Raw genomic sequence first — 55,984 nt, 5'->3', positions numbered from 1 at the left:
CCGCCGTGCGTGGGCAGGCGCAGATTGAGGCAATTATGCTGGGTCAGATCCTGCGGTGTCTTCGGGCGCTTGCGGCCAGCAAAGTAGGACGGAGAGCCGACGACGGCCATCCGGAGATCGGGGCTGACGCGCACGGCGATCATGTCCTTGGCGACAAGCTCGCCGGGACGGATGCCCGCATCGACCTGCTGCGCGACGATGTTGGTGAGCCCGTAGTCGATGATGATCTCGACATGGATGTCGGGGTATTTCGGCAGGAGCTTTCCCAGCGCCGGCAGCAGGATTTCGCTGGCGGCATATTCCGTCGCGGTCAGCCGCACGGTTCCGGCAGGCTTTTCGCGAAACTCGCCGAGGGCAGCGAGATCGTTGTCCATCTCGGTAAACTTGGGGCCGATGCTCTGGAACAGCCGCTCGCCGGCCTGCGTCGGCGTGACGCTCCGCGTCGTTCGATTGAGCAGCCTGACACCCAGCCGCTCCTCCAGATTCCGGATGATCTGGCTCAGCGCGGACTGTGTCATGCCAAGCTTCGCCGCCGCGCGCGTGAAGTTGCGTTCCCGCGCCACGGCCAGGAAGGCAAGAAGGTCGCTCGCGTCGTCCCGATGCATTGATTAGCAGCTCTAATAACTTCATTCGAAATCTATCACCTAATCAAGGCACGGCGAAGGTCCTAGGTTCGGAGCATCCACCAGGAGCCCTGAATGAGCATGCCCATGACAGCCATGCAGCCCGTCGCCTCGCTTCGCGTCACGGCGAATTTGCTGCCGATCATGGCGGTTGTCTTTGCAGCCTTCCTCGTCATCGGCATGGCGATGCCCGTGCTTCCGCTTCATGTGCACGAAGGATTGGGGTTCGGCACGTTCGTGGTCGGCCTGGTCGCCGGCAGCCAGTTCGCGGCATCCTTGGTCTCGCGGCCATGGGCCGGCCACGTCTCGGACAGGAGCGGGGCGAAGCGCGGTGTCATCGCCGGCCTCATCGCGGCCGCGGCGTCCGGGCTGTTCTACCTGCTCTCGCTCGGCTTCATCGAGGCTCCACTGGCCTCGGTGACCATTCTGCTGCTGGGCCGCGGCCTGCTCGGCGCCGCCGAGAGCTTCATCATCACGGCCGCGGTCAGCTGGGGGCTGGTCCTCGTCGAGAGCGGCAACACCGGCAAGGTCATCGCCTGGGTCGGTTCGGCGATGTTCGCCGCCTTCGCTATCGGCGCCCCCGCAGGCTCAGCGCTTTACGCCGCCTACGGCTTTGCCGCGATCGCGCTCGCGACGACGGCAGCGCCGCTGCTGGCTCTGCTGTTCGTGGTGCAGCTTCCCGCGGTGACGCCGGTGCAGCAAGTGCGCCTGTCGTTCGCCAAAGTGCTCGGCGCGGTATGGGCGCCGGGCCTCGGATCGGCCCTCGGCAGCGTCGGCTTCGGCGCGGTGACGACATTCGTCGCCTTGCTGTTTGCCAGCCGGGGATGGGCCAATGGGTGGCTTGCTTACACGGCCTATGCCCTCGCCTTCATCCTGGCGCGCGTCTTGTTCAGTCATCTGGCCGATGCGATCGGCGGCGCCAGGGTTGCGCTTCTCTGTGCCCTGGTCGAAGCCGCCGGGCAGGCCCTGATCTGGCTTGCGGCACGACCCGAGATGGCGCTGGCCGGTGCCGCGCTCACCGGATTCGGCTTCTCGCTGATCTATCCCGGCTTCGGCGTCGAGGCCGTGCGCCGCGTCCCCGTGCAGAACCGCGGCCTGGCCATGGGCGCCTACACCGCCTTTCTCGACCTGGCCCAGGGGATCGCGAGCCCGGCGCTTGGATTGATCGCCACCGGAGCAAGGCTGAACGTTTTGTTTTTCGCCAGCGCCGTCACCGTGCTCTGCGCCGCGCTGGTCGCCTGGTGGCTGCTGGCGCACCCGTTCACCGTCGAAGGACATCCGCAATGAGAACGCTCGCAACCACCTTGTTGTCATTCTGGCTCATCGCCGGCGGCCCGGTCGCCGCGGACACGGCAGCCGTCAAAGGAGCAAATCCCATGTCGACATCGGAAGACATCCGCGCCGTTGCGCCGGCGCTCGAAGCCTACGCGCAAAAGTTCGTCATCGGCGATCTCTGGAAGCGTCCCGGTCTTTCGCCGCGAGACCGCAGCATCGTCACGGTCGCGGCGCTGATCGCGCGCAACCAGACCGTGGAGCTGCCCGACTATTTCGCACGCGCGCTCGACAACGGGGTGAAGCCGGCGGAGATATCGGAGATCATCACGCACCTCGCCTTCTACACCGGCTGGGCCAACGCGGTGGATGCGATCCCGGCGGCGCGCGACGTCTTCAAGAGCCGCAACATCGGGGCCGATCAGCTCCCGCCGGCCTCTGGGCCGCAACTGCCGCTCGACGAAGCCGCGGAGAAGCAGCGGGCGACCCGCGTCGGCGAGCAGTTCGGGCAGATCACGCCAAGCCTCGTCCAGTACACGACCGACGTGCTGTTCCGCGATCTCTGGCTGAGGCCGGCGCTGGCGCCACGCGACCGCAGCCTGGTCACCGTGAGCGCTCTCATCGCGACCGGTCAGGTCGCGCAGATCACCTATCATTTGAACCGCGCGATGGATAACGGGTTGACGCGGGAGGAAGCCGGCGAAGTGCTCGGCCATCTCGCCTTCTATGCCGGCTGGCCCAACGCATTCTCCGCGGCGCCGGTGATCAAGGACGTCGTCGAAAAGCGGCCGCGCTGAGCGGAGACGTGCCGTGATCAGGCGCAGGGACGTGCTCATTGGCGGCAGCGCCGCCGTTATCATCGGAATTAGCCGCGCGCAGGCGCGCGCGTCGGACGCACAGGAGACGCACATGACCATGGACATCGACATCAAGCGAAACGGATCGCGCCCGTCCCAGAAGGGACCGCAGGACTGGTTCACCGGCACGGTACGCATCGACCCGCTGTTCCAGGCCCCTGATCCGGCTCGGGTCGGCGCGGGCCAGGTCACGTTCGAGCCGGGTGCCCGCACCGCCTGGCACACGCATCCGCTCGGACAGACGCTCATCGTCACCGCGGGACTGGGTTGGGTTCAGCGCGAAGGCGGAACCATCGAGGAGATCCGGCCGGGCGACGTCGTGTGGTTTCCGCCGGGACTGAAGCATTGGCATGGCGCCTCGCCGACGACGGCGATGACCCATATTGCCATCCAGGAATCCTCCGGCGGCAAGAACGTCGACTGGATGGAGAAAGTGAGCGACGAACAATATCGGAAGTGATGGCGGGCGCTGTAGAGTGCGTCCTGAAACATCCGGAGAAGCAGCGCATGGCGATCATCTTCATCACCGGCAGCACGGACGGCCTCGGCCGGGCAGCGGCGCAATCGCTCGTCGATCAAGGTCACCGCGTGGTGCTGCACGCGCGGTCGGCGGATCGCGCCGCCGATATCGGCGCGTTCGCGTCGCGTTGCGCCGGGATCGTGGTCGGCGATCTCCGCAGTGCCGCAGATGCAAGAAGCATCGCCGACCAAGTCAACGCGATCGGTCGCATGGACGCGATCATCCACAACGCCGGCGTCTACACACGGCCTAGCCGTGGCGCGACGCCGGAAGGCCATGCCGAAACCTTGGCGATCAACACGCTTGCGCCGTACATGCTGACGGCCCTGATCGAGCGGCCCGACCGATTGGTGTATCTCAGCAGCGGATTGCACCGCGGTGGAGAGGGCTCGTTCGACGACCTCGATTGGACAAAGCGGGCCTGGGATTCGGCCAAGGCCTATGCCGAGAGCAAGCTGCACGTTGTCGCGCTCGCGTTCGGTCTGGCACGACGCTGGCCCAAGGTCCTGAGCAACGCCGTCGATCCCGGATGGGTACGCACCAAGATGGGTGGCTCGGGCGCCCCGGTCGATCTCCACACCGGACAACAGACGCAAGCCTGGCTCGCGGTGAGCGAGGAGCCCGCCGCTCTGGTCAGCGGGCGCTACTGGCATCATCTCCGGCGGGAGGAGCCGGCCGGTGAGGCGACCGATCCGGATTTTCAGGACGCACTCATCGAAAGATTGGGCAGGCTGACCGGAGTTCCGCTTCCGCAGGCCTAAAGCGCGATGCGATTTGGATGAATCATCATCGCGCTTTAGGTTGTTGTTTGCGCATGATCCTTCCGGAAAACCGCTTCGCACTTTTCCGGATCATGCTTCAGGCAGACCGATACCGGCCCCGCCCCTACCCGATCGACAGGATCTCGATCTCCTGCGCACCCGTGCCTACGACGTCACCCACCGCCTTCCCCATCAGCGATCGCGCCACCGGCGCGACGAACGAGATCGTCCCCGCCTTGGGGTCGGCTTCGTCCTCGCCGACGATGCGGTAGGTCTGCACGCGGCCGTCGGTGCGGCTGAAGGTCACGGTGCTGCCGAAGGCGACTGTTTCGGTCGAGGCCGGATCGGGAACGAGCTGCGCCGTGCGCAGCCGTTCGGTGAGATAGCGGGCGTCGCGCAACGGCACCGCCGACTGCCGGCGCTTTTCGTTGACGTCCTCGATGGCCTGCGCGGCCTCATAGGCCTCGCGGGCCTGCTGAAGCTGCGTCTGCAACGCCTGCAGCCCTGCTTCCGTCACGAGGTTGGGATGCGGCGAGATCGGGCGATCCGGCAACAGCGTCTCGGACGCGGCTTCGGCGCTTTCTTCCTTGGTAAAGGCGACGCTCAATTCAAAGATCCTGTCGAACTGTCCGGGCTGCCCGGCAGCGCGCTCCCGCCGCCGGTGATTGACCCAGACTATATCTCAAGTTCGACGAAACGACGGAGCTTGAAGACGAGATCAGGCATGGCCTGGCGGAACCGCGTCGCGTTCTGGAAATTGGTCGAGAACGGCGCGAAGGTGATCATGGCGTTCCAGTGCCTGTAACCGTAGACCGTGACCGAGGCGCCGGTCGCCGGGAAATTCTCCAGCTTGCGGAGCTCGCCAAGCACGAGATCGGCGATCGCTTCTGCCGGCAACAACTGCTTGCCATCCCGGGTCGTGACGATTTTCGCAGCCGGCTCGACCGGTTCCACGGCGGCCGGCGCAGCGTTGGCCGCATCCTCCTGCCCGGTCGACGTCGCCTCAGGGACGGGCGCCGCGACGGCGTCCGCTCCGTTCGACGGCACGGTCGGCGGGCCCTCGGTGAGCGGCGGCGGTGCAACACTGTCTGCGCGCTTGTTGCCTCCAAGGATGCTGCTGATCATGGCCACAAGGCCAGCATCCTTCACGTCGTCACTCATCACTCCCCCCGGGATTCGGCCTACTCTAGCACTGCGCTCGCAGATCGCCATCGGGGATGTGACCGGAAGCCGCCCGGCAGAGGCGGTTGGTCGCAGGCCGTTCGTCGAAGCGCCGGTTCTTCGAAAGCACCGGCGGCGCGAAGCTGAGCATCCCGCGCCGCCATGCGATCCGTCACTGCTTAGCGAACGGAATATATTGCTGGTACTGCTTGGGCACCGAACTGCGATAGCGCGCGGGCACGGTGCCGGTGTCGACGGAGCGATCGATTTCCTGCTGCCGCGTCATCTTCTTCTTCGCCGGCTTCTTCGACGCACTCTTCTTGGAGTCGGTCGGCTGGCTGGAGCTGTCGGTGGTCGCGGCCGGCGCCGCCGTCGTTGCCGGCGCAGCGGTTGTCGCCGCAGGCGCAGCTGTTCCGCCGGCGGCCGGCGCGCTTTGGGCCAGGGCATGCGGCGTTTGCGTCATGAGCGCCAGTGCTGCCACCGCAGCCAGCAAATATGATTTCTGCATGAGAACCTCCAAATGCCTTGATCCGAACGAGGCAAGCCTAGTCCCACCGGATCGAGGCGTGCAAGTTCGCTGAGGATAGGTCGGAACCCGTGCGCGAACTGTGGCCGAGATCACAGTGCAAGGCGCCGGCTGCGTCACGATGGTCCTCGCTTCGAACGCATCCGGCGCCGGGGAGACCAACACAGCATGACCCCGCGTCAGACAGCCACGGGAACGCCAAGGCTCGGCCGTTCCACCTACCATGAAGGAGATTGAAATGCGTCGCACCATCCTCACGCTCGCATCGTTCGCAACCTTGATCGCAACGTCGTTGTCGGCGGCCCCGGCCCAGGCCGGAAGCGACAGATACTGCCTGCAGGGCCGCAACTGGGGTTATCCCGGCAACTGCCAGTTCGCCAGCTACCAGCAATGTGCGGCGACCGCCTCCGGCACATCGGCCTATTGCGGCATCAACCCGCGCTACGCCTACTCGCAGCCCTACGCCTACTGACCACGTCGCGGCGTGCGCGGCGATCGCGCACGCCGCACGTCTCTATGTGCGAGCTCCAAGGCCGATCTCCTCGAGCCGCGCCGCGAACCAGCGCGACAGCGGGTCGTCGACGGCGCCGCTGACATAGACCTCCGACATCGTCACCTGGTCCTTGTCCAGCACCAGCAGCAGGCCGACCCAGTAGGGAAACCAGACGTGGACGTCGGTCAGCGCCCTCAGCTTGTGCTGGTCGTGCTCAAGCGGGGTGTGATTGCTCGCCTTGCGGATCTCCACGCTGAGCAGATTGTTCGGGATCTCGCGCTGATGCACGACGACATCAGGGTAGATCGACTTGCCGAGATGGTCGTCGGTCGAGATGATGGTGCCGTGCGGCAGATGCAACGTGCGCTCGCCGAGCCGGTCATAGTTGCAGTCGACCGACCAGCCGGAGAACTGCTTTTCCAGATGCACGGCGAAGCGGTGCGTGACCGCGCGTTCGCCGATGTCCTTCTCGAACAGGAAGCCTTCGTGGGCGTAGAAGTCCCGCAGCGCCGCGATTACCTTGTTCAGCTCGGTCTGCATCGTGCCTCCGGGCCCATCTCGCGCACCTGGTTCGGTGTCGTCCCGGCGTACGCCGGGACCCATGCCGCGAGGTCTATCGAGTGTACACGGCGCACGTACCGAACTCCGAGTCTTCGCCAAACCTCTCCCTGGGCTTATGGGTCCCGGCGTTCGCCGGGACGACGTGGGGAGAGAGCTTGTTCAATCAACCCCCTACATCTGGACTTCGATCAGCCGCGGCCCCGGCTCGGCGACGGCTTCGGCCAGCGCCTTGTTGAACTCGTCGGCATTGGTGACAGCACGGCCGGGCACGCCCATGCCCTTGGCCAGCGCCACGAAATCCAGCGTGGGCCGGTCGAGGCGGAGCATGTCGTTGGCGCGCTGACCGGGCTCGCCGGCGCCGACATTGTCGAACTCGCCGCGCAGGATCTGGTAGATGCGGTTGGCGAACACGATGGTGACGATATCAAGGTTCTCGCGCGCCTGCGTCCACAGCGACTGGATCGTGTACATCGCGCTGCCGTCACCGACCATGGTGATGACCTTGCGGTCCGGGCAGGCGATCGCAGCGCCGATCGAGAGCGGCGTCGAGAAGCCGATCGAGCCGCCCATGTTCTGCAGCCAGTCGTGCGGCGCCGCCGCCGCCGTCGGCGGGAAGAAGCCGCGGCCGGTGGTGAGGGACTCGTCGACCATGATCGCGTTTTCGGGAATCGCACAGGCGATCGCCTGCGCGATCGAGGCGAAGGTGAGCGCGCCGGTCGGCTTGACCAACTCCTGCACGGCCTGCGGCTTGACGTCCTTCGCGCTCGCCTTCACCGCACCCGCAAGCGCCTCGAGCGCTGCGACCGAGTTCTCGCCCCAGGAGGTCATGCGATGGACGTCGCAGCCCTCAGGCTTGAGCATGCTCGGCTTGTTCGGATAGGCGAAGAACGCCACGGGATCGTCAGACTCGACCAGCACGATGTGACGGAACTTGGCCAGCATCGGCAGCGCGTTCTCGATCACGTAATGGATGCGGTCGATCGAGTAGCGGCCGCGGCCGCGCGCCATCTTGGGGCGGAAGGTCGGGCCCATCACGGTGCAGCCGGTCTTGGAGGCGATGCGCTCGGCCAGCGCCAGGCCCTGCTCGCTCAGCGCGCTGCCGGTCATCAGCAGCAGCGTGCCCTCGCCGTCACCGTGCAGGATCTTCGCGGCCCGCTCGACCGCCTGCGGCGAATAGCTGGCGCGCTGCTGCTCGGCCGGAACCTCGGCGATGCCGTCGGCCTCGTTCCAGGCGGTGTCGGCAGGCAGGATCAGGGTCGCGATCTGACCCGGCGCGCTCTTGGCGGCGGCGATCGCGGCGGCGCCGTCGGCGGCCACCGATTTGGAGTTCGGCGAGGTCCGGACCCAGGACGACATCGGCCGGGCCAACCCCTCGATGTCGGAGGTCAGCGGCGCGTTGTAGTCGATGTGATAGACGGCATGCTGACCGACGATATTGACGATGCCGGAATTGGCCTTCTTGGCGTTGTGCAGGTTGGCAAGACCGTTGGCGAGGCCGGGGCCGAGATGCAGCAGGGTCGAGGCCGGCGTACCTTTCATGCGGTAGTAGCCGTCGGCCGCGCCCGTCACCACGCCCTCGAACAGGCCGAGCACGCAGCGCATGCCGGGGACCCGGTCGAGCGCTGCGACAAAATGCATCTCGGAGGTTCCCGGGTTGGAGAAGCAAATGTCCACCCCGCCCTTGACCATCGTCCGCACCAGGCTTTCCGCACCGTTCATTCTTCTTGCTCCCGCAACCGCCGATTTCGAGTGAGGTATCCGACCAATCATTGTTCGCAGGCCCCGTCAAAGCAATAGGGGCCATCGCGGCCCTGCCCCGCGCGAGGATGCGCTGGCTTGGATAACGCTTTCCGTCAAATTGGCGCGGTTGCGGATCTGGTGACGTCAATCGTTAAGCATGGCATCCCTCACGGGGCCGTGGCTTGCGAAAAGCCCGCAAATATGGCCTGTGGCCCTTGTTGAATCGATTTTTTGCTGGGGGAAACAATGATCCGGTTTTTTGCCGCGCCGATTGCCGCCATCGCACTGCTGTCGGCCATGGCGGGCGGCGCGTTCGCGGAAGAGTTCGACTCGCGCGACATCATGGGCGGCGGACCGAACTTCTTCCGTTCCGGCGCCAATCCGATCCCCCGCACCACCGTCATGTATAACGGCAATTACGCCCCCGGCACGATCGTGGTGAACACCAGCGAGCGGCGGCTGTATCTGGTGCTGCAGAACGGCCAGGCGCTGCGCTACGGCATCGGCGTCGGCCGCGACGGCTTCCGCTGGGGCGGGGTCCACAGGATCACCGCCAAGAAGGAATGGCCGGACTGGACGCCGCCGTCGCAGATGCTGGCCCGCCGGCCGGACCTGCCGCGCCACATGAAGGGCGGCGTCGAGAATCCGCTCGGTGCGCGCGCGATGTATCTGGGCTCGACACTCTACCGCATCCACGGCTCCAACGAGCCGGAGACGATCGGCCAGGCGGTCTCCTCGGGCTGCTTCCGCATGACCAATGACGACGTCAGCGATCTCTACGGCCGCGTCTCGGTCGGTACCACGGTGGTGGTGCTGAACAACTGACGCACGCTTCCGGGGCAAAGCCGGAGGCATGCCCACCACTGACTGCGGTTGCGGCGCGATGGTGGGCACGGCGCTTTCGCGCCTTTGCCCACCCTACGACACTGTAACTCTCTTGTTACAGACAATGCCGGGAACCCGCAGGCCGCGTGAATCTGCGGCCTTGTGCGCGCGACGTGAATACGGCAGCGTCGCACGACGATGAGCGCACTCAATCCGTCCTCGGCTGCCCTTCGCATCGCCCTGCTGGCGCTCGCCGCGCTCACATGCGCGCCCGATCCCGCGACCACCGCGGTGGCGGGCGAGTTGCCCGCGGTCTCCTCGCGCCAGCGCTCCGAGAAGAAGAATTTTACCGACGGAGAGATCGTCGAGGGCTTCCTGAAGACGGCGTTCGGCGCCGAATATCACCTCGCCGGCCGCGTCGACCGCATTCGCAAATTCGACGGGCCGGTGCGCGTGTACGCCGAGAGCGACCGCGCCGACCGCAAGACGCAGCTCGCCAGGGTCGTGGCCGACATCGCCCATCGCGTGCAACATCTCGACATCGCCATGATCGCGACCGCCGAAGCGGCCAATGTGCGGGTGAAGCTGGTGCGCGACCGCGACCTCTTCCGCACCATCTCCAGCTTCTACGGTGCGGAGAAGGCGCGCGAGATCCGCACCTCGCTCGACCCGCAATGCCTGTCCGGCTTCCGCAAGAACGACAATTTCGAGATCGAGCATTCCGACGTCATCCTCACCGTCGACAACGGCGACTTCGTCTTTCTCGACTGCGCCTATGAGGAGCTGCTGCAATCGCTCGGGCCCATCAACGACACCGCGAGCGTGCCGTGGACGATGTTCAACGACAACGTCTCGATGGGGTATTTCGACGTCTACGACCAGTACATCCTCAATCTGCTGTACGATCCCCGCATCAAGCCCGGCATGACCGTGGCCGAGGTCAAGGCGGTGCTGCCCGCCGTGCTCGCCGACGTGCGCAGCTGGGTCAAGCAGGTGAATGATCTGAAGGAGTGAAGGCGCTTGCTCGCTGCACCCTCTCCCCTGTGGGAGAGGGTGGCTCGCCGCATAGCGGCGAGACGCGTGAGGGGTCTCTCTCCGCAAGTTCAATTTCATTGAGTGGAGAGAGACCCCTCATCCGGCGCTTCGCGCCACCTTCTCCCACAAGGGGAGAAGGAGCACGTGCGATCGCGGCGGCTTATCGCTTCAGCCTCACACCTTGCTTGCCTTCGACATCAGGAACTGCTGGCGCATCACATTGTGGCCGGGGTCGAAATATTCCGAGATCAGCGCCTCGAATTCGGCTCGGAAGCTCTTGAGCTTGTCCGGCTCGTCCTTGTACTGGGCGACGAGCTTGATCAAAGGCCCGATCGTCGTTTCCATGGTGCGGCGGAAATGCTGCGGGCTGAGGGCGGACGGTGTCATCATGTCCATCTCGAAGGAGAGGTCCTTCGTTTTCCCCGCGAGACGCTCGGCGACGATCTTCGGATCGCCCCACAACACCGGCGATGCCACGCCCTCGGGCGGCGGCAGATGGCGGCCGATCAGCGCGAACATCCGCCCGACATACAGATGCGGCGGCCAGGTGGAGAAGGCGATGGTGCCGCCGGGCTTCAGCACGCGCAGCATCTCGCCGATCGCGACGTCCGGGCGCGGCGCGAACATGTGGCCGAACTGGCTGAGCACCACGTCGAACTCGTTGTCGCCATAGGGCAGGCTTTCGGCGTCGCCGTCCTTGAAGTCGACATCGAGGTTCATCAATTGCGCATGCTCGCGGGCGCGTTCGATCAGGACCGGCGACAGATCGAGACCCCTGACCTTCGCACCGCGGCGCGCCGCCGTGATCGCGACAACGCCGGTGCCGCATCCGACGTCGAGCAGGCGTTGGCCGGCGGCGACGCCGGCAAAACCGACGAGCTTGGCGGCGGTCGGTGTCGTGAAAACTTCCATCGGCGTGAACAGCGACCAGGCTTCCTTCTGGACTGCCTTGAAACCTGCAAACGGATCCTGCGCGGTCATGGAACTCTCCCCTTTGCGCGAGCTGGATCTTCATGAGGCTGGCGACGGGCGCCGAAGGTTCAACGCGGCCGCATGGCTCCGCGGCAACGTGGATGCCCGGGCCTTCTGCAACGCCCTCGTCCCGCGGCGGCCGCGCCGCAACACGGCCCAACAGATCGGACCCTACTGGACGAGATCGGCGACGGTGGTTGCGGCCTTCAGGCCGGTGCCGGTGAGGACGGCGACCGTGGTGTCGGTCGCCTTGATGGCGCCGGTGGCCGAGAGTTTGTCCAGCGCCGCAGCCGCGCTGGCGCTGGTCGGCTCGGCGAACAGGCCCTGCCGGGCCAGTCGCCGCAGGGCGGCGACGATCTCGTCCTCAGTGAGCGCGACGGTGCCGCCGCTGCTCTCGCGCAAGGCCGCAATGATCTCGCGCAGGCGCAGCGGGTGCTTGATGGCGGTTCCTTCGGCAATGGTCTTGTTGACCTCGCGCGCGACAGGCGTATCGACACCGGCCTGAAAGCTCGCATCGATCGGCGAACAGTTGAGTGGCTGCGCCGCGAACAGCCGCGGCAGCTTCGCGATCTGGCCGGCCCTCAACAGCTCGCGGAAGCCGAAGGCGCACCCGAGAAGAGAGCTGCCGGCGCCAACGGGGACGATGATGTTATCGGGGGCGCGGAAGCCGAGATCTTCCCAAATTTCATAGGCGAGCGACTTGGTGCCTTCGAGGAAGAACGGCTGCCAATTGTGGCTGGCATAGAAGGTCTGGCTCGACTGCCGGATCGCCTCGGCTTCCGATTCCTCGCGCGGACCCTCGACGAGCTGCACCTCGGCGCCGTAAGCGCGCACCTGCGCGATCTTCGCCGGCGACGTCGAGGCCGGCGCTAAAATCTTCACGCGCATGGCGCCGGCGGCCCCTAACCCCGCCATCGACGAGCCGCCATTGCCGGAAGAGTCTTCCAAGATGGCGTCGACGCCGATCTGGCGCAGGAAGGACAGCATCACGGCCGAGCCGCGGTCCTTGAAGCTGCCGGTCGGGTTGAACCATTCGAGCTTGAACAACGGCCGCAAATCGCCCCAGTCCTGCTGCACCAGCGGCGTGCACCCCTCGCCGAGCGTGATCGGAGTCTTGATCTCGACCGGCAGCGCCGCGCGGTAGCGCCAGAGCGAGCGCGCGCGGCCGTCGATGTCCTCACGCGAGATCCCCGCCCCCGGCGTCACCAGAAGCGGCGTGCGCTCGTCCGAGCACCAGCGCGGCTGGTCGAGCGCATAGAGCTTTCCGTTGCGGGGGTCGATGTAGCTGGCGGGCATGGGGGTCTCCGGGGCGGTCAACCGATCCAGTCGATATGTCTGAATATATGGGCTTTATCCAGTCACGCGTTTGCAAGGGTGTGGACGCAGCCCGATTTGTGCACGATACGCCGTCTCACTTGCAGGGAGCGCGGACAGGCGATGGCAGTTCGATGGACCAAAGGTTACAGTCAGCGCGAACTCGACCGTGCGCAGATTCAACCTGGTCGCACGATATGGCCATAGCCTGGAAGAACTCGAGAAGAAATCGGATCGCTAGCCATGCTTCGTCTTGACCACATCACCGTCGCCGCGAACGAACTTGCCGAGGGCGTCGCTTATGTCGAGACCGCGCTCGGCATTGCGCCGCCGGCCGGCGGCGCGCATCCGCTGATGGGCACGCATAATCACCTGCTGCGGTTGAGCGAGACAGCGTTCCTCGAAGTGATCGCGCCGAACCCGTCGGCTCCCGCGCCCAGCCGGCCGCGCTGGTTCGCGCTGGACGATGCACGGACGCGCGCGGTGCTCGCAGTTTCGCCGCGGCTCATGACCTGGGTCGTGAGCACGTCCGACATCACGTCCGCGCTCGCGACGATCCCGCATGTCGCAAAACCCGCCATCACGGTGACGCGCGGCCATCTCGAATGGCTGATCTCCGTCCCGCCCGACGGCTCGATGCCGTTCGACGGCGCGTTTCCGACCGTGATCGAGTGGCCGGCCGGACCGCATCCAGCGTCGCGCATGGCCGATCTCGGCTGCTCCCTGGTGGAATTCGAGATACGGCACCCCGAGGCGGACACGATCGCCGCGTCGCTGGCGGGCTTTCTGGACGATCCGCGCATCCGCTTCAGTCACGATTCCGCGCCCTCGTTTCGCGCGGTGATCCGGACGCCGGGAGGCGACCGGCAGCTGGTCTAGCCGGCCTCGCCGGCCGGTGGCCCCTTCAAAAACACAAATAACTACATAGATATAGCCTGTATACCGGTGCCGTGCGCCATTCAGCTGGGCATGGCAATGGCTGGTGACCGGCATCGGCAGCGGAGGCCCTGCGCGCGCAGCACGATTAACTTGTCTGTCGCGTCTTGCCGCTACAATATGTTGGATTGAGCTTGCGTCGCCGATGTTCCGCGTCGGCAACGCGACCGAGCCAGGCCCGTCCGAGCGGCGGGCCGTTGGCTTTTTGGGAGTTTGGTCATGAGCCGCGCGAACCGTACCGACCACATCCGCCTGACTTCGCATCCGGAGCCGGGCCGGAAGTCCGCCTTCCCGATCCACTGGGGCGCCGCTGACGCGCGCGCCCGCGGACCGATCATCGGCACGGTCTCGCGCGCCGGGGATCGCAACGTGATCGGCAGCCATGGCGGGTCCTACGCGATGTACCGTGCGCTCGCGGTGTCCGCCGGTGCGCTCGATCCGATTCGCAGGCCCGACCTCACCAATACGTTTCCGGCGGCGACCATCGGACCGTTCGAGCAATGGCGCGATCCCGCCAAGATCGTCGCGCTCGATCCCTGGGGGCATCTGGTCGCGGAGAATTTCGGTAAGGAGATCGCAGAAGGCTCCGACATCCGCCCGAGCATCGCCGTGACGCGAGCGCGGCTCGACCTGCCGGAGATCCGCGAGGCGCTGGCCGCAAAACGGCTACGCGCCGACGGCGAGGTCGTGCATGCCAATGGCAGCGTCTCCGTCGTGAAAATCGCGATCGATCCGGTCTGGTACCTGCCGGGGCTTGCGGCGCGCTTCGGCACCGCCGAGACCGAGCTGCGGCGCACGCTATTCGAGCAGACCGCCGGCATGTTCCCCGAGCTGGTGACGCGGCCGGACATGAAGGTGTTTTTGCCGCCGATCGGCGGTACCACCGTCTACATGTTCGGCGATGTGACGAAACTGCCGGACCATCGCACCAAGATCACCTGCCGCGTGCATGACGAGTGCAACGGGTCCGATGTGTTCGGCTCCGACATCTGCACCTGCCGTCCGTATCTCATCCACGGCATCGAGGAATCCGCGCGCGGCGCGCAGGAAGGCGGGCTCGGGCTCGTCGTCTACAATCGCAAGGAAGGCCGCGCGCTCGGCGAGGTCACCAAATTCCTGGTCTACAACGCGCGCAAGCGCCAGGAGGACGGCGATGCGGCCGCCGCCTATTTCGAGCGCACCGAATGCGTCGCCGGCGTGCAGGATGCCCGCTTCCAGCAATTGATGCCGGATACGATCCACTGGCTCGGTCTGAAGCGCATCGACCGCTTCCTGTCGATGAGCGACATGAAATACGACGCGCTGACCTCGCAAGGCATCGACATCGTCGAGCGCGTGCCGATCCCGCCGGAGCTGATTCCCGCCGACGCCTATGTCGAGATCGCCGCGAAGAAAGCCGCCGGCTATTACTCGACCGACATCGCGCCCGAGAAGGACGTGGACGGCGTGGTCGGGCGTTCGCTGGAAAAATACTGATCGCGCGATGCGGGAGGCTTTGGAATTGCAAGCACGCTCGCTGCTCACCGCAGATGCGGTGCGCGCGCGGGCCGCGCAGATGCTGGAGATCGGCCTTGCCGGCGGCCTCCGCCACTTCACGATCGATCTCGACCGGATGGATGGTGTCGCGGAGGCCGTGCTCGCGGTGACCCGCAAAGCCTATCCGGCGCTGGAGATTCCATTCCATGCGCGCTGGCGGCATTTTGTGCTTGGCGGCGCCGACCGCTGGGCGAAGCTTGCCGACGCGGCTTCGTGGCCGGACCGCGCCGCGCGGGCGCGCGCGGAGTTCGACCTTGCCATCGTCAGCGTGCTGCTCGATGCCGGCGCGGGCGCGGCCTGGCGCTACCGCGATGCCATGAGCGGCGAAAGCATCGGCCGGTCCGAGGGGCTCGCGATCGCCAGCCTCGACATGTTTGCGAGCGGTCTTTTTTCGCGCGACGCCGGCTCGCCATTCAGGGCCGATGCGAACGTGCTCGCGCAGCTGCCGCTCGCCGCACTCACCTCCGCTTTTCAGGTCAGCGACACCAATACGCTGCTCGGGCTCGAGGGGCGCGCGGATCTGTTGCGGCGTCTGGGCAAGCTGGTCGCGGAGCGCGCCGAGATTTTCGGCCTGCAAGATACACCGCGGCCGGGCGGGCTGTTTGATCACATCGCGGCGCAGGCGAAGGGCGGCGCCATTGCCGCGCCTGCGATCCTGTCGGCGGTGCTGAACCAGCTCGGACCGATCTGGCCGTCGCGGCTGGAGCTTGCAAAGATTCCGCTCGGCGATTGCTGGCGCCATCCGGCGCTTAGGGCGGATGATGCGACCGCGGGCCTCGTGCCGCTGCACAAGCTGTCGCAATGGCTGAGTTATTCCCTGATCGAACCGCTGCAGCGCGCTGGAATCGACGTCACCGACATCGACGGCCTGACGGGGCTTGCGGAATACCGCAACGGCGGACTGTTCGTCGATTACGAGGTGCTGCGTCTGCGCGATGCCGCGGATGCCGAGCGTGCGCATGCGGTGGACTCGCTGCTCGTCGTGGAATGGCGTGCGCTGACGGTCGCGCTGCTGGACCGGCTTGCCGAGCTGGTTCGCGCAAAGCTCGGCCGCACGCCCGAGACATTACCGCTCGCCAGCATTCTGGAAGGCGGCACCTGGGCCGCCGGCCGCGCCATTGCCTTTGCGCGCCGGCCCGACGGTTCGCCGCCGCTGAAGGTGATCAGCGACGGCACGGTTTTCTAAACCCTCTCCCCTTGCGGGAGAGGGTGGCTTCGCCAAAGCGAAGCCGGGTGAGGGGTCTCTCTCCGCGGGGGATCTCTCAATTGGAATACGCGGAAAGATACCCCTCATCCGGCGCTTCGCGCCACCTTCTCCCACAAGGGGAGAAGGGAAGAAGAAGAGCATCCCATCATGGAAGGCGTCACGATCGTCGATCATCCGCTGGTGCAGCACAAGCTGACGCTGGTGCGGGACAAATCGATCTCCACAAAATCGTTCAGGGAGCTGATCAAGGAGATCGGCATGCTGCTTTGCTACGAGGTGACGCGCGATTTGCCGCTCGCGGATACCGTGATCGAGACGCCGCTGGCGACGATGCACTCGGCCAAGATCGCCGGCAAGAAGCTGGTGTTCGTGCCGATGCTGCGCGCCGGCACCACCTTCGTCGACGGCATGATGGACCTGGTGCCGACTGCGCGCGTCGCCCATATCGGGCTCTACCGCGAACCGCACAGCTTTGCGGCGGTCGAGTATTTCTTCAAATCGCCGTCCGACCTCGGCGAGCGCCTCGCGATCGTGGTGACCCCGGTGGTAGCCACCGCCAACACGGCCGTCGCCGCCATCGACCGCCTGAAAGAGCGCGGCGCCAGGGACATCCGCCTCGCCTGCCTGATCGCCGCGCCGGAAGGACTCGAACGGCTGCGCGGCTTGCATCCGGACGTGCCGATCTGGACCGCGGCGGTGGACGAAGGTCTCGACGAGAACGGGTTCATCCTGCCGGGCCTTGGCGATGCCGGCGACCGCGCCTACGGGACGCGGTAGGCGCGCTCTGAAGCACCTCTCCCGCTTGCGGGAGAGAGGGCGCACCTCCGCCGTTGCAGCGATCAACCTTCAGATCTTCCCGCTGCCGCAGATTCCCTTCAGCGACTGCCATTCCTTGTCCGTCAGCAGCGGCGGGCCGCTGACGGGGCGATCTTCCCTGGTCATGCGGGCGAGGCGGTCCTCGGTCAGCGGGTGGCTGGCGAGGATCGACGTGAGCGTGGAGCCGCCTTCCTTGCCGGTGATGCGGTACATCAGCTCAAAAGCGGGCTTCGGCGAGCGGCCGAGCTTGTGCATGATCTCGATCGCGAACGTATCGGCAGCAGTCTCGGCCTCGCGCGAATAGGAGGCTTCGACGACGGTGCGCGAGGCAAAGATCACGGCGGATGAGCCGGTGACGTCGCCGAACAACAGGCCGATCAGGAATGAGGTGCCGCCGTTGTAGATCAGGCCGCGCATGTTGTCGTAATGCTTGAGATGGCCGAGCTCGTGGGCGAGGATGCCGGCGAGCTCGTCGGGGTTTTGCGCCTTGTCGAGCAGGCCCCTCAGCACGTAGACCTTGCCGCCGGGCAGCGCGAACGCATTCGGCACCGCGGTCGGCAGCACGCCCGCCGTCATGGAATCGTCATCGAGGCCGGCGGCATCGCGCAGGCGGTTGACCAGCTTTGTGAACGCGGCTTTGCCCGCGGGGTCTTCGCACACGCTGCGGCCGAAGATGGTCTTCACCTGGACTTCGGAGGCGTCGCCGATGCGCCGCTCGATCGGTTTCGGCACCAGCGGCGCGAGACGGTCGGCGGCGAGCGGCACACCGAACAGCACGACGCAGACGATGGAGACGGTGGCGGCCACCGACCAGCCGACGATCTTTGCGACGCCGCGGCGCGAGGTTCGGTGCTCGTCGAGATGGGTGCAGCGGACGGTCACGTCCGCCGCGAGTACAGCGTCGCGGATTTCCAGCCGCGCCAATGGCGGCGCGGCGATGCAGGCAAGACGCAGGATTCCCGGCGGACTGTCGGCGCGGCGAATGTCGGCATAGGACCAGCGAACCGGCATTCCGCCCTCCTCGAGGATCTCGAGCGCATCAGCGAACGTCAGCGTCACCTGCCGCCGGCGGCTCGACGTGCCGTCGAAGAAGATGGTCGGCTTGGCGGCCTGCGCCGGCGCCTCGGCAAATACGTCACTCACAGCTCAGAATCCCGCGACATCGAGCCCGTCGGCAAAACCTTCGCCGAGCGCACTGGCAAGTACGCCGCGCCCCTGCACATCCGACGCCGCGCCGATGTCGTGCACCTTGACGGTCTCCAACACCTTGGCCCAGAGATCGCGCTGAAGATAGACCCGCATGACGATGTTGATCGCAAGCGCCAGCGCGAGATAGCCTGCTACCATCATCACCACCATCGGGATGCTCCTGGCGGCATTGTCGGAGCCGAACACCTGATCGGCCGGAACGCCGCTCAGCTGGACGACCAGCAAGGCGGAGCCGCCGAGATAGGCGGAGAATACCATCGAGAGCAGCGTCCACCAGCCGATCACCTTCCAGTACAGGCCGTAGAAGGCATCGTGCGGCAGGTCCGAGGACAGGCTGACGCCGCCGATGCGGATGCCGTCGAGCCACCAGCGCCATTCGCGCGCCTTGAACTCCGCATAGAAGAACGGCGCGAGCGGGAAGATCACCAGCGCGATCGGGCTGAGCAGCCACAGCCACCAGCCACGCTTGAAGAAGGTCCAGCCGTTGCCCTCGAAATCGCCGCGAAGATCGCCGTAATGGGTGTGCTGCATCTTGTAGCGTTCGAGCGCGGCCTCGCGCCAGGGCAGCGCCAGGCCGAGCGTCAGGAATACGAGCAAGCCCCACGCCATGGCGCGGAACGAATAGGCCCAGCCCGAGCCGTCCATCCAGAATCGGACGCCGCGCCAAACGGTGCGCGTCAACCGGTAACGTCGCGCGCGAAAAATCGCGAACTGGCCGAAGGCGTAGAAGCCGATGAACAGCGGCGTCGAGGCAAAACCCTGCCAGCGCTCGAACTCGATGCCGATCAGGAAGTAGGCGAGATAGATCGGCACCAGAATCGCGAGCGCGAACAGGAAGCCGACCAGCAGCTCCTTGGCACGGCCGGTATATTCGGCGGCATCGCCGTCGATCGCGGTGTTCGCCCACAGATGACGACGGATGTCGGTGACGAGCCAGAACCGGTAGAAGCCGAAGGTGACGAGCTCCAGCATGGCCCCCTTGGTGACCATTTTCCGGAACTCGGAGCGGTCACCGCTGAAATCGACCCGCGTGGGCGGCAGCGGCGGCGGTAAGGGCTCGGAGCCGATGGGGGTCCATTGCATATCGTTCACGGCGGCAACCTCGGGATGCGGTCTTGATCGGGTCAAACTATAGATCAGAGCTTGGTCGGTCCCCAAGATGGCGGGGTTCGATTTACCTTGATTCCAGTCGGTTTCTGGCACGATTTCACGACAAATGGTGTGCGGCGGGTCACGTTGATCGAGATCCCGTCAGCGCAATCCGGGATCTTGCCCCAAGTGACGCCGGCCCCGGATTACGCGGAGCCTGTCATCGGGCGGCGCTTTGCGCCGACCCGTTGGCTCCATCCGGGCTACGCGCCCGGCCACGCCCAAAGGTTGGATGTGACAAAACTCTCCCTTGCTCCGGCGCAGACAACCGGCTGTAATTGCAAATCAAATACCGCAGCGCAGAATTCAACGAGAACGCGCGGTTCATGCCAGGGAGAGCGGTCATGCATGGGACCATGGAGAGCGCGGCAAAGCTCGACGCATTGCGCGAGCGCGCCAACTCACTGCCGCTGGAGCAGTACGATCCGGGCGACCCGGAATTGTTCAAGACCGATACGTTCTGGCCGTATTTCGATCGGCTGCGCCGGGAAGATCCCGTGCACTATTGCAAGGACTCGATGTTCGGGCCGTACTGGTCGGTGACGCGCTACAACGACATCGTGGAGATCGAGACCAACCATTCGGTGTTCTCCTCGGCCTCCGCGCTCGGCGGCATCACCATCCGCGACATCGATCCGGACCTGCGCCGCGAGAGCTTCATCTCGATGGATCCGCCGCGCCATGCGGCGCAGCGCAAGACCGTGGCGCCGATGTTCACGCCGACGCATCTGGACAATCTCGCCCTCAACATCCGCAAGCGCTCGGCCGAGTGCCTGGACAACCTGCCCCGCGGCGAGGTGTTCGACTGGGTCGACCGCGTCTCGATCGAGCTCACCACGCAGATGCTCGCGGTGCTGTTCGACTTTCCCTGGGAGGACCGCCGCAAGCTGACGCGCTGGTCCGACATCGCCACCACCATCCCCGGCCCCGACGGCCTCGTCGCCACCGAGGACGAGCGTCAGGCCGAGCTGACCGAATGCGCCGGCTATTTCGCGCGCCTCTGGAAAGAACGCATCGCGCAGCCACCGAAGAGCGATCTGTTGTCGATGATGGCGCATGGCGCCGCGACGCGCGACATGGACGCCAAGAACTTCCTCGGCAATCTCGTGCTTTTGATCGTCGGCGGCAACGACACCACGCGCAACACCATGTCGGGCTCGCTGCTCGCGCTGAGCCAGCATCCGGAACAGTATCGCAAGCTGCGCGAGAACCCCGCACTGCTCGATAGTTTCGTCCCCGAAGTGATCCGCTGGCAGACGCCGCTGGCGCACATGCGGCGCACCGCGCTCACGGACTTCGAGTTCCGCGGCAAAGAGATCAAGAAAGGTGACAAGGTCGTGATGTGGTACGTCTCGGGTAACCGCGACGAGGAGGCGATTGAGAAGCCCTACGACTTCATCATTGACCGCGCCCGCCCGCGCACGCATCTGTCCTTCGGCTTCGGCATTCACCGCTGCGTCGGCCTCAGGCTCGCCGAACTCCAGCTCAAGATTATTTGGGAAGAAATTCTCAGGCGGTTCGACCATATTGATGTGGTCGGTGAACCCAAGCGGGTCTATTCGAGTTTCGTGAAGGGTCTGGAAGAGCTGCCGGTGAAGATCGCGGCGTGAATTGCGAACTATGCCACGACAATGCTGCGCCCCCTCTCCCGCTTGCGGGAGAGGGTTGGGGAGAGGGTATCTCCGCAACGGGACAATCCGGAGAAAACCCTCACCCGGCGCTACGCGCCGACCTCTCCCGCAAGCGGGAGAGGTCAGACAACCAATTGGAGCCACGACGATGAACATCCAAGCGCCGGTTAAAGTGGACAAGGCCGAACGCATGCGCAGGGCCCGCGAGGAGGCCTATGCGACGCCGTTGTCCCAATTCCATCCCGGCGCGCCCCGGCTGTTCCAGGACGACACGCTGTGGCCGTGGTTCGAGCGACTGCGCAAGGAAGAGCCGGTGCATTACTGCACCAACGCGCCGATCGAGCCGTACTGGTCGGTGGTGAAGTACAACGACATCATGCATGTCGACACCAATCACGGCATCTTCTCCTCGGACTCCACGCTCGGCGGCATCTCGATCCGAGACGTGCCGGAAGGCTACGACTATCCGAGCTTCATCGCGATGGACCAGCCCAGGCATTCGTCGCAGCGCAAGACAGTGTCGCCGATGTTCACGCCGACACATCTGGACGAGCTGGCAAAGCTGATCCGCCAGCGCTCGCAGACGGTGCTGGACAATCTGCCGCGCAACGAGACCTTCAATTTCGTCGAGCGCGTCTCGATCGAGCTGACGACGCAGATGCTGGCGACCCTGTTCGACTTCCCCTGGGAGGAGCGGCGCAAGCTGACGCGCTGGTCGGATGTTTCGACCGCGCTGCCCAAAAGCGGCATCGTCGCCTCCGCCGAGGAACGCCGCCGCGAGATGGACGAGTGCTACGCTTACATGTCCAAGCTGTGGAACGAGCGCGTCAATTCGGCGCCGCGCAACGATCTGCTGTCGCTGATGGCCCACAACGACGCCACGCGGCACATGGACCCCGACAACCTCATGGGCAACATCATCCTGCTCATCGTCGGCGGCAACGATACCACGCGCAACACCATGACCGGCTCGGTGCTGGCGCTGAACGAGAACCCGGAGCAATACGACAGGCTACGCGCCAATCCGGAGCTGATCGACTCCATGGTGCCCGAGGTGATCCGCTGGCAGACGCCGCTGGCGCATATGCGCCGCACCGCGTTGCAAGACACCGAGGTCGGCGGCAAGCACGTCAGGAAGGGCGACCGCGTGGTGATGTGGTACGTCTCCGGCAACCGCGACGAGGAGATGTTCGACAAGCCGAACGATTTCATCATCGACCGTCCGCGCCCGCGCACCCATCTCTCCTTCGGCTTCGGCATCCACCGCTGCGTCGGCATGCGCCTCGCCGAGCTGCAGCTGCGCATCGTCTGGGAAGAGATGCTGAAACGCTTCGACCGCATCGAGGTGGTCGGCGAGCCCAAGCGGATCTATTCGAGCTTCATCAAGGGGTACGAGACGCTGCCGGTCAGGATTCCGGGGTAGGCTGCTAATCGACTGCCCTGGGGCAATCGATCTCCTCAATCTCCACTGTCATGCCCCGCGAAGGCGGGGCATCCAGTACGCCGCGGCTTCTCGATTCTAGCCGCGCGGCCTCTGGAATACTGGATTGCCCGCCTTCGCGGGCAATGACACCGAGTGTGAATAAAGAGCGCGCTCCGAACGCCCCTAGAGCTCGCACCGCAGCTATAAAATTTCGGCATGACAGCTCGCGCCAGATGCGAAGGCAAGGCGGCGCCTGACTGTTCTACGACGTCAGCGCATCTAACTCAATTTGATGTCCCAGACGCCTTCCTTGCGGCAGGCCGCGACTTCCTCGCGCAGCAGCGCCGTGACGGCGAGCGAGGCCGTCGAGACCGGGCGGTCGATCGGAGAAGCGAAAATGAGCTCGCGTGTCATCGGCTTCGAGACCACGGCGGTTTCCAGCCGCCCCTCCGCGACCTCGCCGTGGACCGACGATGGCGGCAGCAGCGCGAAGCCGAGGCCCTCCTCGACGAGGCTCGTCAGCACGCGAAACGAATCCGCCTCGAGCTGGACGTCGAGCTTGATCTTGCGCTGGGCGGCCGCGTGCTCGATCAGCGCGCGGAGGCCGTGGGAATGACTGGGCAGCACCAGCCGTTGCCGCAGCAGCCAGCCGATGTCGACGCTCTTCTTGCGCGCGAGGCCGCAGCCGCGCGGGCCGACCGCGACGATGTTGTCGCGGCCGAGACTCTCCACGTTGAGATGCAGATCGGCGGAGCGGCCGTAGAGGATGGCGAGATCCATCTCGCCGCGATGCAGCCATTCGACCAGATGGCCGCTGTAGCTCTCGACGATGCGCAGCGAGATGCCGGGGAATTTTTCGACGCAGCGCCGCGCAAAGCGTGCCGACAGCACGCAGCTCACGGTTGGAACGAGGCCAAGCACGACCTGGCCCGACGGCGGCCCTTTGGACGACTGGATGTCGTCGCGGATCTGGTCGATCTGCCGCACGATGCCGGAGGTGCGCGCCAGCAGCAGCCGGCCGGCTTCGGTCAACACCATGCCGCGGCCGTTGCGGGTGAAGAGCTCGGTGCGCAGCTCGTGTTCCAGCAGCTTGATCTGCCGGGAGAGCGCCGGCTGCGCCACGCGCAACGTGTCGGAGGCCTTGGAGAGGCTGCCGAGCTCCGCCACGCAACTGAAGGTCCTGAGCTGCCGGAAATCCATGCTTGCCAATCCTGGAAGGCTACTCCATACGCTATAACAAATGAGCATAGGGGGCTGGCGTTGTTTTCACAACGCCTGAGGATCGGCCGGCGTTATCTTAACTGCCGCTAAGAACTGGAAACGCCATGAGTGAAGAACACCACACCGAAGATTACGCCGACATCCGTGAAGCCGTCGCAAAACTCTGCGCCCAGTTCCCCGGCGAATATTGGCGCAAGCTCGATCGCGAGATGGCCTATCCCAAGGCGTTCGTCGACGCACTGACAGCGGCCGGCTATCTCTCGGTGCTGATTCCCGAGGAATATGGCGGTGCGGGGCTGAAGCTGTCCGCGGCGGCCGCGATCCTCGAAGAGATCCAGCGCGCGGGCTGCAACGGCGGCGGCTGCCACGCCCAGATGTACACGATGGGCACGGTGCTGCGGCACGGCAACGCCGAGCAGAAGGCAAAATACCTGCCGAAGATCGCCAGCGGCGAATTGCGTCTGCAGGCCTTCGGCGTCACCGAGCCGACCAGCGGCACCGACACCTCTTCGCTGAAAACCTTCGCGCGCAAGGACGGCAACGACAGCTACATCGTCAACGGCCAGAAGATCTGGACCAGCCGCGCCGAGCATTCCGATTTGATGGTTCTGCTGGCGCGGACCACGCCGAAGGAGCAGGCCAAGAAGCGCACCGACGGCCTGTCGGTGTTCATCGTCGACATGCGCGAGGCCAAGAACAACGGCCTCGAGATCCGCCCGATCCGCACCATGATGAACCATGCCACCACCGAAGTGTTCTTCACCGACATGAAGGTGCCGGCGGAGAATCTGATCGGCGAGGAAGGCAAGGGCTTTCGCTACATCCTCTCCGGCATGAATGCCGAGCGCATCCTGATCGCCGCCGAATGCGTCGGCGACGCCAAATGGTTCATCGCGAAGGCGACCAACTACGCCAAGGAGCGCAGCGTGTTCGGCCGCCCGATCGGCCAGAACCAGGGCATCCAGTTCCCGATCGCCAAGGCTTACGCCTCGATGCGCGCGGCCGAGCTGATGGTGAAGGAAGCCACCCGGAAATACGAGGCCGGGCTCGACTGCGGCGCGGAGGCCAACATGGCCAAGATGCTGGCGGCGGATGCGTCCTGGGAAGCGGCGAACGCCTGCATCCAGACCCATGGCGGCTTTGGCTTCGCCGAGGAATACGACGTCGAGCGCAAGTTCCGCGAGACGCGGCTCTATCAGGTGGCACCGATCTCGACCAACCTCGTGCTCTCCTTCGTCGCCGAGCATGTGCTCGGCATGCCGCGCTCGTACTGAGGCCACCGTCATGGGAGCATTGGACGGGATCAGGGTGATTGCGGTCGAGCAGGCGGTGGCGGCGCCGTTCTGCTCCTCGCGCCTGGCGGATGCCGGCGCGGAGGTGATCAAGATCGAGCGGCCCGAGGGCGATTTCGCCCGCGGCTATGACGCGGCGGCCAAGGGCCAGAGCAGCTATTTCGTCTGGCTCAACCGCGGCAAGCAATCGGCGGTGGTCGATCTCGCGACGAAGGAAGGTTGCGCCGAGCTGGAGAAGCTGATCGCAAGCGCGGACGTGCTGATCCAGAACCTCAAGCCGGGCTCGATGGACAAGCTCGGCTTCTCGCGCGAGCGGCTGCTGAAGGACTATCCAAGGCTGATCTCCTGCACCATCACCGGCTATGGCGACGAAGGTCCCTACGCGCATCGCAAGGCCTATGACCTCCTGATCCAGGCCGAGAGCGGCCTCGCCTCGATCACCGGCAATCCCGATGGCGCCTCGCGCGTCGGCATGTCGATCGTCGACGTCGCGACCGGCGCCACCGCGCATGCGGCGATCCTGGAGGCGCTGATCGGACGCGGGCGCACCGGCAAGGGCTGTGACATCCGCATCTCCATGTTCGACGTGATGGCGGACTGGTGCACCGTGCCGCTACTCAACTCCGAAGCCGGCAACCCGCCCAAGCGCATGGGCCTGCGGCATCCCTCGATCGCTCCCTATGGCGTGTTCACCTCGAAGGACGGCAAGGACATCCTGATCTCGATCCAGAGCGAGCGCGAATGGAAGACGCTGTGCGCCAAGGTGCTGGATCAACCCGACCTGCCCGCCGATCCCCGCGTCGCCAACATGGTCGAGCGTGTGCGCAACCGCGACTTCACCGACACGACGGTGGCGGATATCTTCGGCAAGATGACGCGCGACGAACTGCTCAAGCGGCTGTCGGATGCCGACATCGCCTTCGCGGAGGTCAACACCATGGCCGACCTCACCAACCATCCGCATCTGCGCCGCATCGAGGTCGACACGCCGCAGGGACGTGTCAGCTATCCCGCGCCGGCGCCGATCATCGTCGGCGAGACACGCGCTTACGGCGCTGTGCCCGCCATCGGCGAGAAGCCAAAGTCCAAGACGTAAGAAGAGCGAGGCGTCATGACCGAGAAGCTCGACATCGATCACTTGCGGCAATGGATCGGCCGCAGCACGGAGGCCACCGACATCGTCACCGCGCAGCTCGTGATGAGCCTGCGCGCGACGCTGTTCCAGGAGGTCGGCGAGCCCAAGAAGGGAGACGCCGCGCCGTTCACCGTGCATTGGTGCCTGGCGCAGCCGGTGTTTCCGATGTCGATGCTCGGGCCCGACGGCCACCCCACGCGCGGCGGCTTCCTGCCGCCGGTGCCGCTGCCGCGCCGGATGTGGGCCGGCGGCGAGATCGAGTTTTTGCAACCGCTGCAGGTCGGCGATGAATCGACGCGGACCTCGTGCATCGCCGACGTGCAGGTGAAATCGGGCTCGACCGGCACGCTGTGCTTCGTCTCGGTCGAGCACAGCATCTCCTCGCCGCGCGGCGTCGCCATCCGCGAGCGGCAGGACATCGTCTATCGCGAGATGACGAGCAGCGCGCCGGCCGGCGGCAAGGCTCCGACCCCGCCGCCGAAGGCGCAGCACCGCGAGACCCACGTCTCCGACCCCGTGCTGCTGTTTCGTTATTCGGCGCTGACCTTCAACGGCCACCGCATCCATTACGACCGCGACTACGTCACCAAGGTCGAGGGTTATCCGGGCCTGATCTTCCACGGCCCGCTGCAGGCGGCGCTGATCATCGAGATGGCTGCGAAGCTGCACGGCGGCGAGGCGCCGAAGAAGTTTTCGTATCGCGGCCTGCAGCCGCTGTTCGAGGGCACCGAGTTCTCGGTCAACGCCAATGAGACCGAGGCCGGCATGGAGCTGTGGACCGCGAATGCGGAGGGACAGCCGACGATGAAGGGGACCGCGGTGTGGTGACGGCCTCTGCTCGTCATTGCGAATGTAATGACGATGTAGGAAGTTAGACCCTCACCCTGAGGAGCGCGCCTCTTCGCGCGCGTCTCGAAGGGCGGAGCCACCAGCCGGGCCCTCATCCTTCGAGACGCGCGAAGACGCGCTCCTCAGGATGAGGAATTGAGAAGGGACGGAAACCATGGCCAAGAACGGCAAGACCGGCAGCAAGTCCGTCACCGTCAAGCAGGCGACGCTCGACCTGCTGCGCTCGTTTGGCATCGACAGGGTTTTCGGCAATCCCGGCTCGACCGAGCTGCCGTTCCTCAGCGACTGGCCCGACGACATCGACTACGTGCTGGCGCTGCAGGAGGCCTCCGCCGTCGGCATGGCCGACGGCTACGCGCAAGCAACCCGCAATGCCGGCTTCGTCAATCTGCATTCGGCCGCCGGCGTCGGCAACGCGCTCGGCAACATCTACACCGCGCACCGCAACCAGACCCCGCTGGTGATCACTGCGGGCCAGCAGGCGCGCTCGATCCTGCCGCTGCAGGCGTTCCTCTATGCCGAGCGCGCATCGGAATTTCCGCGGCCTTACGTGAAATACAGCGTCGAACCGGCGCGGCCCGAGGACGTGCCGGCCGCGATCGCGCGGGCCTATTACACCGCGATGCAGCCGCCATGCGGACCGACCTTCGTGTCGATCCCGATCGACGACTGGGCGCATGCCTGCGCGCCGATCGAGGCGCGCATGGTCAGCCGCGAGATCGGGCCCGAGCTTGAGCCAATGAAGGCACTGGTCGCTGCGCTCGCTAGCGCAAAGCACCCAGCCCTCGTCGTCGGCCCCGGAATCGACCGCGCCGGTGCGGTCGACCTGATGGTGCGCGTCGCCGAGAAGGCGAAGGCGAGCGTCTGGGTCAGCCCGTTCTCGGCGCGCTGCTCGTTTCCCGAGCGGCATCCGCAATTCTCAGGGTTTCTGCACGCCTCGCCGGCGCAACTCTCCGACGCACTGCGTGCGCACGATCTCGTCGTCGTCATCGGCGCGCCGGTGTTCACCTTCCATGTCGAGGGCCATGCCGCGATCTTCGACGGTGGTGCGACGATTTTTCAGATCACCGATGATGCGGATGCCGCGGCGGTCACGCCGGTCGGCACCAGCATCATCGCGACGATGAAGCCGGCACTGAGCACGCTGCTCGACCTGCTGCCGGAGACCAAACGCGCGGCCCCAAAGGGCCGCACGCTGCCGCCGGCGCCGCAGGCCGCCGATCCGCTGCCGGTCGAGTTCCTGCTGCATTCGCTGTCGCAGGCGATGCCGGATGGTGCGTCGCTCGTCGAGGAGGTTCCCTCGCACCGGCCGGCGATGCAAAAATTCATGCCGATGCGCGGCCATGACAGTTTTTACACCATGGCGAGCGGCGGCCTCGGCTACTCTCTGCCCGCCGCCGTCGGCATGGCACTCGGCAAGCCGAGCAGCCGCACGGTCTGCCTGATCGGCGACGGCTCGGCGATGTACTCGATCCAGGCGCTGTGGACCGCCGCGCAGCGCAAGCTGCCGCTGACCATCGTCGTCATCAACAATTCCGGCTACGGCGCGATGCGCTCGTTCAGCCAGGTGATGCAGGTGCGCAACGTGCCCGGGCTGGAGCTGCCGGGCATCGATTTCGTCCGGCTCGCCGAAGGCATGGGCTGCCATGCGGTGCGGGTCAGCAAGGCCGCCGAGCTCGGCGAGGCGCTGAGGCAAGGGATGGCATTCGAGGGCACGAGCCTGGTCGAGGTCGTCGTGGATTCGGCGGTGCCGGTGCTGTACGGGCAGAAGCATTGACGCTGTCGTCCCTGCCTAGTGTGCAATTGCGCACGGGGCGCAGGGACCCATACCGCGTGATCTATCGGTAAGGCGCGGTGTCAGTACCGCGGGCAAAAATACGACCAGTCTTCGCCAAACTTCTCCCTGGGGTTATGGGTCCCCGCGTTCGCGGGGACGACACTGAGTTTGTTGCGCCACCGTCCAAAAACCTACGACGCCAAAAACCCCCCGTCCGCCGCGAGCACGTGCCCGACCACATAGGACGACGCATCCGACGACAGCCACACCACCGCCTCGGCCACCTCCTCCGGATTCCCCATCCTCCGCAACGGCAGGCCGGCGCTGACGGTTGCGACATCGCCGACGCCGGCGCGCAGCATCATGTCGGTGACGACGCGGCCCGGCGCGATGGCGTTGATGCGGATGCCGCGCGGGGCATTCTCCAGCGCGGCCGAGCGCGTCAGCGAGATCGCGGCGGCCTTGGAGGCCGAATAGAGCGAGAAGCCGGGGTTGGGATTGCGCACGCCGCTGACGGAAGCGTTGACGACGATGCTGCCGCGCCCCTGCGCCAGCATCGCCGGCAGCTGATGGCGCAGGCACAGGAACAGCGCGCGGACATTGGTGTCGAACACGCTGTCGTAAATATCAGTGCCCTGCTCTTCCAGCGGCGCGCGGCGCTCCTGGAAGCCGGCATTGTTGAAGGCGACGTCGAGCCGGCCGCAACGTTCGATGGCGGTGCCGACGAGGCGCGCGACGTCGTCCTCGCGCGTGATGTCGGTCTTGAGCGGGATCGCCTCGGCACCGAGTTCGCGGCATGAAGCGGCGGTCGCCTCGATCTCGGCCTCGCGCCGGCCCGCCACGATGATCGCCTCGGCGCCTTCGGTCGCCATCCGCAACGCTGTGGCGCGGCCGATGCCGCTGCCGCCGCCCGTGACGAGGCAGACCTTGCCCCGCATCCGCTGACCTGACGGCAAAGCTCCGCTCATGGCTCACTCCAAAACCCTTGCGCGCGCCGCTGCGCGCATATAGTTGTATGATACAACTATACACCGGGAGTCAAGATGGCCGAGCTTGCGCTGATCGACGACATCCGCGCCGCCTCGCGGTTGATGGTGCGCGAGCTCGGCTTCATGGATGCGACGGTGGCGGCCTCGGACTATCCGCCCTCGGCCGTGCACACCATCCTGGAGATCGGCATCCGCGGTCCGATGACCTCAGCCGAGCTCGGCGATTTCCTGCGGCTGGAGAAATCCAGCGTCAGCCGCCTGGTGCGCAAGCTGATCGACTGCGGCGAGCTCAGGGAGACGCCGGATGAGAATGATGCCCGCAGCAAGCTATTGTCGCTGACGGCGAAGGGCCGGCGCACGCTGGAGGCGCTGCACGCGTTTGGCCGGCAGCAGGTCCGCGGCGCGCTGGCGGCGTTGACGGCGGCGGAGCAGCGCACCGTGCGCGAGGGGATGATGCTCTATGCGCGGGCGCTGCGGGCGAGCCGGGTGGAGGAGACGTTGCCTCGGTAACCACCGGTGTCGTCCCTGCGAACGCAGGGACCCATACCGCGTGATTTATCCGTAAAGCGCAGGTGTCAGTACCGCGCGCAAGAACATCTACCAGTCTTCGCCAAACTTCTCCCTGTGGTTATGGGTCCCTGCTTTCGCAGGGACGGCAGCGAGTGTTTGGCGCGAGTGTGCCTCAATCGCACCGACCTCACGGCTACTTCCCGAACTCCTCCCGCATCTTCGCCTGGATCTTGGCCATGCCGCCGAGCCAGCGATCGTAATTCTCGGTCTTCTTGCGCATATAGCCGAGCACCTGCGGGTGCGGCAGGATCAGGAACGTCTCCTGCTCGAGGCCGGCGAGCACGTCTTTCGCCACCTGCTCCGGCGTGAGATCGCCGTCGCCGGATTGCGGGCCCTTCGGGATCGAGCGCAGCATGTTGGTGTCGACGCCCTGCGGGCAGAGGATCGAGACCTTGATGTTGTCAGCCTTGTGCGAGATCGCGAGATTCTCGGCAAAGCCGACCGCGGCGTGCTTGGTGGTGGAATAAGCGGGGCTGCCGACTTGGGACAGCAGGCCCGCGGCCGAGATGGTGTTGAGGAAATAGCCACCGCCGCGCGCCTTCATGCGCGGGATCAGATGCCGCGCCGCATAGACATGGGCCATGACGTGGATCGCCCAGCTGCGCTGCCACGGTTCATCCGAGGCGCCGCCGGCATTGACCGACATCGGATCGAAGCCGCCGCCGATGCCGGCATTGGAGCAGAACAGGGCGATGGGGCCGAACTGCCGCTCGGTCTCCTCGATGACGTGCGAGATGTCTTTCTCCTGCGCGACATCGCATTTGAAAGCCGCGCCATCCACCATGGCCGCGACCGCCCTCGCATTGGCGGCGTCCATATCCGCGACGACGACCTTGGCTGCGCCCGCATTGTAAAACGCCTCGCACAGCGCCTTGCCGATGCCGTTTGCGCCGCCCGTGACGACCACGACCTTGCCGGTCACCTGCATGCGACGTCTCCTCTTGTCTTATACCGCTTCCTGGAAGACCCCTTTGGGTCTTGCTCAGCTCAACATGAGGTCGAGCACCGCAGTATAATGGCACGCCGCGCCGGCCAACACAAAGCCGTGCCAGATCGCATTCTGAAAGCGCAGCCGCCGCCAGGCATGGAAGATCACGCCAAAGCTGTAGAGCAGGCCGCCCGCAAGGATGAAGCCCAGCACCAGCGCGGGCAGCGCCCGGACCACGGCGTCGTAGAGCATCACGCCGCTCCAGCCCATCGCGAGATAGATGCCGACCGAGACGCGGTCGAACCGGCCGGGGTAGAAGAGCTTCAGCACGATGCCGAGGATGGCGACGCACCAGACGCCGGCGAGCAGCACCAGCGCGAATCCACTGTCCTTCACCTCGAGGATGAACGGCGTATAGGTCGCCGCGATCAGCAGATAGATCGCGGAGTGGTCGAACCGCCGCAGCAGCCATTTGGCCGGCGACACCGGCCAGAGATTATAAGTTGCCGACAGCACCAGCATCGAGAGCAGGCCGGCGACGTAGATCGAGACGCCGACGATATCGATCGTATTGGCATAGACCACCGTCAGCACCACCAGCACGGTCGCGGCGATGATGCCGAAGAGGACGCCGATCGCGTGGATGACGCCGTCGGCGATCAGCTCGGCGCGGTCGTAATTCCAGCCGATCACGTCGGCTGCGGCGTGGACGGAGGTGGATGCGAACTCTTTCAGTTGGAAGACGGTCATGGCAATCCGCAAGATGAGGCAATGTCCTCTTGTATGGGTCTTTCGGGATCGGCGCGTCGTTCAAACGGCTGATTTTCCGACAAAGACGGTGGAAGTATGGAGCTTGATTTTCTTCACGCAATTGCCACTTTTGTGATCGGTCACACAGTCCCGCCGCCCCCGATCCATTAACGTTCATATGGCATTCAGTTTCCAGGATATGGTCGAAGAAGCGCGCTTGTCCGCGCAGGCGCTGATCGACTATGGCGAGCACTTCTTCAACCCGACGGTGCGGTTAGGCGTTACCGGCCTGTCGCGGGCCGGCAAGACCGTGTTCATCACCGCGCTGATCCACGGCCTCACCCGCGGCGGCCGCTTTCCGGTGTTCGACGCTTACGCCTCGGGCCGGATCGCGCGCGCGCATCTGGCGCCGCAGCCCGACGACGCCGTGCCGCGTTTTGCATATGAGAGCCATCTGCGCGCGCTGGTCGAGGAGCGACGCTGGCCGAACTCGACCGTCGACATCAGCGAGCTCAGGCTCGTCATCGACTATCAGCGCCCGAACGGCGCCGATCGCACGCTGACCCTCGACATCGTCGACTATCCCGGCGAGTGGTTGCTCGACCTGCCGCTGCTGCAGAAGAGCTTTGAGCAATGGTCGGCGGAGAGTCTTGCGCTGTCGCGCGAGGCGCCGCGCGCGCATCTCGCCAGCGAATGGCACGCGCATCTGGCAACGCTCAGGCCCGACGCACGCGAGGACGAGCAGGCGACGCTCACCGCTGCAAAGCTCTTCACCGATTATTTGCGAGCCTGCCGCGACGAGCGCTTTGCGATGAGCCTGTTGCCGCCCGGCCGCTTTCTGATGCCCGGCAATCTCGCAGGCTCCCCGGCACTGACCTTCGCGCCGCTCGACGTGCCGATCGGCGGGCAGGCGCCGGAGGGATCGCTGTGGGCGATGATGGTGCGCCGCTTCGAGGCCTACAAGGACGTCGTGGTGCGGCCGTTCTTCAGGGATCATTTTGCCCGGCTCGATCGCCAGATCGTGCTGGCCGACGCACTGTCCGCGTTCAACTCCGGACCCGAGGCGCTGCACGATCTCGAAGCCGCCCTCGCCGGCATTCTCGATTGCTTCAACATCGGCCGCAGCACGTTTCTCTCCAGCCTGTTCCGCCCGCGCATCGACCGCATCCTGTTTGCGGCGACCAAGGCCGACCATCTGCACCATTCCAGCCACGACCGGCTCGAGGCCGTGCTGCGCCGCGCGGTCTCGGGCGCCGTTGCGCGCGCGGAAAATACCGGCGCGGCGATCGACGTGGTGGCGCTCGCCGCGGTGCGTGCCACACGAGAAGCTCAAGTCGCGCGCGGCCGCGACAAATTGCCGTCGATCCTGGGAACACCGGCCGCGGGCGAGAGCGCCGGCGGTGAATTCTTCGACGGCAACACGGAAGTAGCGACCTTTCCGGGCGATTTGCCACTGGATCCCGAGCCGCTGTTCAACGGTAATGCCGCGTTCCGCGGCCTCGCAACCGAGACCGCCGGGACAAGCGACTTTCGTTTCCTGCGCTTCCGTCCGCCTACGCTCGACCGCGAAGGCACGGAGCCGCCGACGCTGCCTCACATTCGCCTCGACCGTGCCTTGCAGTTCCTGATCGGAGACAAGCTCGCATGAACGACCGATCGAAGCCACGGCGGCCGGCAACGTTCCGGCTCGACGATCCCGGCGTCGTCGTCACCGAAGCCGACGAGACGGCACGGCTTGGCCGCGCCACGATCCAGATCACGCCGGAGCACGATCCGCAGGCGCTGCCGGTGCCGATCGAGGCCGCGCGGCCGGCGCGGCGCGGATTTCCCTGGGGTACGCTGTTCTGGTCAGGCCTCGCCGGGCTGACGCTGCTCGGCACCGGGCTCGGCGTGGTGCATCTGATCGAGGACCTGTTCGCGCGCAGCGAAACGCTCGGCTACTTCGGTCTCGCCTTTGCGCTCGTCACCGCGCTGGCGCTTGCGGTGGTGATCGGCCGCGAGGCACTCGGCCTGGCGCGGCTGGCGACGATCGAGCAGTTGCATGCGCGCGCCGCCGCGGTGCTCGCCAGCGACGACCGCAAGGAAAGCCGCGTCATCGTCCAGGATCTGCTCAAGCTCGCGCACCAGAATCCGCAGCTCGCACGCGCCCGCGCGACGCTGGAGAGTCACACCGGCGAGATCATCGACGGCGCCGACATGATCCGCCTCGCCGAGCGCGAGCTGATGTCGCCGCTGGATGCGGAGGCACGGCGGCTGGTATCGTCGGCGGCGCAAAAGGTTTCGATCGTGACCGCGGTCTCGCCCCGTGCTGCGATCGATGTGATGTTCGTGTTCGTCGCCGCACTGCGCCTGATCCGCCAGCTCGCTTATCTCTACGGCGGCCGCCCCGGCGCGCTCGGCATGATCCGCCTGCTCCGCCACGTCATCGCCCATCTCGCCATCACCGGCGGCATGGCCGCGAGCGACAGCCTGGTGCAGCAGATGCTCGGCCACGGTATCGCGGCAAAGCTGTCGCAGCGCTTGGGCGAAGGCGTGCTGAACGGATTGCTGACGGCACGGCTGGGACTGGCGGCAATCGCCGTCACAAGGCCGCTGCCGTTTGCGGCATTGCCGCCGCCGAAGCTGTCGGACCTCGCGACGGATCTGCTGCGGAAGAAGGACGAGGAGGAGTAGCGGCAAGACGGGTGAGGGCTCTCTCCGCAAGACCGGAATCGTAGGGTGGGCAAAGGCGCGCTTGCGCCGTGCCCACCATCTCTCTCGATCGCAAAGATGCGTGGGCACGCTTCGCTTTGCCCACCCTACGATACTGCCCGTGTGGAGAAATCACCCCACACCGCTCGCGCTGCGCGCTCCCGCTTTTCAAACTCCCCCGCCAGCACCTTCCACCAAAACAGCGGCGAATCCTTCGGCGGTGACAACTCCGGCGTCCAATCGGTGAGCTTCTCGATCACGTAGGTATCCGCGAGAACACCGCGCCAGCGGCGCTCGACTTCGCCGAGATGCTCGCGCTTCGCCGGGATGTTCTCCCACAACGAAGACCGATTGTCCGGCTCGCGGCCGACATAGATGCCGGCATGGCCCTTGATCCGGTCCATGCCGGGATCGCGGAAATCCTGGAAGCGGCCGCGCTCGTTGATCTCGATGACGGGCACGCGGCCCCGGAACAGCCAGCGCATCATGGCATAGGTGCGATAGTCCGTGGTCGCGATCCAGGTCGCGCCTGTTTCGTCGAGCGCGGCCTGCGCGCGCGCGGCGACCTGCTCGTAGCCGGCTTCCGCGCCGATCGGGTCGATCTTGCCGAGCAGATTCCAGGGCGCGGCGACGTAATAAAGGAACACGATCACGACGAAGGCGATGCCGGAGACGACAGCGGTCTTGGCCCAGAACAGCGACGACCTCAGCATGCGTGGCGACCAATCCTCCTTCATCATCGCCGCGAGGTTCACGGCCGCGGCGGCGAAGCCGACCGGCCACATGAACATCGGCCAGGTGTCGCCGACCCGAAGCGTGGTCGACTTAAAGAGGAAATAGGCGAACGGCACCAGCACCGCCGTCGACAAGAGAATTCCAACGGGCTCGCGCGTGCGATAGCCGCGCCATGCCGTCAGCACCAGGCCGGTCAGCACCACCGGCAGCATGACGAAGCCGACCAGACCGAACTGCAGGCCGATGAAGTCACCGATGGTCCGCAGCGAGATGCCGTAATTGGCGGTGGCGCGTACGCCCTGGAAACGAAACGAGGCCCAATCGTGCTGCGCGTTCCAGATCAGCACCGGCGAGAACACGGCGATTGCGACCAGCACCGCGAGATAAGGATAGGGGCTGCGCAGCCAGCGCCAGCGCCAATCCGGTACCAGCAGGAAGGCGGCAACCGCCGGGGCGAACATGATCGCGGTGAATTTCGACAGCATCGAGAGGCCGGCGAACAGACCGGCCGCAAGCCACCAGCGTCCGTCGCCGCTTTGCGTCAGCCGCACCAGCGACCACATCATCGCCACCGCGAACGGGATCATGGCGACATCGGGCGCGACCTTGGCCATCAGCAGGCCGTAGTAAAGTGCAGCTTCCGGCATCAGCACCGCGAACAATACGGCGCGTACATCATGGGTGAGGCGGCGGACGATGTCGGCGAGCAGGAGCTGCGTGACGAGCATCGCGACGATGCCGCCGAAGCGGACCCCGAGCGTGGTGTCGCCGAAGATCGCGGTTCCGAAACGGATCAGCCAAGCGATGCCCGGGGGATGATCGAGGAAGCTCAGCGCCCCCTCCTTCGACCAGGTCCAGTAATAGGCCTCGTCGGTGCGCAGCTCGATGGCGCAGGCGTAGACGATGCGCAGCAGCGTCATCGCGGCGATGATTGCTACGGCCATGACAAGGGGACGACGCGAGGCGCCGCCAGAGGGCATGGTGATGTCAGGGGCTGTCGTCACGGCCGCGCTTTTCGCCAACCTGGGAGGGGGAGTCAATGCGGGGGGATGGGCAAGCGGCGATCCCAGCCTCAACGCGGACGCCGTAGGGTGGGCAAAGCGAAGCGTGCCCACCATCAGGATATGATGGAAAAACGGTGGGCACGGCGCGCAAAGGCGCGCCTTTGCCCACCCTACGAATTCGTAACCTTGCCGCGCATGTGATCCCGCAACCTGTCCACATCGGGAATTAAACGCTACGCTGGCTGTTCTCCTTCATGAACTGATACAACCGAATCATGGCCACCGCTGCTGCATCCATCTCCGAACTCGTCCGCGGGACCAGCGTGCGGCAGGTGCGGCTCGTCTGCGGCGTGATCCTGTTCTGTTATGTGATCAGCCATTTCCTCAACCACGCGCTCGGCAATATCTCGGTCGAGGCCATGGAGGCTGGGGTCTACTACCACACCGCCTTCTGGCAATTTCTCCCCGTCTCGATCGTGTTCTACACCGCCGCGCTCACCCATATGGGGCTCGGCATCTATGCGCTGTACCAGCGCCGGCAGTTCCGCTGGCGGACGATCGAGCCGCTGCAGCTCGTGCTGGGCCTCAGCATCCCCGCACTGGTCATGGCGCACGTGGTCGGGGTGCGGCTCGGCTATACGCTGTACGATCACCAGAAGCTCTATCCGCAGGAGCTCTATCTGTTCTTCGTCGCAGCGCCCGGCCGGCTCTGGCAGATGACGATCCTGCTGCTCATTGCCTGGGTGCACGGCTGCATCGGAATCTATTTCTGGCTCCGCCTCAAGCCGTTCTTCACACGCGCCGCGCCCTATCTGCTCGCCGCCGCGGTGCTGGTCCCGACGCTGTCGCTGCTCGGCATCTACCAGGGCGGCCGCAGCGTCGCGATCGAGGCCGATGACGGGGAATGGCGGACGCACAATCTCACCCGACGCCAGGTCGGCACGGTCGCGGAAGGCAACACGCTCGATCGCATCACCGGCGCCTTCACCATCACCTATTTTGGGCTGCTTGGCCTGGCGCTGGCGGCACGCGGCGTGCGGGCCTGGCGCGAGCGGCGCGGCGGCATGATCGCGCTGTCCTACGGCAATGGCAGGACGGTGCGGGTTCCCAAGGGCCTCTCCGTGCTGGAAGCGAGCCTGCGCCATAATCTGCCGCATGCCAGCGTCTGCGGCGGCCGCGCCCGCTGCTCGACCTGCCGCATCCGTGTCATCGGCGATCATGGGGTCCTGCCCGAGCCGTCGCAGCGCGAGGCCTTCGTGCTGACCCGCGTCGGCACCAACGACCCCTCGATCAGGCTGGCCTGCCAGCTGCGGCCGACGTCGGATCTCTCCTTCTTCCAGCTGTTCACCCCGCAAACGTCGTCGGCCAACGCGCAGGCCTCGGCGCCGGCTAGGATCGGCCAGGAGCGCTATCTCGTCAGCCTGTTCGTGGACATGCGCGGCTCGACCCAGCTCGCCGAGAAGCGGCTGCCGTTCGACACCGTCTTCATCGTCAACCGCTTCCTCGGCGCGGTGTCGCAGGCCGTGATCGAGAATGGTGGCCAGCCGAACCAGTTCGTCGGCGACGGCATGCTGGCGCTGTTCGGGCTCACGGCCGATCCGCAAACCGCCTGCCGGCAGGCGCTGAAGGCTGCCAGCGGCATCGCCACGCATATCGACGAACTGAACCAGCTGTTGAGCCATGATCTGCGCCAGCCGATCCGCTTCGGCATCGGCATTCACGGCGGCGAGGTCATCATCGGCGACATCGGCTATCGCGATCACATCGTCTTCACGGCGCTGGGCGATGCCGTCAACGTCGCCGCCCGGCTGCAGGACATGACCAAGACGCTGGCCTGCGAGGCGATCGTCTCGGACGAAATCCGCAGCACGGCGGGCCTCGCCGACGATACGCTGCCGCAACAGGAGGTCGCGATCCGCGGCCGCGACGAGCCGATGGCGGTGCGGGTCGTCGCGGATGCGCGGGAGCTGACGGCGCTGGTCGATCGAACCGAGCGCGTCGCAGCGTGATTTGTGAGCGACGGAGGCGATGCGCTCCCTCCCCCGCTTGCGGGGGAGGGTTGGGGAGAGGGTGTCTCCGCAATGGGACACTCCCCTACAGGAGAAAAGCCTCACCCGCGCGCGCGACGATGCTTCGCATCGCCCGGGCGCGACCTCTCCCGCAAGCGGGAGAGGTGCAGCGAGCGCGCGGCGACATTGAGACAACCAAAATCGTCCACGTAACACCGGCGTGCTGCAACGCAGCGGCATGGGCCTGCTGCGAAAGCACGAATTGACTTCGTTCAAATCGTTGCGACAGATGAGCGCGGCTCGCGGTGATGACCACAAGCCAACGAAAAGCTCCGGGAGGGGACCAGATGTTCGATCGACGCGACCTGCTCAAAGGAGCGGGGCTTGCCACACTCGCCGCCACACTGAATTCCACCAGGGCACTGGCACTCGATACCGTGACCCTGCCCTTCGCCAATGGCGAACGGCCGCTGGTGAAATATCCGCAGAAGCGAGCGATGATTGGGCTCACCAGCCGGCCGCCGCAGCTCGAGACGCCGTTCGCGATCTTCAACGACGGCCCGATCACGCCAAACAATGCGTTCTTCGTGCGCTATCACCTCTCGGACCTGCCCTACAATCTCGACCCCGACAAGTTCACGCTCGAGGTCAAGGGCAAGGTCGACAAGCCGCTGAAACTTTCGCTGAAAGACATCAGGAAGATGAAGGCGACCGAGATCGTCGCCGTCAACCAGTGCTCCGGCAACAGCCGCGGCTTCTTCGAGCCGCGCGTTGCCGGCGGCCAGCTCGCCAACGGAGCGATGGGCAATGCGCGCTGGCGCGGCGTGCCGCTGAAAGCGGTGCTGGAGATGGCCGGTGTGCAGAGCGGCGCCAAGCAGGTCACCTTCAACGGCATGGACGGGCCGGTCAGCGACAAGACGCCTGACTTCGTCAAGGCACTCGACATCGATCACGCCAGAGACGGTGAGGTGATGCTGGCCTATGGCATGAACGGCGAAGATTTGCCTTTCCTCAACGGCTTCCCGCTGCGCCTGATCGTGCCGGGCTATTACGGCACCTACTGGGTCAAGCACCTCAACGAGATCACCGTCATCGACAACATCTATGAAGGCTTCTGGATGAAGTCGGCCTATCGCATTCCGGATACGCCTGATAACGCGATCGAGCCCGGCACTACGCCGAAGGCGACGATCCCTATCAACCGCTTCACCATCCGCTCCTTCATCACCAGCGTGCCTGATGGCGCCAAGCTGAAGGCCGGAGCTACGACCCTGCGCGGCATCGCCTTCGACGGCGGCAAGGGCATCAAGGAGGTCCAGGTCTCCACCGACGGCGGCAAGACCTGGACGAGCGCCAAGCTCGGCAAGGATCTCGGCAAATATTCGTTCCGTGAATGGAAGCTGCCGGTGAAGCTCGCGGCAGGCAGCGTTGAGCTCAAGGTGCGTGCCACCGGCAATGGCGGCGAGACGCAGCCGGATACGCCGCGCTGGAACCCGGCGGGTTATCTACGCAACGTCGTCGAAACCGTCCGCGTCACCGTGGCCTGAGGGAGAATGACCATGCAGCGCACCGTTCTCCTCGCTATCACGCTCGCCCTCGCCACCGGTCTCGGCGCCGTGACCGCGGCCCCCGTCAACTACCAGCTTCCGGACGAGGTCGCCGCATTCAAGCCCGGGCCCAATCTCGAAGTGGTCCAGGGCAATTGCAGCGCCTGCCACTCGGCCGACTACATCAAGACGCAGCCGCCGATGAAGGACAAGAAAGGCTTCTGGCAGGCCGAGGTGACCAAGATGATCAAGGTCTATGGCGCGCCGATCGACGATGCCGATGTCGGCAAGATCGTCGATTACCTGGCCGCGACGTATTGAAGGACCGGAGCGTTTTCTCTTTACCCTCCCCTGGAGGGGGAGGGTAAGGAAGAGTGGCTGCTCGCTCCTTCTGTCTACAGTACATCCGCCGCGCTCCGGCCATTTGACCGCGAAACGGGCAAAACCGGCAAAAACGCCGCGAAGTTGAGCGGAATTCGGCAAAAGGCCGATGTGGTTTGAGCTACCAAGCCGGCCACATTCCGCGTATCCTGTTAGGACCGAACCGGCCGGTTGGCGGGGACTGGCGGTTCGAGATCTCGGAGGAAGACCCGCGGAGAAGTCGTGATGGCTAAAGGTACGGTCAAGTGGTTCAACCCGACGAAGGGTTATGGATTTATCCAGCCTGCGTCGGGCGGCAAGGATGTGTTCGTGCATATCTCGGCAGTGCAGAAAGCCGGTCTGTCGTCCCTGAACGAAGGACAGACGGTGGAATACGAAGAGATCGCAAACCGGGGCAAGACCTCCGCAGAGAACCTCAAAGTATAAGCCCGCCAGTTTTTGCTGCCTCCCGGACCCTTCCGGGAGCCGGGCCAAGAAAATTTTAGAAGACGGCCAGTGCATTCGACGACAGGCGTTGCGACTGCACACGGAGAGCTATTTCCCGCGAGGACCGCTCGTTCAACGCCTCAGCAATGACAATCGCGACGGCACTTCGTCAGCCCACCGGTAACGGTGCGTCGCGCTTGATCTCCTCCATCACCGCATAGGTCCGTGTCTCGCGCACGCCCGGCATCGACAGCAGGGTCTCGCCGAGGAAGCGTCGATACGCCGCCATGTCGGCTAGCCGCGCCTTCACAAGATAGTCGAAGCCCCCGGCAACCATGTGACACTCCAGCACCTCGGGCGCGAGTTTCACCGCGCGCGCAAAACGTTCGAAATTGTCCGGCGTGGTCTTGTCGAGCAGCACCTCGACGAACACTAACAAACCGAGGCCGAGCCGATGCGGGTTGAGCCGCGCGCCATAGCCTTCGACAAAGCCCTCCCGCTGCAAGCGCTTCAGCCGTTCGCCGATCGAGGTCGGCGACAGCCCGATGCGCTCGGCAAGCTCGACATTGGCGATGCGCCCATCCTCCTGCAAAATCGAGAGGATCTTCCGGTCGATTCGATCGAGTTCCATAGTTTATCAGGTCAGGTCGCTTCCGATCTTCATTTTCTAAGGCAAATCGGCTAGATTGTCTATCGAACTACGGTCATGCGAGCCTTATCCTGGATTGAGCCACAGGACACGCCATGCCGAACATCCCACCGCCCTTCACCGCCGCCTACGCGCCCGATGATGCCGAGATCGCCGCGCGGCTGTTGCCGGCGTCGCATCTGTCTCCGCCACAGGAAGCCCGGATCGACCGTACTGCGACGCGGCTGATCGAGGCGATCCGCAAGCGCGACGACCGGCTCGGTGGGGTCGAGGACATGCTGCGGGAGTTTGCGCTCTCGACCAAGGAAGGGCTCGCGCTGATGGTGCTGGCGGAGGCACTGCTGCGCGTGCCGGATGCGCGCACTGCCGACCAGTTCATCGAGGACAAGCTCGGCGAGGGCGACTTCATCCACCACGAGACCAAGTCCACCGCGTTCCTGGTCAACGCCTCGGCCTGGGCGCTCGGCCTGTCGGCGCGGGTGATCCAGCCCGGCGAGACGCCCGACGGCACCATCGGCCGTCTCGTCAAGCGGCTGGGCGCGCCTGCGGTGCGCACCGCCACGCGCCAGGCGATGCGGCTGATGGGCAATCATTTCGTGCTGGGCGAGACCATCGAGCAGGCGCTGGAGCGGGGCAAGCCGCGCTCCGGCCAGAAGCCGCGCTATTCCTTCGACATGCTCGGCGAAGGCGCGCGCACGGGGGCGGATGCCAAGCGTTACTTCGATGCCTATGCGAGTGCGATCGAGACGATCGGCAAGGCTGCGGGTCCCCATCCCCTGCCCGACCGGCCCGGCATCTCGGTCAAGCTCTCGGCACTGCATCCGCGCTTCGAGGCGATCAGCCACGAGCGCGTGATGGCCGAACTGGTGCCGCTGCTGCTCGATCTCGCGCAGCGCGCCAAGGCACATGACCTCAACTTCACCGTCGATGCCGAGGAGGCCGACCGGCTGGAGCTGTCGCTCGACGTGATCGCGGCAACGCTCGCCGATCCCTCGCTGGCCGGCTGGGACGGATTTGGCCTCGCAATCCAAGCCTATCAGAAGCGCGCCAGCGCGGTGATCGACTATGTCGATGCGCTCGCTCGCGCGCATGACCGCAGGCTGATGGTGCGGCTGGTCAAGGGCGCCTATTGGGACACCGAGATCAAGCGCGCGCAGGAACGCGGGCTCGACGGGTATCCCGTGTTCACGCGCAAGGCGATGACGGATCTGAACTACGTCGCCTGCGCGACGAAGCTTTTGAGCTTGCGGCCGCGCATCTTCCCGCAATTCGCTACCCACAATGCGCTGACGGTCGCGACCGTGCTGGAACTCGCCGGAAAGAGCGGCGGGTTCGAATTCCAGCGCCTGCACGGCATGGGCGAAGCGCTGTACGAGCAGCTTGCCAAGGATCACCCCGAAATCGCTTACCGCACCTACGCGCCGGTCGGCAGCCATCGCGACCTGCTCGCCTATCTGGTGCGGCGTCTGCTGGAGAACGGCGCCAACTCGTCGTTCGTGGCGCAGGCCGCGGATTATCGCGTGCCTGTTACGGCGCTATTGCAGCGTCCGGCCGATGCCATCGTCCGACCGCAAGCGGCAGCGCATCCGAAAATCCCATTACCGGGCGATCTGTTCGCGCCGGAGCGGCGCAATTCGCGCGGCGTCGAATTCGGCGCGCGCGTCGCGCTCGATCATTTGCTCGCTGACGTCAAAGCCGAGGCGACCGATCTCCAGCCGATTGCGGACGCCACTCCGGATCAAGCCAATGCGGCGGTGGCCGCGGTACGCGCTGGCTTCGCCGCCTGGAGCCGGACGCCGGCGGCCACGCGCGCGGCGGCGCTGGAGCAAGCCGCGCATCTCCTGGAGAGCCGCAGCGCCCGCTTCATCGCGCTGCTGCAAAGCGAGGGCGGCAAGACGCTCGACGATTCGCTGTCGGAGCTGCGCGAGGCCGCCGATTTCTGCCGCTATTATGCTGCGCAAGGCCGCAAGCTGTTTGGCGGTGATGCCGCGATGCCGGGCCCGACCGGTGAGAGCAACGCGCTCGCGATGCGCGGCCGCGGCGTCTTCGTCGCGATCTCGCCGTGGAATTTTCCGCTGGCGATCTTCCTCGGCCAGGTCACGGCGGCGCTGATGGCTGGCAACAGCGTGGTGGCAAAGCCCGCCGAGCAGACCCCGCGCATCGCGCGCGAGGCTGTCGCCCTGCTGCACGAAGCCGGCATCCCGAAAGATGCCCTGCATCTCGTTGTCGGCGACGGCCGCATCGGTGCCGCACTGACCGCGCACGCCGATATCGCCGGCGTCGTCTTCACCGGCTCGACCGAGGTCGCCCGCAGCATCAACCGGACGCTCGCCGCCAAGGATGGGCCGATCGTGCCGCTGATCGCGGAGACCGGCGGCATCAATGCCATGATCGCGGATGCAACCGCGCTGCCCGAGCAGGTCGCCGACGACGTCGTCACCTCGGCGTTCCGCTCCGCCGGCCAGCGTTGCTCGGCGCTGCGGCTCTTGTTCGTGCAAGAGGACGTCGCCGACCGCATGATCGAGATGATCGCAGGCGCCGCGCGCGAGTTGAAAATCGGCGATCCCTGTGACGCCGCGACCCATGTCGGCCCTGTGATCGACGCGGAGGCCAAGCAGCGCCTCGTTGCCCATATTGCGCGGATGAAGAGTGAGGCGAAGCTGCATTTTGCAGGCACGGCGCCGCGAGGCTGCTTCGTGGCACCGCACATCTTCGAGCTCAGGGACGCCGGCCAGCTCACCGAGGAGGTGTTCGGCCCGATCCTCCACGTCGTGCGCTACCGTGCCGAAAATCTTGAACGCGTGCTGCAGGCGATCGAGCGCTCCGGCTACGGGCTCACCCTCGGCGTCCATTCCCGCATCGACGACACCATCGAAGCCATCATCGACCGCGTGCAGGTCGGCAACATCTACGTCAACCGCAACATGATCGGCGCCGTCGTCGGCGTGCAGCCGTTCGGCGGCAACGGCCTGTCCGGAACCGGCCCCAAGGCCGGCGGCCCGCACTACCTCGCCCGCTTCGCGACCGAGCAGACCGTGACGATCAACACCGCCGCGGCGGGCGGCAACGCGGCGTTGCTTGCCGGGGAGGAGTGAGCGGCAAGTCCGGATTCGGATCTCACAGTATCGCAATAGCACTTCCGTCATCCTGAGGCGCGAGTGGCGCGATGCCAGGCATCGCGCCGGGAGCCTCGAAGGATGAACGGCCCCGATACAGCCGGGCCGTCGCCCTTCGAGGGCCGCTGAAGAAGCGGCCACCTCAGGGTGACGGGGATGGAATTAGCGCCCACCGGACGCACGCCGACCGCCGCAATGGGCCCTGCGCCGGGCGCCGTTGCATCCCGGCAAAACATCAGTCTAATTGCTCCATCACCTGCCCGCGCCAATTCCAGCGCGCGGGAAACGACAAGAGCGAGGGAGCAACGCCGCGATGGAAAAAGGCATTTTTGCGGGCCTGAAGGTTTTGGACTGCGCGAGCTTTATCGCAGCGCCCGCGGCCGCGACCGTGCTGTCGGATTTCGGCGCCGATGTCATCAAGATCGAGCCGCCCGGCGCCGGCGATCCCTACCGCAATCTGCCGAACCTGCCTGGCTATCCCACCGGCGAGCACAATTTCGCCTGGCTGCTGGAGGCCCGCAACAAGAAGAGCATCGCGCTCGACCTCGCCAAGCCGGAAGCGCAGGCCGTGCTCTACAAGCTGGTCGCAGAGGCCGACGTCTTCATCACCAACATGCCGCCGCCGGTGCGCGCCAAGCTCGGCATCACCCACGATCACCTCGCCCATCTCAACGACCGGCTGATCTACGCCTCCTTCACCGGCTATGGCGAGAAGGGCGAAGAGGCCAACAAGCCCGGCTTCGACAGCAACGCCTATTGGGCGCGCTCCGGCCTGATGGACCTGGTCCGCGCCGACACCGACACCACGCCGGCCCGCTCGGTCGCCGGCATGGGCGACCATCCCTGCGCGATGGCGTTCTACGGCGCCATCGTCACCGCGCTCTATCAGCGCGAGAAGACCGGCAAGGGCTCGCACGTCGCCTCCAATCTGATGGCGAACGGGGTGTGGGCCGCGAGCGTGCTGGCGCAGGCAAAGCTCTGCGGCGCCAAGTTCGGCGAGCGGCGTCCGCGCGAGCGCGCGCTGAACGCTGTCGCCAACCACTATCAATGCAAGGACGGCCGCTGGCTGATCCTGTCGCTGCTGAGCGAAGAGAAGCAGTTTCCGACACTGGCGAAGTGCCTGGGGCGCGAAGACCTCATCACCGATCCGCGCTTCGCCACCAAACCCGACCGTCACGCCCGCTCGGTGGAGCTGATCAAGATCTTCGACGAGACCTTCGCGACCAGGGATCTTGCCGAATGGCGCAAGATTCTCGACGGCAACGGCCTCGTGTTCGGCGTCGTCGCCATTCTCGACGACATCCCCAACGACAAGCAGATGCTCGACAACGAGGTGCTGGTGCCGTTTGAGAACGACACCATGCTGACCATCTCCAGCCCGATCTGGATCGACGGCACCAAGAAGGTCCAGCCGCGCAAGCCGCCCGCTGTGGGCGAGCACAGTGACGAGATTTTGCGCGAGGCGGGATACGACGAGACCGCGATCAAGCAACTGCGGTCGTCGGGGGCGGTGGGATAGGAGCGCGCCGCTCTAACCCCGACATTGCGAGCGCAGCGAAGCAATCCAGAATCCCACCGCGGATGCATTGCTGGATTGCTTCGCTACGCTCGCAATGACGATGCCGGGCGATCTCGCTATAAACTACCGGCAAAAACAACGCCGCGAGGTCCCATGCCCAGCTACCGCCTGCACTACTTCCCCGAATCCGGCAACAGCTACAAGCTGGCGCTGATGCTGACGCTTTGTGGCGAGAGGTTCGAGCCGGTCTGGACCGATTTCGGCGGCGGCGTCACGCGCACGGCGGAATGGCGCAAGGCCGTCAACGAGATGGGCGAAATCCCGGTGCTTGAAGTCGACGGCGTGAAGATGACGCAGACCGCGCCGCTGCTGCTCAAGCTCGCCGAGCAATACGGCCGCTTCGGCGCCGACACCGAGGAAGAGAAGTTCGAGCTGCTGCGCTGGCTGTTTTGGGACAACCACAAGCTCACCGGCTACATGGCGACCTATCGCTTCATGCGCGCCTTCACCGAGAAGAACGACCCGCAGGTGCTGAAGCACTTTCGCCGCCGGCTGGAAGATTTCCTCGGCATCCTCGACGGCCATCTCCAGCACAACGAATTCGCGATCGGCGCAAAGCCGACGGTCGCTGATATCTCGATGATGGCCTATCTGCATTATCCGAGCGACGAGCACGGCTTCGATTTCGCGGCGAGCCATCCGGCCATCCACGCCTGGCTCGGCCGCATGGCCGCGCTACCTGGCTGGAAGCCGGCGTATGAGCTGCTGCCGGGCAAGCGGATGACGAACTACGCGAAGTGAAGACTCCTTCTTTCCCCTCTCCCCGCTTGCGGGGAGAGGCGAAGGGAAACTACCTCAACGACAGCCAGCCGAGCGTGAACAGGATGCCGCCGACGATCACGGCCATCGCGATCGCCCAGATGCTGACGCGGGCGCTGCCGGTGACCTGCTTGACTTCCTCATTGCGCGCAATCTCGCGATTGCGCTCCTTGTTGGCGTCGCCAGTATTCGTCATGAATCATCCAAATCGCTTTGCGGGCTCAACGCGTCTTGATGAAGCACATGCCGATGCGGCGCGAGGCCGCGGCAGCCTGACAGGTGAGACCGTTAGCACAGCTCCATGACGTAAAACTCTCATCCCGCGTTCCCGATCCCGCCTCCTGCAGGGAACAATGCGCGCCCCAGCCGTCCTGATACTCGCTCCCGGCGAGCTCCCGGCTGCCGCGGGTCTGCGGCCGGCTGGCAAATCCGCGTGAGAAATCAGGGCGTTTGCCCGCGGCGAATGCGGTCAGGATGTCGCGGCGGCGAGGCTGGTCACCGAGAAAGTGTGGCGAGGCCGGCACGATGGCGGAGTTCGACGGCTTGTCCGCCAGCCAATCGACGCCCGGAAAGTGAAAGCCGCCGATGCCGCGGGTCTGGTGGCAGCCTGAGCAGGTGACGTCGTTGAGACGGCGCTGGAAGCCCGCGACCGAGCGGATGTTCTGCAGGTCGCCGCGCGTTGCCGCCTGCTTCAGCGCACCGACCACGTCGTTGTCGGTGAAGACCGCTTGGCCCTCCCCTTCAGCCTGCATCATGCCGAACTCCGGCTGCAGCACTGATGCATCGAGCCCGGCCGGCGTCGGCACCACCGCACTCCTGGCCAGGAATTTCTCGGGGATCAGCACGGTGCCACGATCGAACTCGCGAAGATGTTCGGGTGCGAGCAGCCAATCCTTGAAGTCGCGCCGAAGCGCATCGTCAGCCATGATCCGGTCGCGGTCGATCTGGTTCTCCAGCGTCGATTCCTCGAAGGCCTTCGTGGCGGAATTGTACTTGAACACCTTGAGCAGATAGTCGGAGCGGAAATCATGCAGCGCCGACTTCGCCGCGACCGAGAGCTGGATGTTGGTCTCGATGCGATCGAGCATGGCGTCGTCCCGGCTGCCGATCAGCTCCTGCCAATTGCCGTTGTCGAGCCAGCGCCGCGCGAGTTCAGCGCAGCTGATCGGCTTGCCGTTCGCGTCCGTCTGGCGCGCATCCCGTGCCTTCATCACCAGATTGAGCGTCATCGGCAGCCGCGTCGCGGTTGTGCCGTCGAAACGCGCCAGCCGATAGAGCAGCCGGATCTCGCCGCAGGACTCCTCCGAGGCGTAGGCGCGGTCCATGCGGTTGACGATGCCGGCCAGCACGAAGCGCGTGTCGCGAGAATTCAGCACGGCCCGATCGAACAGCTGGACGTCAAAGCCCTCGCCGACGCCGATGGTCTCGCTCGGATAGGCCGCCTTTTGCCCTTTGACGTAGCGGTCGACCTCCGCATCGATCGCCGGCGGAATGTCCTTGAGCTGGGACAGCTCTGAAAACAGCCGGTCGGTCGTCAGCGGCCCATCCGCCTTGCGCTCCGGTGCCAACAGGCGCTGGAGCGTGAGAGCGTTGCCCTCATCAAGCCTGCGCAGAAGATCGGGATCGGTGATGGCGGTGCCGCGCGTCAGCGGCGCGGTCTCCGCGGCCGATAGCGCGGCGGTACCGCCAAACAAGACGGCGGCAGCAAGGAGAATTCGCAACGCGCGGCTCATGCCTGAGGTAACACCGCAGCGGTCCGCCTATTCAAGCAAAAAGGCGCTTCACATGGTGGTGAAGCGCCTTTCGAAAGTCGTATCTGGGCCGCTCAGCGCGCGACGATCAGGCCCTTGCTGGTGACGACCACCCAGCGGCCGTCCTGGCGGCGGATCGCATCGACGCGGCCGAGGCCGGGGATGGGATCGCCGGGATAGACCTCGTAGAGGCCGTCACGGCCCTCGATCAGCGCGCCGCCATTGGCGGCGTTGCGCAGCCGCCAGCCTTCGACCGTCGGCAGGCGGCCGACCTCGGTCTTGGGCGCGGCAGCCACTGGGGCCGGTGCGGCGGCGGCGGTCGCAACCTGGGTCGGCGCGATCGAGCCGGTGGTCTCCTTGGGCACCGCTGCTGCGGCCTGCGCAGGGGCGGCAGGCGGCGCGGCGCGGAGCTTGTCGACGGTCTCGGACAATTTTGCGATTTTGGCCATCGGCTCGGCCTGCGCCTTCTCGAGCTTGTCGAGGCGGTCGTTGGCCCGATTGAACTGGGTGACGCCGGTTTTCGAGCTGTGCTCGACGTTAGCCTTCAGTGCGACGAGGTCGGCATCGATCCGGGCGACCGAAGCATCCAGCGCGCTGGTGTCGGCGACCTGCACCGGCGCTTGGGCCGGGGCGGCGAAATGCATCATGCCGGCAGTTGCGAGCGCGCCGCTGATGGCGCCGACGCCGGCGGCGATCGCCACCACCGCGGCCATCGCCGACAGGCGGCGCTTGCTGCCGGTCTCGCGCGGCTCCTCCGCCTTCACATGCGGGGCAAAATCCTCACGGTCCCAGGAGCGTTCCGACGGCGCCATGACGATCAGCTTGCCGGGCTTTGGCTCGGGCTTGGCTTCGGCTTTGGCTTCGAGCTTCGGCACCTCGATCCGCGACGCCTCGATCTTCGGCGGCTCGACCTTCACCGGATCCGGCTTGGGCGACGCCTCATGGTCCGGGGCAATCGAGGGAGCCTCGATCCCAGCGGCCTCGACGGCCTGCGGCGCGGTCGCCGCAGCTTCGACGACGCCGGTGTCCTGGGCAGCCTGCTCGGGCATTGGTTCGCTCACGGCTCAAATACTCCAGTCTGGGTTGACCTTTTGGTAACTTTCATTGCTTGCGAAATCCTTACCTGCGGACCCGCTTACCGAAATTTTAGGAAGTTATCCGGGGCCGAATTTGGCCGGGAAGGTGGAACCGGTGTGGCGGGCGTCAAACAATTCGTAATCGGGTGAAGATGAACGGCCGCGGAATGAGCGCCTTAGTCGCTACCGTCTGAGGTGCGAGCGCAGCGAGCCTCGAAGGACGACGGAGAGAGAGTGGAGCGCGCCGCAGGTGCGTCGTCACACATCACAGTCCGTCACATCACGACCGGCGCATCCGGCAGCTCGTTCGCATGCGATGCGCCGGGCGGAAAATGCCGCGCCAGTTCGCGCGACACCGCCGTGATGCCGGCGATGACGCCGCTCTCGAACTGGCCGGAGCCGAACTCCGCCTCCATCGCGCGGCAGATGCTTTCCCATCCTTCGGCACCAACCTTGGCGTGGATGCCGCGGTCGGCCACGATCTCGACGTCACGGTCGGCGAGCAGGAGATAGATCAGGACACCGTTGTTGTGTGCGGTGTCCCAGATGCGCTGGTGCGCGAACACGTCGAGGGCGCGCTCGCGGGCCGGCTGGTTGCGGAACAGCGGCGCGCCGTCGAGTGCGCCTTCGACCACGAAGCGGACCTGGCCGGAATGGGTGGTCTCGCCCTGCTTGATCGCCTGCTCGATGCGGGCGAGCACGGCCGGCGGAAAGATCTGCTTTGCGCGCCAATGATGCTGCACGAGATGTCTGGCAATGCGCTTGATGCTCATGACCGCTACCAGCTCCCCGAGGCGCCGCCGCCGCCGAAACTGCCGCCACCGCCGCTGAAGCTGCCGCTGTCACTGGAAGACGACCCGCTGCTCCAGCCACCCGACGAAGAGCCGCTCGACCACGAGCCGCCGCGCGAACGGCCAGTGGCCGGCATGATCGCCGAAAACAGATCGGCGACGAACCCGATGATGAAGCCCAGGACTCCGACAGCGATGGCGAGCGCGAAGGAGCCGAGAATGAGCCAGGTCAGCCCTGCGATGATGCCGCCGGTCACCAGGGATCCGAGCAGCCGCCCCAGCATGGCCCGGAAGAACCCGCCGACCCCGATCGAGGCGAACAGCGTCACGATGAAGACCGGCGCGAGGTCATCCAGATGACCGAAGCTCACCGTGGGTGACGGAACCGGCAGCGGCTCGCCGTCGATGACCCGGATCATGCGATCGACGCCATCCGAGATGCCGCCGCCGAAATCGCCTGCCCGGAATTTCGGTGTAATGATCTCATCGATGATCCGCCGCGAGGTGACGTCGGTGAGCGCGCCTTCGAGGCCATAGCCGACCTCGATGCGCAAATGCCGGTCATTCTTGGCGACGACGAGGATCGCGCCGTCGTCGACCTTCTTGCGACCGATCTTCCAGGCCTCCGCAACGCGGATCGAGAATTGCTCGATCGTCTCCGGCTGCGTGGTCGGCACGATCAGGACGGCGATCTGGCTGCCCTTGCGCGTCTCGAAGTCGCGCAGCCTTTGCGACAACGCGGCGACGTTGCTGCTGGACAGCGTCCCGGTCTGGTCGACCACGCGGCCGGTGAGCTCGGGGATGGCGACGTCGGCTGAGGCGGGGAGCGCGAAGGCGAGGACGAGCGCCGCAACGAAAACCGCGCGCCGCACCCTCAGTGTCATCGCCCGGCTTGCCGTCTTCGCTGACGCTTCGCCGGCCCAATACCGCTGTGCCCGGCGAAGCCCTTGGCGTAGCCGGGACCGGGCGATCCAGTATTCCAGAGACGCCAGAGACCTAGGGAGAGGCCGCGGCGTACTGGATTCCCCGCCTTCGCGGGGAATGACGGCAGAGGGCGTGGCGCGCATCGGGATCTGGGGCGCTTACTTCGACGGTGCCGGCGCCGGGTTGAAATCGACCTTCGGCGCGGTCGAGATTTCCTTCTCGTTGGCGACCGAGAAGTTCGGCTTCTCCTTGTAGCCGAACATCATCGCGGTGAGGTTGCTCGGGAACGAGCGGATGGTGACGTTATAATCCTGCACCGCCTTGATGTAACGGTTGCGCGCCACCGTGATGCGGTTCTCGGTGCCCTCGAGCTGCGACATCAAATCCTTGAACAGTGCGTCCGACTTGAGCTGCGGGTAGTTCTCGGTGACGACCAGCAGCCGCGACAGCGCGCTGGAGAGCTCGCCCTGCGCGGCCTGGAACTTCTGGAAGGCGGCTGGATCGTTCAGCACCTCGGGCGTCGCCTGGATGCTGCCGACCTTGGCGCGCGCATTGGTGACGCCCAGCAGCACATCCTTCTCCTGCTGGGCGAAGCCCTTCACCGAGTTGACGAGATTGGGCACGAGATCGGCGCGGCGCTGATACTGGTTCACGACCTCGGACCAGTTGGACTTGATCTGCTCGTCCTCGCTCTGGATCGCGTTGTAGCCGCAATTGGTGAGACTCAGCGAGGCCAGCGCCGCCAGCACGGTCAGGATCTTGCGCATTAAATTTCTCCCGGTGGAATCCTGTAACTCAATATCAGATAGCGATAACGCGGTACCAGCTTTTCGGGTTCATTCCGGGGCGCGAAGCGAGCCATGGTGCGCCCTTGCGCACCTGAAAATCTCGAGATTCCAAGTCTGGTCCTTCGGACCATCCCGGAATGACTGCGCCGGATGAGCGCACCTCAGCCGACTGACGCAAGCCTCTTGCCTATCCCTGACCGACATAGTCAACTCGACGAAACGATAAGACAGAACACCGGGGGAAACGCGATGACCTCGTTCGAGACCATCCTCGTGGAGAGGCCGGATCCGGCGATCACCCGGATCGTGATGAACCGGCCAGAAGCGCGTAACGCGCAGAACCTGCAAATGACCTACGACCTGAACGCCGCCTTCGACGCGGCGGTGCAGGACGATACGGTCAAGGTGATCATCCTCGCCGGCAACGGTCCGCACTTCTCCTCCGGCCATGATCTGCGTCCCGGCGGCAAGAATGCCGCCGGCGTCGATTTTCCACCGATCGGAAATTGGGGCGGCTTTGCCGAGCCGAATGCCCATGGCCGCTTCGCGCGCGAGCAGGAAATCTATCTCCAGATCACCCGGCGCTGGCGCAATCTCGCAAAACCGACCATTGCCGAGGTGCACGGCAAGTGTATCGCCGGCGGGCTGATGCTGGCCTGGGCCTGTGACCTCATCATGGCCAGCGACGATGCGCAGTTCTGCGATCCCGTGGTGACCATGGGCGTCTGCGGCGTCGAATGGTTCGTGCATCCCTGGGAGCTCGGCGCGCGCAAGGCCAAGGAATTCCTGTTCACCGCCGACAATTGGAGCGCCGAGGTGGCGCAGCAGCTTGGCATGGTCAATCAGGTCGTACCGCGCGTAGAGCTATCTGCGCGCACGCTGGAGCTGGCGCGCAGGATTGCGGCAAAGCCGGCCTTCGCGCTGAAGATGACCAAGGAAGCGGTGAACCGCTCGGTCGACGTGATGGGCCAGCCTGCCGCAATCGACCAGGCTTTTGCGCTGCATCAGCTCTGCCATGCCCACAACCTTCAGGAGTTCGGCATGATCGTCGATCCCTCGGGCCTGCATCCCTCCGTGCGCAAGCCGCCGGCGGCCGCGGAGTAATTGCGATGGATCTCAATCTCAGCGACGAACAAAGGCTGCTGCGCGAGAGCGCGGAGCGCTTCGTGGCCGGAAGCTACGATGCCGATCACCGCCGCAAGATGGCGAACGATCCGCTCGGCTTTAGCCCGGCGGTGTGGAAGCAGTTCGCCGAGCTCGGCTGGCTGGCGTTGCCGCTTCCCGAACAGTTCGGCGGCCTCGGCGGCGGCGCGGTCGAGATCGGCATCCTGATGGAGGCGTTCGGCCGTGGGCTGGTATCGGAGCCCTATGTCGCGACCGTGGTGCTGGGAGCCGCACTGATCGCCAGATGCGGCACCAATGAGCAGAAGCAGGAGAGCCTGCCGAAGATCGCGGATGGATCCTTGAAGCTTGCGTTTGCTCATTCCGAGCGCGCGGCGAGGTTCGATCTCGCCAAGGTCGCAACCGCCGCCGACCGGACCGCGCAGGGCTGGCGCCTTGCCGGCAGCAAGATCGCCGTGCTCGACGGCCATGCCGCCGATGAGATCATCGTCTCCGCGCACATTCATGATCATCAGAGGCCTTCGGGACGGACCGGCCTGTTCCTCGTGCCCGCGACGACGCCTGGCCTCGTCGTCAGCGACTTTCCGCGCCTCGGCGGCGGGCGCGCCTGCAACCTCGAGCTATGCGACGTGCATCTGCCCGAGGACGCCCTGCTCGGCGACGGTCACGACGCACTGCCGGCCATCGAATGGGCTGTCGACTGCGCCATGGCTGCGCTCGGTGCGGAAGCCGTCGGCATCATGCAGACGCTGCTGGACACCACGCTCGAATACACCAAGATCCGAAAGCAGTTCGGACGGCCGCTGTCGGCCAACCAGGTGATCCGCCATCGCCTCGCCGACATGGCGATGCAGGTCGACGAGGCGCGCTCGATGGCACTGCGCGCTGCGCTCAAGGCAGATGCCGCGCCAGTCGAGCGGGCACGGGCCGCGTCCGGCGCCAAAGCCAAGATCGGCAAATGCGCGCGCTTCGTCGGCGAGCAGTCGATCCAGCTCCACGGCGGCATGGGCGTCACCGAGGAGCTCGAGGTCGGCGCCTATTTCAAGCGCCTCGTCGCCTTCGACACGCTGTTCGGCGGCAGCGCGCAGCACTATGCCCGTCACGCCGAACTTGGCCGCAAGGCCTGATACCGGGAGAGCCTCATGGACCTGTCGTTCAATGCCGAAGAGCGCGCCTTCCAGGACGAGGTACGCAGCTTCATTGCCAAGAATCTCACCGAGGAGATGAAGCGCGCGACCGCGCTGACGCCCTCGGTATTCTCCGACCCTGATATCGGCATGGCCTGGCAGCGCGCGCTACACAGGCAGGGCTGGGGCGCACCGGGCTGGCCGGTCGAACATGGCGGACCGGCCTGGACGCCGGCGCAGCGCTGGATCTTCGAGACGGAGTCCGCGCGGGCCGGCGTGCCCAATGTGAATGTCATGGGCGTGAAGATGGTCGGGCCGGTCATCATCGGCTTCGGCTCGCCCGAGCAGAAGAACTTCTACCTGCCGCGGATTCTCTCCGGCGAGGATTACTGGTGCCAGGGCTATTCCGAGCCGGGCTCCGGCTCCGACCTCTCCTCGCTGAAGACGCGCGCGGTGCGCGACGGCGACGATTACATCATCAACGGCACAAAAATCTGGACCACGCATGCGCATCACGCCAACCGCATGTTCGCGCTGGTGCGCACCAGCGACGGGCCGCGGCAGCAGGACGGCATCAGCTTCATCCTGATCGACATGAAGACGCCTGGCATCACCACGCGTCCTATCCTCACCATCGGCGGCGACCACGAGGTCAACCAGGTGTTCTTCGACGACGTGCGGGTGCCCGTGGCCAACCGGGTCGGCGAGGAAGGCAAGGGCTGGACCTACGGCAAATATCTGCTCGAGTTCGAGCGCGGCTCGGGCATTGCCTCGGCCAAGCTGCGCGAGGGCTTGAAGGCGATCGCCGACCTCGCCGAGTCCGACCTGACCGGCCGCGCCATCGACAGTCCCGATATCGCCGCGCGCATCTCGGAGGTGGAAGTCGATATCGACGCGCTTGAAATGACCGAGCTGCGCGTGCTCTCAGCGTTGCAGACCGGACAAAACCCCGGCGCGGTGTCGTCAATCCTGAAGCTGCGCAACAGCGAGATCCGCCAGGCCGTGACGCGGCTCGGCGTCGACGTCATCGGCCACGACGCCCTTGCCGTCGAGCCGATGCGCCCGCTCTACAAGCTCAACCACGAGCCGCCGACGCCGGAGGAGATGCTGACAATGGTGCCGGAATATCTCAACGGCCGCGCCTACACCATCTTCGGCGGCACCTCGGAGATCCAGCGCGACATTATTGCGAAGATGATGCTGGGGATTTGAGATCTAGGACTTCAGCTCGAATTGGCGCGGCATCCTCCGCTGTCGTCCCCGCGAAGGCGGGGACCCATCACCACAGGGAGATGTGGTTGCGGGGACTCGGAGTTACCAGTTTTGCGCCAAACTCCTCCCTGTGGTGATGGGGTGGACGGCCCCCTACGGCATCAGTGTGCCAGAATGAGGTTGTCACACACCCATTCACAGGAGCCGTCCGTGAGCCAG

At 65.5% G+C, this 55,984-nt stretch carries 52 protein-coding genes (1 of these 52 cut by a window edge); 30 read left to right on the top strand and 22 right to left on the bottom strand.

What is annotated here, in order from left to right; all coding sequences use genetic code 11:
* A protein-coding gene (locus GGD66_RS39980) for a LysR family transcriptional regulator (RefSeq protein WP_092260780.1) crosses the window boundary here: on the bottom strand, positions 1-605 show its 5' portion. It extends 295 nt beyond the left edge of the window; the window shows 605 of its 900 coding nt (coding positions 1-605); the start codon lies at positions 603-605; its stop codon lies beyond the left edge, outside the window.
* 99 nt (positions 606-704) lie between these two features.
* Here GGD66_RS39980 and GGD66_RS39975 point away from each other — a divergent pair, with 99 nt between their 5' ends.
* From GGD66_RS39975 to GGD66_RS39960, 4 genes are all read left to right on the top strand, one after another.
* A complete protein-coding gene (locus GGD66_RS39975; protein ID WP_409362403.1) occupies positions 705-1,910 on the top strand; it encodes an arabinose transporter in 1,206 nt (401 codons plus the stop codon).
* Positions 1,907-2,692: a carboxymuconolactone decarboxylase family protein gene (locus tag GGD66_RS39970; RefSeq protein ID WP_183262029.1), complete on the top strand. Its 786-nt coding sequence runs from the start codon at positions 1,907-1,909 to the stop codon at positions 2,690-2,692. The genes GGD66_RS39975 and GGD66_RS39970 overlap by 4 nt, the downstream gene beginning before the upstream one ends.
* Positions 2,693-2,816: 124 nt before the next feature.
* Positions 2,817-3,212, top strand: a complete 396-nt coding sequence (locus GGD66_RS39965; RefSeq protein ID WP_198293688.1) for a cupin domain-containing protein — start codon at positions 2,817-2,819, stop codon at positions 3,210-3,212.
* Between the two features lie 47 nt (positions 3,213-3,259).
* Positions 3,260-4,033, top strand: coding sequence for an SDR family NAD(P)-dependent oxidoreductase (locus GGD66_RS39960; RefSeq protein ID WP_183262044.1), 774 nt, complete (start codon positions 3,260-3,262; stop codon positions 4,031-4,033).
* 124 nt (positions 4,034-4,157) lie between these two features.
* Here the strand turns inward: GGD66_RS39960 and greA are convergent, their stop codons facing one another.
* From greA to GGD66_RS39945, 3 genes are all read right to left on the bottom strand, one after another.
* Positions 4,158-4,640 carry a transcription elongation factor GreA gene (gene greA, locus GGD66_RS39955; RefSeq protein ID WP_183262027.1) on the bottom strand — a complete coding sequence of 161 codons (483 nt, stop codon included), beginning with the start codon at positions 4,638-4,640 and terminating at the stop codon, positions 4,158-4,160.
* A gap of 68 nt (positions 4,641-4,708) precedes the next feature.
* The gene (locus GGD66_RS39950) at positions 4,709-5,194 is read right to left on the bottom strand and encodes a hypothetical protein (RefSeq protein ID WP_018317207.1); all 486 of its coding nucleotides are present in this window, start codon (positions 5,192-5,194) and stop codon (positions 4,709-4,711) included.
* Between the two features lie 172 nt (positions 5,195-5,366).
* Positions 5,367-5,702: a hypothetical protein gene (locus GGD66_RS39945; RefSeq protein ID WP_092260770.1), complete on the bottom strand. Its 336-nt coding sequence runs from the start codon at positions 5,700-5,702 to the stop codon at positions 5,367-5,369.
* 256 nt (positions 5,703-5,958) lie between these two features.
* On the opposite strand from GGD66_RS39945, the gene GGD66_RS39940 reads away from it, so the two are divergent.
* The gene (locus GGD66_RS39940; RefSeq protein WP_183262025.1) at positions 5,959-6,192 is read left to right on the top strand and encodes a DUF3551 domain-containing protein; all 234 of its coding nucleotides are present in this window, start codon (positions 5,959-5,961) and stop codon (positions 6,190-6,192) included.
* 42 nt (positions 6,193-6,234) lie between these two features.
* On the opposite strand, the gene GGD66_RS39935 is transcribed toward GGD66_RS39940, so the two are convergent.
* A complete protein-coding gene (locus GGD66_RS39935) occupies positions 6,235-6,753 on the bottom strand; it encodes a hypothetical protein (RefSeq protein ID WP_183262023.1) in 519 nt (172 codons plus the stop codon).
* 192 nt (positions 6,754-6,945) lie between these two features.
* Positions 6,946-8,493 (bottom strand): acetolactate synthase large subunit, encoded by a 1,548-nt coding sequence (locus tag GGD66_RS39930; protein WP_183262021.1) that lies wholly within the window; start codon positions 8,491-8,493, stop codon positions 6,946-6,948.
* 267 nt (positions 8,494-8,760) lie between these two features.
* On the opposite strand from GGD66_RS39930, the gene GGD66_RS39925 reads away from it, so the two are divergent.
* Positions 8,761-9,339: a L,D-transpeptidase gene (locus tag GGD66_RS39925; RefSeq protein WP_018317212.1), complete on the top strand. Its 579-nt coding sequence runs from the start codon at positions 8,761-8,763 to the stop codon at positions 9,337-9,339.
* A 198-nt stretch (positions 9,340-9,537) separates the two neighbouring features.
* The gene (locus GGD66_RS39920) at positions 9,538-10,353 is read left to right on the top strand and encodes a DUF2927 domain-containing protein (RefSeq protein WP_092260764.1); all 816 of its coding nucleotides are present in this window, start codon (positions 9,538-9,540) and stop codon (positions 10,351-10,353) included.
* Between the two features lie 195 nt (positions 10,354-10,548).
* Here the strand turns inward: GGD66_RS39920 and GGD66_RS39915 are convergent, their stop codons facing one another.
* Together GGD66_RS39915 and GGD66_RS39910 are read right to left on the bottom strand one after the other, a co-directional pair.
* Positions 10,549-11,355, bottom strand: a complete 807-nt coding sequence (locus tag GGD66_RS39915) for a class I SAM-dependent methyltransferase (RefSeq protein WP_183262019.1) — start codon at positions 11,353-11,355, stop codon at positions 10,549-10,551.
* Positions 11,356-11,517: 162 nt separating this feature from the next.
* On the bottom strand, positions 11,518-12,642 hold the full coding sequence (locus GGD66_RS39910) for a threonine synthase (RefSeq protein ID WP_183262017.1): 1,125 nt from the start codon (positions 12,640-12,642) through the stop codon (positions 11,518-11,520).
* Positions 12,643-12,903: 261 nt separating this feature from the next.
* Between GGD66_RS39910 and GGD66_RS39905 the strand changes: the two genes are divergently transcribed.
* From GGD66_RS39905 to upp, 4 genes are all read left to right on the top strand, one after another.
* Positions 12,904-13,539 (top strand): VOC family protein, encoded by a 636-nt coding sequence (locus GGD66_RS39905; protein ID WP_183262015.1) that lies wholly within the window; start codon positions 12,904-12,906, stop codon positions 13,537-13,539.
* Between the two features lie 276 nt (positions 13,540-13,815).
* A complete protein-coding gene (locus GGD66_RS39900; protein ID WP_018317216.1) occupies positions 13,816-15,072 on the top strand; it encodes a GTP cyclohydrolase II in 1,257 nt (418 codons plus the stop codon).
* 7 nt (positions 15,073-15,079) lie between these two features.
* The gene (locus GGD66_RS39895) at positions 15,080-16,318 is read left to right on the top strand and encodes a URC4/urg3 family protein (RefSeq protein ID WP_183262013.1); all 1,239 of its coding nucleotides are present in this window, start codon (positions 15,080-15,082) and stop codon (positions 16,316-16,318) included.
* Positions 16,319-16,486: 168 nt separating this feature from the next.
* Positions 16,487-17,116 carry a uracil phosphoribosyltransferase gene (upp, locus tag GGD66_RS39890; protein WP_018317218.1) on the top strand — a complete coding sequence of 210 codons (630 nt, stop codon included), beginning with the start codon at positions 16,487-16,489 and terminating at the stop codon, positions 17,114-17,116.
* Between the two features lie 69 nt (positions 17,117-17,185).
* Here the strand turns inward: upp and GGD66_RS39885 are convergent, their stop codons facing one another.
* Positions 17,186-18,298 (bottom strand): M48 family metallopeptidase, encoded by a 1,113-nt coding sequence (locus tag GGD66_RS39885; protein ID WP_183262011.1) that lies wholly within the window; start codon positions 18,296-18,298, stop codon positions 17,186-17,188.
* 3 nt (positions 18,299-18,301) lie between these two features.
* The gene (locus GGD66_RS39880; protein WP_049814824.1) at positions 18,302-19,456 is read right to left on the bottom strand and encodes a YjgN family protein; all 1,155 of its coding nucleotides are present in this window, start codon (positions 19,454-19,456) and stop codon (positions 18,302-18,304) included.
* A 401-nt stretch (positions 19,457-19,857) separates the two neighbouring features.
* Here GGD66_RS39880 and GGD66_RS39875 point away from each other — a divergent pair, with 401 nt between their 5' ends.
* Both GGD66_RS39875 and GGD66_RS39870 read left to right on the top strand, forming a co-directional pair.
* Entirely contained in the window at positions 19,858-21,123 is a 1,266-nt protein-coding gene (locus GGD66_RS39875; protein WP_183262009.1) for a cytochrome P450, read from the top strand.
* Positions 21,124-21,292: 169 nt separating this feature from the next.
* Positions 21,293-22,567, top strand: a complete 1,275-nt coding sequence (locus GGD66_RS39870) for a cytochrome P450 (RefSeq protein WP_183262008.1) — start codon at positions 21,293-21,295, stop codon at positions 22,565-22,567.
* A 279-nt stretch (positions 22,568-22,846) separates the two neighbouring features.
* On the opposite strand, the gene GGD66_RS39865 is transcribed toward GGD66_RS39870, so the two are convergent.
* Positions 22,847-23,767 carry a LysR substrate-binding domain-containing protein gene (locus tag GGD66_RS39865; RefSeq protein WP_183262007.1) on the bottom strand — a complete coding sequence of 307 codons (921 nt, stop codon included), beginning with the start codon at positions 23,765-23,767 and terminating at the stop codon, positions 22,847-22,849.
* A 125-nt stretch (positions 23,768-23,892) separates the two neighbouring features.
* Here GGD66_RS39865 and GGD66_RS39860 point away from each other — a divergent pair, with 125 nt between their 5' ends.
* The 4 genes from GGD66_RS39860 to mdlC all read left to right on the top strand — a co-directional run bounded on the left by GGD66_RS39860 (position 23,893) and on the right by mdlC (position 28,841).
* Positions 23,893-25,062, top strand: a complete 1,170-nt coding sequence (locus GGD66_RS39860) for an acyl-CoA dehydrogenase family protein (protein WP_018317224.1) — start codon at positions 23,893-23,895, stop codon at positions 25,060-25,062.
* 10 nt (positions 25,063-25,072) lie between these two features.
* Entirely contained in the window at positions 25,073-26,176 is a 1,104-nt protein-coding gene (locus GGD66_RS39855) for a CaiB/BaiF CoA-transferase family protein (protein WP_183262005.1), read from the top strand.
* Between the two features lie 15 nt (positions 26,177-26,191).
* A complete protein-coding gene (locus GGD66_RS39850; protein WP_183262004.1) occupies positions 26,192-27,043 on the top strand; it encodes a MaoC family dehydratase N-terminal domain-containing protein in 852 nt (283 codons plus the stop codon).
* A gap of 175 nt (positions 27,044-27,218) precedes the next feature.
* Entirely contained in the window at positions 27,219-28,841 is a 1,623-nt protein-coding gene (mdlC, locus tag GGD66_RS39845; RefSeq protein WP_183230383.1) for a benzoylformate decarboxylase, read from the top strand.
* Positions 28,842-29,032: 191 nt separating this feature from the next.
* Here mdlC and GGD66_RS39840 read toward each other — a convergent pair whose 3' ends face one another.
* Positions 29,033-29,809 carry an SDR family NAD(P)-dependent oxidoreductase gene (locus tag GGD66_RS39840; protein WP_183262002.1) on the bottom strand — a complete coding sequence of 259 codons (777 nt, stop codon included), beginning with the start codon at positions 29,807-29,809 and terminating at the stop codon, positions 29,033-29,035.
* 75 nt (positions 29,810-29,884) lie between these two features.
* Here GGD66_RS39840 and GGD66_RS39835 point away from each other — a divergent pair, with 75 nt between their 5' ends.
* Positions 29,885-30,340: a MarR family winged helix-turn-helix transcriptional regulator gene (locus GGD66_RS39835; RefSeq protein WP_183262000.1), complete on the top strand. Its 456-nt coding sequence runs from the start codon at positions 29,885-29,887 to the stop codon at positions 30,338-30,340.
* Positions 30,341-30,533: 193 nt separating this feature from the next.
* On the opposite strand, the gene GGD66_RS39830 is transcribed toward GGD66_RS39835, so the two are convergent.
* Positions 30,534-31,328, bottom strand: coding sequence for an SDR family oxidoreductase (locus GGD66_RS39830; protein ID WP_183236913.1), 795 nt, complete (start codon positions 31,326-31,328; stop codon positions 30,534-30,536).
* A gap of 54 nt (positions 31,329-31,382) precedes the next feature.
* Positions 31,383-32,078, bottom strand: a complete 696-nt coding sequence (trhA, locus tag GGD66_RS39825) for a PAQR family membrane homeostasis protein TrhA (RefSeq protein ID WP_018317231.1) — start codon at positions 32,076-32,078, stop codon at positions 31,383-31,385.
* Positions 32,079-32,256: 178 nt separating this feature from the next.
* On the opposite strand from trhA, the gene GGD66_RS39820 reads away from it, so the two are divergent.
* On the top strand, positions 32,257-33,726 hold the full coding sequence (locus GGD66_RS39820) for a YcjX family protein (protein ID WP_183261999.1): 1,470 nt from the start codon (positions 32,257-32,259) through the stop codon (positions 33,724-33,726).
* Entirely contained in the window at positions 33,723-34,751 is a 1,029-nt protein-coding gene (locus GGD66_RS39815; protein ID WP_183261997.1) for a YcjF family protein, read from the top strand. Before GGD66_RS39820 ends, GGD66_RS39815 begins: the two co-directional genes overlap by 4 nt.
* 125 nt (positions 34,752-34,876) lie before the next feature.
* Here the strand turns inward: GGD66_RS39815 and GGD66_RS39810 are convergent, their stop codons facing one another.
* Positions 34,877-36,484, bottom strand: coding sequence for a glycosyltransferase family 39 protein (locus tag GGD66_RS39810; protein ID WP_183262041.1), 1,608 nt, complete (start codon positions 36,482-36,484; stop codon positions 34,877-34,879).
* 299 nt (positions 36,485-36,783) lie between these two features.
* Between GGD66_RS39810 and GGD66_RS39805 the strand changes: the two genes are divergently transcribed.
* The 4 genes from GGD66_RS39805 (at position 36,784) to GGD66_RS39790 (ending at position 40,871) form a co-directional block, all read left to right on the top strand.
* Positions 36,784-38,517 carry an adenylate/guanylate cyclase domain-containing protein gene (locus GGD66_RS39805; protein WP_183236910.1) on the top strand — a complete coding sequence of 578 codons (1,734 nt, stop codon included), beginning with the start codon at positions 36,784-36,786 and terminating at the stop codon, positions 38,515-38,517.
* A 347-nt stretch (positions 38,518-38,864) separates the two neighbouring features.
* Positions 38,865-40,064 carry a molybdopterin-dependent oxidoreductase gene (locus GGD66_RS39800; protein ID WP_183261995.1) on the top strand — a complete coding sequence of 400 codons (1,200 nt, stop codon included), beginning with the start codon at positions 38,865-38,867 and terminating at the stop codon, positions 40,062-40,064.
* Positions 40,065-40,076: 12 nt separating this feature from the next.
* Positions 40,077-40,385 carry a sulfite:cytochrome C oxidoreductase subunit B gene (locus GGD66_RS39795; protein WP_026201815.1) on the top strand — a complete coding sequence of 103 codons (309 nt, stop codon included), beginning with the start codon at positions 40,077-40,079 and terminating at the stop codon, positions 40,383-40,385.
* A 285-nt stretch (positions 40,386-40,670) separates the two neighbouring features.
* Positions 40,671-40,871 carry a cold-shock protein gene (locus GGD66_RS39790; protein ID WP_008134691.1) on the top strand — a complete coding sequence of 67 codons (201 nt, stop codon included), beginning with the start codon at positions 40,671-40,673 and terminating at the stop codon, positions 40,869-40,871.
* A gap of 169 nt (positions 40,872-41,040) precedes the next feature.
* Here GGD66_RS39790 and GGD66_RS39785 read toward each other — a convergent pair whose 3' ends face one another.
* Positions 41,041-41,502, bottom strand: a complete 462-nt coding sequence (locus tag GGD66_RS39785; protein WP_018317238.1) for an Lrp/AsnC ligand binding domain-containing protein — start codon at positions 41,500-41,502, stop codon at positions 41,041-41,043.
* Positions 41,503-41,615: 113 nt separating this feature from the next.
* On the opposite strand from GGD66_RS39785, the gene putA reads away from it, so the two are divergent.
* The 3 genes from putA to GGD66_RS39770 all read left to right on the top strand — a co-directional run bounded on the left by putA (position 41,616) and on the right by GGD66_RS39770 (position 46,956).
* Entirely contained in the window at positions 41,616-44,615 is a 3,000-nt protein-coding gene (gene putA, locus GGD66_RS39780; RefSeq protein WP_183261993.1) for a bifunctional proline dehydrogenase/L-glutamate gamma-semialdehyde dehydrogenase PutA, read from the top strand.
* A 334-nt stretch (positions 44,616-44,949) separates the two neighbouring features.
* Positions 44,950-46,155, top strand: a complete 1,206-nt coding sequence (locus GGD66_RS39775; RefSeq protein ID WP_183261991.1) for a CaiB/BaiF CoA-transferase family protein — start codon at positions 44,950-44,952, stop codon at positions 46,153-46,155.
* A 153-nt stretch (positions 46,156-46,308) separates the two neighbouring features.
* Positions 46,309-46,956: a glutathione S-transferase family protein gene (locus GGD66_RS39770; protein WP_183261989.1), complete on the top strand. Its 648-nt coding sequence runs from the start codon at positions 46,309-46,311 to the stop codon at positions 46,954-46,956.
* A 49-nt stretch (positions 46,957-47,005) separates the two neighbouring features.
* Here GGD66_RS39770 and GGD66_RS39765 read toward each other — a convergent pair whose 3' ends face one another.
* From GGD66_RS39765 to GGD66_RS39740, 6 genes are all read right to left on the bottom strand, one after another.
* A complete protein-coding gene (locus tag GGD66_RS39765; RefSeq protein ID WP_018317242.1) occupies positions 47,006-47,170 on the bottom strand; it encodes a hypothetical protein in 165 nt (54 codons plus the stop codon).
* A gap of 25 nt (positions 47,171-47,195) precedes the next feature.
* The gene (locus tag GGD66_RS39760; protein WP_183261987.1) at positions 47,196-48,707 is read right to left on the bottom strand and encodes a hypothetical protein; all 1,512 of its coding nucleotides are present in this window, start codon (positions 48,705-48,707) and stop codon (positions 47,196-47,198) included.
* 92 nt (positions 48,708-48,799) lie between these two features.
* The gene (locus GGD66_RS39755) at positions 48,800-49,774 is read right to left on the bottom strand and encodes a hypothetical protein (protein WP_183262039.1); all 975 of its coding nucleotides are present in this window, start codon (positions 49,772-49,774) and stop codon (positions 48,800-48,802) included.
* Between the two features lie 302 nt (positions 49,775-50,076).
* The gene (locus GGD66_RS39750; protein ID WP_183261984.1) at positions 50,077-50,574 is read right to left on the bottom strand and encodes a TPM domain-containing protein; all 498 of its coding nucleotides are present in this window, start codon (positions 50,572-50,574) and stop codon (positions 50,077-50,079) included.
* Between the two features lie 5 nt (positions 50,575-50,579).
* Positions 50,580-51,476, bottom strand: a complete 897-nt coding sequence (locus tag GGD66_RS39745) for a YgcG family protein (protein ID WP_183261982.1) — start codon at positions 51,474-51,476, stop codon at positions 50,580-50,582.
* 198 nt (positions 51,477-51,674) lie between these two features.
* Entirely contained in the window at positions 51,675-52,283 is a 609-nt protein-coding gene (locus GGD66_RS39740) for a LemA family protein (protein WP_018317247.1), read from the bottom strand.
* Between the two features lie 270 nt (positions 52,284-52,553).
* Here GGD66_RS39740 and GGD66_RS39735 point away from each other — a divergent pair, with 270 nt between their 5' ends.
* The 3 genes from GGD66_RS39735 to GGD66_RS39725 are packed head-to-tail and all read left to right on the top strand — an operon-like array spanning position 52,554 to position 55,765.
* On the top strand, positions 52,554-53,408 hold the full coding sequence (locus GGD66_RS39735) for an enoyl-CoA hydratase (protein WP_183261980.1): 855 nt from the start codon (positions 52,554-52,556) through the stop codon (positions 53,406-53,408).
* A gap of 5 nt (positions 53,409-53,413) precedes the next feature.
* Positions 53,414-54,553 (top strand): acyl-CoA dehydrogenase family protein, encoded by a 1,140-nt coding sequence (locus tag GGD66_RS39730; protein ID WP_183261978.1) that lies wholly within the window; start codon positions 53,414-53,416, stop codon positions 54,551-54,553.
* Between the two features lie 15 nt (positions 54,554-54,568).
* Entirely contained in the window at positions 54,569-55,765 is a 1,197-nt protein-coding gene (locus tag GGD66_RS39725) for an acyl-CoA dehydrogenase family protein (protein ID WP_018317250.1), read from the top strand.
* The last annotated feature ends 219 nt before the right edge of the window (positions 55,766-55,984 follow it).

It is taken from the genome of Bradyrhizobium sp. CIR48 (assembly GCF_014198315.1).
In the GTDB taxonomy this organism is placed as follows: domain Bacteria; phylum Pseudomonadota; class Alphaproteobacteria; order Rhizobiales; family Xanthobacteraceae; genus Bradyrhizobium.
Note: the sequence above shows the minus strand (reverse complement) of the source record. Positions and strands in the feature narration are given on the sequence as shown.

Excerpts from the sequence above, each read along its gene's own strand:
- GGD66_RS39975 (WP_409362403.1), top strand. The coding sequence starts at position 705 with ATGCCCATGACAGCCATGCAGCCCGTCGCCTCGCTTCGCGTCACGGCG.
- GGD66_RS39970 (WP_183262029.1), top strand. The coding sequence starts at position 1,907 with ATGAGAACGCTCGCAACCACCTTGTTGTCATTCTGGCTCATCGCCGGC.
- GGD66_RS39960 (WP_183262044.1), top strand. The coding sequence starts at position 3,260 with ATGGCGATCATCTTCATCACCGGCAGCACGGACGGCCTCGGCCGGGCA.
- GGD66_RS39950 (WP_018317207.1), bottom strand. The coding sequence starts at position 5,194 with ATGAGTGACGACGTGAAGGATGCTGGCCTTGTGGCCATGATCAGCAGC.
- GGD66_RS39945 (WP_092260770.1), bottom strand. The coding sequence starts at position 5,702 with ATGCAGAAATCATATTTGCTGGCTGCGGTGGCAGCACTGGCGCTCATG.
- GGD66_RS39940 (WP_183262025.1), top strand. The coding sequence starts at position 5,959 with ATGCGTCGCACCATCCTCACGCTCGCATCGTTCGCAACCTTGATCGCA.
- GGD66_RS39935 (WP_183262023.1), bottom strand. The coding sequence starts at position 6,753 with ATGCAGACCGAGCTGAACAAGGTAATCGCGGCGCTGCGGGACTTCTAC.
- GGD66_RS39930 (WP_183262021.1), bottom strand. The coding sequence starts at position 8,493 with ATGAACGGTGCGGAAAGCCTGGTGCGGACGATGGTCAAGGGCGGGGTG.
- GGD66_RS39925 (WP_018317212.1), top strand. The coding sequence starts at position 8,761 with ATGATCCGGTTTTTTGCCGCGCCGATTGCCGCCATCGCACTGCTGTCG.
- GGD66_RS39920 (WP_092260764.1), top strand. The coding sequence starts at position 9,538 with ATGAGCGCACTCAATCCGTCCTCGGCTGCCCTTCGCATCGCCCTGCTG.
- GGD66_RS39915 (WP_183262019.1), bottom strand. The coding sequence starts at position 11,355 with ATGACCGCGCAGGATCCGTTTGCAGGTTTCAAGGCAGTCCAGAAGGAA.
- GGD66_RS39910 (WP_183262017.1), bottom strand. The coding sequence starts at position 12,642 with ATGCCCGCCAGCTACATCGACCCCCGCAACGGAAAGCTCTATGCGCTC.
- GGD66_RS39905 (WP_183262015.1), top strand. The coding sequence starts at position 12,904 with ATGCTTCGTCTTGACCACATCACCGTCGCCGCGAACGAACTTGCCGAG.
- GGD66_RS39900 (WP_018317216.1), top strand. The coding sequence starts at position 13,816 with ATGAGCCGCGCGAACCGTACCGACCACATCCGCCTGACTTCGCATCCG.
- GGD66_RS39895 (WP_183262013.1), top strand. The coding sequence starts at position 15,080 with ATGCGGGAGGCTTTGGAATTGCAAGCACGCTCGCTGCTCACCGCAGAT.
- upp (WP_018317218.1), top strand. The coding sequence starts at position 16,487 with ATGGAAGGCGTCACGATCGTCGATCATCCGCTGGTGCAGCACAAGCTG.
- GGD66_RS39875 (WP_183262009.1), top strand. The coding sequence starts at position 19,858 with ATGCATGGGACCATGGAGAGCGCGGCAAAGCTCGACGCATTGCGCGAG.
- GGD66_RS39870 (WP_183262008.1), top strand. The coding sequence starts at position 21,293 with ATGAACATCCAAGCGCCGGTTAAAGTGGACAAGGCCGAACGCATGCGC.
- GGD66_RS39865 (WP_183262007.1), bottom strand. The coding sequence starts at position 23,767 with ATGGATTTCCGGCAGCTCAGGACCTTCAGTTGCGTGGCGGAGCTCGGC.
- GGD66_RS39860 (WP_018317224.1), top strand. The coding sequence starts at position 23,893 with ATGAGTGAAGAACACCACACCGAAGATTACGCCGACATCCGTGAAGCC.
- GGD66_RS39855 (WP_183262005.1), top strand. The coding sequence starts at position 25,073 with ATGGGAGCATTGGACGGGATCAGGGTGATTGCGGTCGAGCAGGCGGTG.
- GGD66_RS39850 (WP_183262004.1), top strand. The coding sequence starts at position 26,192 with ATGACCGAGAAGCTCGACATCGATCACTTGCGGCAATGGATCGGCCGC.
- mdlC (WP_183230383.1), top strand. The coding sequence starts at position 27,219 with ATGGCCAAGAACGGCAAGACCGGCAGCAAGTCCGTCACCGTCAAGCAG.
- GGD66_RS39840 (WP_183262002.1), bottom strand. The coding sequence starts at position 29,809 with ATGAGCGGAGCTTTGCCGTCAGGTCAGCGGATGCGGGGCAAGGTCTGC.
- GGD66_RS39835 (WP_183262000.1), top strand. The coding sequence starts at position 29,885 with ATGGCCGAGCTTGCGCTGATCGACGACATCCGCGCCGCCTCGCGGTTG.
- GGD66_RS39830 (WP_183236913.1), bottom strand. The coding sequence starts at position 31,328 with ATGCAGGTGACCGGCAAGGTCGTGGTCGTCACGGGCGGCGCAAACGGC.
- trhA (WP_018317231.1), bottom strand. The coding sequence starts at position 32,078 with ATGACCGTCTTCCAACTGAAAGAGTTCGCATCCACCTCCGTCCACGCC.
- GGD66_RS39820 (WP_183261999.1), top strand. The coding sequence starts at position 32,257 with ATGGCATTCAGTTTCCAGGATATGGTCGAAGAAGCGCGCTTGTCCGCG.
- GGD66_RS39815 (WP_183261997.1), top strand. The coding sequence starts at position 33,723 with ATGAACGACCGATCGAAGCCACGGCGGCCGGCAACGTTCCGGCTCGAC.
- GGD66_RS39810 (WP_183262041.1), bottom strand. The coding sequence starts at position 36,484 with ATGCCCTCTGGCGGCGCCTCGCGTCGTCCCCTTGTCATGGCCGTAGCA.
- GGD66_RS39805 (WP_183236910.1), top strand. The coding sequence starts at position 36,784 with ATGGCCACCGCTGCTGCATCCATCTCCGAACTCGTCCGCGGGACCAGC.
- GGD66_RS39800 (WP_183261995.1), top strand. The coding sequence starts at position 38,865 with ATGTTCGATCGACGCGACCTGCTCAAAGGAGCGGGGCTTGCCACACTC.
- GGD66_RS39795 (WP_026201815.1), top strand. The coding sequence starts at position 40,077 with ATGCAGCGCACCGTTCTCCTCGCTATCACGCTCGCCCTCGCCACCGGT.
- GGD66_RS39790 (WP_008134691.1), top strand. The coding sequence starts at position 40,671 with ATGGCTAAAGGTACGGTCAAGTGGTTCAACCCGACGAAGGGTTATGGA.
- GGD66_RS39785 (WP_018317238.1), bottom strand. The coding sequence starts at position 41,502 with ATGGAACTCGATCGAATCGACCGGAAGATCCTCTCGATTTTGCAGGAG.
- putA (WP_183261993.1), top strand. The coding sequence starts at position 41,616 with ATGCCGAACATCCCACCGCCCTTCACCGCCGCCTACGCGCCCGATGAT.
- GGD66_RS39775 (WP_183261991.1), top strand. The coding sequence starts at position 44,950 with ATGGAAAAAGGCATTTTTGCGGGCCTGAAGGTTTTGGACTGCGCGAGC.
- GGD66_RS39770 (WP_183261989.1), top strand. The coding sequence starts at position 46,309 with ATGCCCAGCTACCGCCTGCACTACTTCCCCGAATCCGGCAACAGCTAC.
- GGD66_RS39765 (WP_018317242.1), bottom strand. The coding sequence starts at position 47,170 with ATGACGAATACTGGCGACGCCAACAAGGAGCGCAATCGCGAGATTGCG.
- GGD66_RS39760 (WP_183261987.1), bottom strand. The coding sequence starts at position 48,707 with ATGAGCCGCGCGTTGCGAATTCTCCTTGCTGCCGCCGTCTTGTTTGGC.
- GGD66_RS39755 (WP_183262039.1), bottom strand. The coding sequence starts at position 49,774 with ATGCCCGAGCAGGCTGCCCAGGACACCGGCGTCGTCGAAGCTGCGGCG.
- GGD66_RS39750 (WP_183261984.1), bottom strand. The coding sequence starts at position 50,574 with ATGAGCATCAAGCGCATTGCCAGACATCTCGTGCAGCATCATTGGCGC.
- GGD66_RS39745 (WP_183261982.1), bottom strand. The coding sequence starts at position 51,476 with ATGACACTGAGGGTGCGGCGCGCGGTTTTCGTTGCGGCGCTCGTCCTC.
- GGD66_RS39740 (WP_018317247.1), bottom strand. The coding sequence starts at position 52,283 with ATGCGCAAGATCCTGACCGTGCTGGCGGCGCTGGCCTCGCTGAGTCTC.
- GGD66_RS39735 (WP_183261980.1), top strand. The coding sequence starts at position 52,554 with ATGACCTCGTTCGAGACCATCCTCGTGGAGAGGCCGGATCCGGCGATC.
- GGD66_RS39730 (WP_183261978.1), top strand. The coding sequence starts at position 53,414 with ATGGATCTCAATCTCAGCGACGAACAAAGGCTGCTGCGCGAGAGCGCG.
- GGD66_RS39725 (WP_018317250.1), top strand. The coding sequence starts at position 54,569 with ATGGACCTGTCGTTCAATGCCGAAGAGCGCGCCTTCCAGGACGAGGTA.